Origin of the sequence: Streptomyces sp. TG1A-8 (assembly GCF_030499535.1) — a bacterium.
GTDB lineage: Bacteria > Actinomycetota > Actinomycetes > Streptomycetales > Streptomycetaceae > Streptomyces.
This window is the reverse complement of the sequence record NZ_JASTLB010000004.1, coordinates 229,514-285,726: the sequence shown is the minus strand read 5'-3', so window position 1 is coordinate 285,726 and position 56,213 is coordinate 229,514. Positions and strand designations below refer to the sequence as shown.

Sequence of the window (56,213 nt, the reverse complement as noted above, 5' to 3'; positions counted from 1 at the left end):
CTTCCGGCCGTATGCGCATGAAGGCAGGGCCTCCTGGTAGCTCGGGGGTGCGGTCCCATTCCGAGCGGTTCCCGGAGGCCCTGTTGTCGTTGTTGTACGCGCCCGAGCCCGTTGACTTCAACTCGTCCGCCGTGTCGTGCGATTGCCTCGCGCACGTGTACGGCAACGCGGCCGATCATCCGGACCGGGTTCGCCGGTATCCGTCGGACATGACGGACGCGGAGTGGGCGGCCATCGGGCCGTTGCTGCCGGTGCCGGCCTGGCTCCAGGGGCGGGGTGGACGGCCCGAGGGCTACTGTCACCGGCAGCTGCTGGACGCGATCCGTTACCTGGTCGCGGGCGGGATCTCCTGGCGGGCGATGCCCGCGGACTTCCCCGGCTGGGGCCGGGTTTACGCCTTCTTCCGCCGCTGGCGCGAGCACGGGCTGATCACAGAGTTCCACGACCGGCTGCGCGGGAAGGTCCGTGAGCGCGAAGGCCGTGAGGCCGAGCCCACGGCGGGAATCATCGACGCACAGTCGGTGCGTGCCGCCGCGACGGTGCCGGCCGCCTCACGCGGCTACGACGGCGGGAAGAAGGTGCCGGGCCGCAAACGGCACATCGTGACCGACACCCTCGGTCTGCTCCTGGTCGTCTGCGTCACCGCCGCGAACATCGGCGACCGGGACGCCGCCACGGGCCTGCTGGACCGGCTGCGCCGCCTGCACCGCGACATCACCCTCGTCTGGGCCGACGGCGGCTACACCGGCTCCCTCGTCGACTGGTACCGTCAAAAACTGGCGCTGACCTGGGAGATCGTCAAGCGCACCGGCGACATGACCGGGTTCGTGGTGCTGCCCAGGCGCTGGGTGGCAGAGCGCACGTTCGCGTGGCTGATGCATTCGCGTCGTCTGGCCCGGGACTACGAGACCCTGCCCGCCGCCAGCGAGGCGATGATCCGGTGGTCGATGGTCACGCGGATGAGCCGGCGCCTGGCACGGCCCCGAGCCGCCGGCCGGCACTGAAGGCCCCCGACGCCTCCAGCAGAAGCCAGCCGCGCTCCGCCAGGCGCCGGGCCTTCGACCGCACCGCCTCGACCTTCGCCGGCGTCGCGTCAAGGCCCAGCTCCACCGCGATCTCCTTGGCTCGAAGCGGCCCGTGACCCGTGGATCGCTGCTGCTCCAGGATGCCCAGAATCCGCTGACAGTCCGGCGCCAGAACCGTCACCGGCGGCCCTTCCCGCCAGGGCGGCACCGCCGAGCCCGGCACCCGTGCGAGCGACGGCGCCGCCTCCTCCCCCGCCTCGGCCGTGGTCACGGCGGTGGACTCGGCCGCGGAGACCGCCAGGGCCTCGAGCAGTTCCTCCCGCGCGATCACCCGCCGGTCCAGCTCGATCTCCGCGGCCTCCAGCACCTCAGCCAACCGCGCGGCTTCCTCCCGCAAACCCTCCCCCCGCACCCGGGCAGCCGCCTCCCGCTCCTCCAGCATCCCCAGCACCGACGCCACCGCGCACCCCTCGACCATGAAGCGGACACAAGACGCCGCGATGCCCCCCCCTCAACCCGAGCGAAACCATGCCTGACCAGCAGAAATCAAGGAAGCATGTTCGGTTGAAATACGGCTTCTCATCGCACTCGTCGACGGCGTCCACCAGCTCCTCAAGGCACCTATCGTGCTGGTCTGGGACCGCCTCAACACCCACGTCTCGCGTGTCATGCGTGAGTTGATCGCCGAACGGAAATGGCTGACGGTGTTCCTGCTGCCCGCCTACTCATCCGACCTCAACCCCGTCGAGTGGGTATGGGCACACGTCAAACGCAGCCTGGCCAACCTCGCCGTGGTCGCCCTCGACCGGCTCGAAGCTCTCGTCCGTAACCGACTCAAGCGCCTTCAGTACCGGCCCGGCACCCTCGACGGCTTCATAGCCGGCACCGGCCTGACCTTCGACGAACCAGCCTCACCCTGACGAGCCGAAGTCAGTAACGAGACACGACCCGCACAACGGCCGGTACTTCAAGCCCCAGCGCCTGCATGCCGACAAGGCATACGATGTCCCTGAGCTGCGGAAATGGTTACGCGGCAAGCGCATCGGCGTCCGCATCGCCCGCAAGGGCATCGAGTCCAGCGAACGGCTGGGCCGGCGTCGTTGGGTGATCGAACGGACCATGTCCTGGCTGACCGGCTACCGTCGGCTCAGCCACCGCTACGAACGCAATCCCCGCAACTACCTGGCCTTTCTGGGGCTTGCCGCAGTCCTCTGCTGCTACAAGCGACTCCTCAAGCCCACCACATAGGACACGGTCTTATTCGGCAGCCTTTCTGTCACCAGTCCCGCGGCCAGCGGCTGGAGGGGTGCGCGGCCGTAGACGTTCTCCCTGGGGTCCGAACATGATCAGATACTCGACCGGTCCGTCGGATCCGGCGTTCGCGACTCCGTGGGGGACGCGGGTGTCGAACTCGGCGACGTCGCCGGAATCCAGGACGAGGTCCTGGCCACCGAGTGCGAGCCACAGCCGCCCGTACAGGACGCACAGCCACTCGTAGCCCTCGTGGGACACCTGCCGGGGCCGCCCGGGCGGCTCCTCGACGGCAGGCAGGACATGCTTGTGGGCGTGCAGGCCGCCGACGTACCGGGTCAGCGGCAACACCGCCTTGTCGTCGCCGAAGTTCAGCGGCGCCGTAGCGCGCGGCTCGGCCGCGGGTGCGGTGCCGGCCAACTCGTCCAGGGAGACGCCGTACTCCTTCGCTAACTGCAGCACAACCTCCAGGGTGGGCTTGCGCCGGCCGGTCTCGATCCGCGACAGCGTACTGGGCGAGATACCGGTCGCGCCGCTGACAACGGCGAGTGTGACGCCACGGCGCTCGCGCACGGCCCGCAGCCGGGGTCCCATCGCCGCCAGCGTCTGGGCCACGTCGTCCCCTGCCATCGTCCCTGCTCCTTCCCGCGGTGCCGCTTCACCTCCCTGTCCTGCAAGCTTGCCAGAATGGCAACGCTGATCGCGCCGAGGGGCCGTCGCGCTGCATGATCGGTGGGTACCCGCCGGCCGCCCGCGAACCGAGGAGAAGCCCCATGTCATCCGAGCCGACCACCGTGCTCCGCCACCGCACCGTCGAGGCCCCTGCCGGGCGCCTGCACCTGGCCGAGCAGGGCACCGGCCCGCTGATCCTGCTCGTGCACGGCTTCCCTGAGTCCTGGTACTCCTGGCGCCGCCAGCTCCCGGCCCTCGCCGCGGCCGGGTACCGGGCAGTGGCGATCGACGTACGCGGCTACGGCCGCTCCTCCAAGCCCGCCGCGACCGACGCCTACCGAATGCTCGACCTGGTGGAGGACAACGTCGCCGTCGTGCGCGCCCTCGGCGAGGAAAGCGCGGTGGTCGTCGGCCACGACTGGGGCTCCAACATCGCCGCCGCCTCCGCCCTGCTCCACCCCGGAGTCTTCCGCGCGGTCGGCTTACTGAGCGTCCCGTACGCACCGCCCGGCGGCCCCCGCCCCACCGACATCTTCGGCCAGATCGGCGGCCCCCAGCAGGAGTTCTACGTCTCCTACTTCCAGGAGCCCGGCCGCGCCGAGGCGGAGATCGAGCCCGACGTCCGAGGCTGGCTCGCGGGCTTCTACGCCGCCCTGTCCGCCGACACCATGCCCGCCAAGGACGAGCCCGACCCGCACTTCGTCGCCCTGGGCTGCCGGCTGCGCGACCGTTTCCCCACCAGCCCGCTCCCGGCCTGGCTGACCGAGGACGACCTCGACGTCTACGCCGGGGAATTCGAACGCACCGGCCTGACCGGCGCCCTCAACCGCTACCGCAACATGGACCGCGACTGGGAAGACCTCGCCCCTCACCGGGGCGCCCCGATCACACAGCCCGCTCTGTTCATCGGCGGCGCACTGGACGCCTCCACCACCTGGATGGCCGACGCCATCGACGCCTACCCCACCACCCTCCCCGCCCTGTCCGCCGCCCACCTCCTGGACGGCTGCGGCCACTGGATCCAGCAGGAACGCCCCGACGAGGTCAACAGCCTGCTGACCGACTGGCTCGCCACCATCCAAGGCTGAACCAGCCGGGCCGCCCGGGCAGCTTGGCGGTGCGTTTCAGGTGGGCCGCGCCGAGGTGGCGCACGGCGGTCTGCTCGGTGATGCCGAACAGTCGCATCAGCCTGAGCGGGCCGACGCTTTCGGCCGCCTCTTGAGGATGTGGTCCTGTCTCAGGCCACTCAACGTGAGCCCGCGCGTACTTCACTACGCCGGTGACAACAAGCCTGCCTATGTGACAGCTACTCAAGTTGAATGCGTGATGTCGGCCGCTGCGGTGAAGGGCATGGCGTGAACGGGCCCCGGTCCCCGCTGCCGGGTCTGGAGCCGGAGGGGCACGGGCATGATACGTACCGTGTCGAACGAATTTTCAGGACCACGCCGCCCGCCCTTGCTGTGGGAGCAGCATTGCTGCCTGCCGTTGGAGAAGCGCGCGGATGTCGGCGAACTGGCCCGCTACCGCAGGCCCGGGGGCAGCTTCGTTTCGGTGAACGCGGGCTATGTCCCCCACAGCGCTGACGATGTCGCCGATCTGATCACAAGCTGGCGGGAGCGGATCGCCGCGGATGACCGTTTGCGGCTGGCGGTGAGCATCGACGATGTCGAAGCCGCTGGGTGTGCGGGGGACGTGGTGGTGGCATTCGACCTGGAGGATTCCGGTCCGCTCGATGGGGAGTTGGACCGGGTGCGCCACTTCTACGATCTCGGTGTCCGCACGATGCTACCGAGCTACAACAACCGCAACGCGGCCGGCGGCGGTTGCCTGGACGAGGTCGACGAGGGCCTCACTTCCTACGGTCGGGCGCTGGTCCGGGAGATGAACGCCGTCGGCATGGTGGCAGACGGATCTCACTGCGGTGCTCGTACTGGGCTGGACATGTGTGAGGTCTCCGAACAGCCGGTGATCTACAGTCACTCCTGCATGCGCTCGGTGTGGAACCATCCCCGCAACATCACCGACGAGCAGGCCAAGGAGTGTGCCGCCACGGGCGGGGTCATCGGCATCACCGGTGTGGGGATCTTTCTCGGCCCCAACGACGCCACCATCGACGCGCTGGTACGGCACATCGATTACGCCGTCGACCTCGTAGGTCCGGAACACGTCGGAGTGTCGACCGACTACCCGTTCGACCACGAGGACTTCAACGCGATGCTCGAACAGAGCCCTGAGCTGTTCCCCGACTGCTACACCCGCTGGGGGCCGATCAACTTCATGCCCCCGGAAGGCTTGCTGACTGTCGAAGACGCACTTCTCGCCCGGGGATATCCCAACGACGCCGTCACCGCGATCCTGGGGACCAACTTCCGCCGCGTCGCCGCGCTGGTGTGGCAGTAGTTCGAACCGTGACCGGCACTGTCACGTTGACTGACCGGGTGAGATGATCTTCTGGTTGGTCATGCCGGGAGGGGTCGTCCGTGGACAGCGCGCCGTCGTCGTACGCAGACGACCAGGAGCAGACCGAGGGTGTCGGTCACGATGTGCCGTTTGCGGCCCGGCACCTTCTTCCCGCCGTCGTAGCCGCGTGAGGCGGCCGGCACCGTCGCGGCGGCACGCACCGACTGCGCGTCGATGATTCCCGCCGTGGGCTCGGCCTCACGGCCTTCGCGCTCACGGACCTTCCCGCGCAGCCGGTCGTGGAACTCTGTGATCAGCCCGTGCTCGCGCCAGCGGCGGAAGAAGGCGTAAACCCGGCCCCAGCCGGGGAAGTCCGCGGGCATCGCCCGCCAGGAGATCCCGCCCGCGACCAGGTAACGGATCGCGTCCAGCAGCTGCCGGTGACAGTAGCCCTCGGGCCGTCCACCCCGCCCCTGGAGCCAGGCCGGCACCGGCAGCAACGGCCCGATGGCCGCCCACTCCGCGTCCGTCATGTCCGACGGATACCGGCGAACCCGGTCCGGATGATCGGCCGCGTTGCCGTACACGTGCGCGAGGCAATCGCACGACACGGCGGACGAGTTGAAGTCAACGGGCTCGGGCGCGTACAACAACGACAACAGGGCCTCCGGGAACCGCTCGGAATGGGACCGCACCCCCGAGCTACCAGGAGGCCCTGCCTTCACGCGCATACGGCCGGAAGATCACCCGACCAGGAACTCCGTTCGACCCACACGTTCCAAGATCGGTTGAGATACGGCTTCTCATTGGACTTGAAATCTTCCGATGTGATGTCCTGCCTGGCCAGGACCAGACGGGTCCAGGCCTTACGCCACGGTGGCCAACCACCGAGGTTCCCACGCGAGCCCGCGGTGAGACGGAGCAGCACCGTGTGCGGACCCGTGCCGGTGCAATATGTCCTCGAAGTCGTCATCGGTCCGGTGCCCGCTCGCGGCGTACGCCAGGAGGGCCTTCTCCACGAGAGAGCCGTCGCCGGGATGCCGGTCCAGGTACTCGCTCAGTGCCTGCGTCAGGACGCCGGCCGGTTCGCGCACGGTCACCTCGCCCGGGGCGCCGACTCGTCCCAGCTGAGCCGAGTGGGAACTTCGCGAATATCACAACGTGCTGACCGAGGAAGTTCCCCTCTGAGGAGTCGTACGTCCCCAAGCTGCTTTCTTCAGCCGGTGGTACTCGGAGCCGGTCAGTCGATCGGGCGGGCGGCGCCGGTGAGCACGGCAGGCAGACCGATCAACATAAGAGGCATCTTATCGGCAGGTGTCTACCGCAACACCCGGAAAGGCCACGACAGCACCTCATTCTCAGAACTCGCTCGGTGCCAACGGGCCGGCAGTGTGATCCCGATCGCCCGCCTACTCGGCGTAGGACGGCAGTTCGCGCATCCGGCGCAGCGGCGAGAGGAAAACGGGCAGGAAGGTGAGTGACTGGCCGACCGCCCCGGCCAGCAGCGTGGCGCGGACGCCGATCGTGGAGCCGAGCAGGCCGCCCAGCAGCGCACCGAAGGGCATCGTGCCCCAGACCAGGAACCGCATCGTCGCATTCATCCGACCGAGAAGCCCGGGCGGGCACAGCGCCTGCCGGAAGCTGAGCTGGTTGATGTTGTAGACCACGATGCCCATCCACATGGCGATCTGTGCGACCGCGAGCAGCCCCACCGTCCAGTCGCGCTGTACGAACGGTGTGACCAGCGCGCACGGTCCGGCGACCGCGATCGCAATCCAGATGGCCGGGCCCTGGCCAACCTTCGCCGCGAACCGTCCGGCCACCAGGGCACCGATCAGGCCACCCACCGCCGCGGTCGAGGTGAGCAGGCCGATGACGCCCGGAGAGAGCCGCAGTTCGCGGACGAGCAGCACGTAGAAGACAGCAGAGATCACCGAACCGAAGAGGTTGGCCGTGCTGGTGCACATGGCGACGGCGCGGAGTATCCGGTTACCGAGCACGAACCGCAGACCGTCGCGGATCTCCCGCAGCAGGTTGGGGTCGGAGCTGCGCTCGGGGCGCGGCGGCCGAACCTCGACCCGCGTCACGCACGCGGCCGACCACAGGAAGCTCACCGCGTCGACGAGTACCGCATAGGGCGCGGTGAGCGCCTGGATCAGCGCGCCGCCGAGGCTCGGACCCGCGATCTGACTGAGTGACTCGCTGGCCTGGAGCTTCGCGTTGCCCTCTACCAGCAGCTCTCGGTCGATCAGCTGGGGCAGGTAGGACTGGTAGGCGACGTCGAAGAAGACCGTGCTGACCCCGCAGGCGAGCGCGATCACGTACAACTGCTCGATCGTTAGCACCCCTAGGAGCTGAGCCACCGGGACCCAGGCCAGCAGGGCAGCCCTAACCAGGTCGTTGACGATCAGCACCCAGCGGAAGCGCATCCGCTCAACCCACGCGCCGGCCGGCAAGCCCACTGCCACGAACGCCGCGGTCTCGCACGCCGTCAGAACCCCGACCTGCCAGGTACTGGCGTGCAGCACCAGGATGGCAACGAGAGGAAGCGCCAACTGGCTGACCATTGTCCCGAACTGGCTGACCGTCTCACCGACCCACAGTCGACGGAAGTCAGCATGCCGCCACAGTCCGCCGCGGGGGGCGGGGCGGCCGGGCGAGGGCTCGGTGACAATCATGGGGAACTACCGTGGAAGAGTGATTGGGTTTTGTCAATCATTTATCCTGCCCTGTCCGTCAGTAGGCTACTGACCATGACCGAACGTCGGCCGGCAACCGACGCGGAGGCGAAGGCACTCGCCTCCGCGCTCCGCCTGCGCATCCTGCGCATTTGCCTCGGCGAGGCGCACACCAACAAGGAGATCGCGACGATCCTTGGCTGTGCTCCTGCCAGCGTGCTGCACCACATCAGGACGCTCGTACGCACCGGTTTTCTGGAGGCCCAGGAGGAGCGACGTGGTGCGCGTGGCGCACGGGAAATTCCCTATCTGGCGACGCGAAAGTCCTGGCAACTTGATGCGCCCGCGCAGGACCGGTCAATGCTCGACGCGTTCCTGGAGGAGCTGGCGTTGGCGCCCGCGGCCGAGGTCGACAGCATCCGGCTCGGGCTGCGCCTGCCGTCGGCGGAGATGGAGGAGTTCCGGATCCGGCTCCGCGCCCTGATCGACGAGTTCGCCGCCCGCCCGGACGACCCGACCGCGCCCGCCTGGTCGCTCTTCATGGTGGTGCACCCCGACCCGAACCGGCCCTGACGATCGAATCCGGCTCCCGCCGGGCACGAATCGGTCAGCCCCGCACACTCGAACGAGCGCGAAGTTCTCCCACCCGACGACGTCACTGACATGGCCCAGGTCGGGGGCCGAGACTTCGAACACCGCTGCGACGGAGGCCAGCGCAGGTCCCCCACCGGCTCAACCTCTCAGTCGGCTGGTGCCGGCGATCCGCTCGTCGAGGGCCTGCGCAAAAAACGGTCCAGGTCTCGGCGTACTTACGGACCAGGTGGACGACCATCTCTCCGGAGTGTGCCGGGACGGCCAAGCTCAGATGGTGCCACTCCTGCTCGGCCATCGCGTTCTGCTGCAGCAGGCGCAGCAGTTGGCGGCCGGCCTCCTTTTGTCGCAGGGCAGGGTCGCGCAGCAGTCGGTTGAGGAGTACGGCCGGATCTTCGACGACACGGGGCGCGGGACGCGGCCCGTTCCAGGGGACGTGTCCCGATAGGGGCCTTCGCGACAGGCACCGTCACAGTCTTGACCGCCCCGGCCCGGCGACGGCCACCAGCACCCAAGGCGGTCAGGAGAAGGCGACCTTGCCCAGCATTACGCGATCCGCTGCCCCGTGTCACATCCCGGCCGACGCCGCTGAGGAGGTCCTGCTCGGCGTGGACACCCACAAGGACGTTCACGCCGCGGCTGTCATCACCATGCCCGGTGCCACCCTGGACGGCCGGAGCTTCCCGGCGACCGCGCGGGGATACCGTCAACTCCTCGCTTGGGCCCCCTCGTTCGGAGTGGTGCGACGTGCCGGCGTCGAGTGCACCGGCTCCCACGGGGCGGCCTTGACCCGCCACCTGCACGCCGAGGGGATCGAGGTCACGGAGGTCAACCAGCCGGACAAGGCCGCCCGCCGACGCCACGGCAAGACCGACGCCGTCGACGCCGAAGCCGCCGCCCACGCCGTGCTGTCCGGGCACACCACTGCCACGGCCAGGACGAGCGAGGGCCCGGTGGAGATGCTGCGGCTGTTCAAACTCGCCAAGGGATCCGTGAACCGCCCCGGGTTCGGTAGAGATCTCAGATTGTGGGTGTGACCTGTGGTTTCGTGAGTTCCGTGTAGTAGTTGGTCTCGTACTCAACGGGTGGGACGTGGCCTATCTCACCGTGCAGGCGTCGGTGGCGGTAGCAGTCGACCCACTCGGCGGTGGCCAGCTCGACCTGGGAGAGTGTCTTCCAGGGTCGCTGTGGCTTGATCAACTCGGTTTTGAACAGGCCGATCGTGTTCTCCATCAGGGCGTTGTCGTAGGCGTCGCCGACGGAGCCGATCGAGGCCGCGATGCCGGCCGCGTCGAGGTGTTCGGCCAGCTTGAAACTGGTGTATTGGCTGCCCGCATCGCTGTGGTGTATCAACTCGCCCCGAATGTGGGGGCGTTCATCGCGGTCGCGCTGCCACAGCGCCATCTCCAGAGCGTCCAGGACGAGCTGGGTCTCCTTCGACGTCGCGGCGGACCAGCCGACGATACGGCGGGAGAAGGTGTCCACGACGAAGGCGACGTAGACCACCCCGGCCCAGGTCGCCACGTGCGTGAAATCCGCGACCCAGCAGCGGTTCGGTGCCGTGGCGACGAAGTCGCGGTCCACCCGGTCCGGTGCCCGCCCGGCTTGCTGGTCCGGGACCGTAGTGATGACCTTCTTGCCGCGGACGGCGCCGGCGATGCCCAGCTCGCGCATCAGCCGCTCCACGGTGCAGCGGGCCACCTCATGACCCTGCCGGTTCAGTTCCCGCCAGATCTTCCGTGCCCCGTAGACACGGTAGTTGTCGGTGTAGACCTGCCGGATCAGCTCCTTGAGTTCCGTGTCCCGCACGGTACGAGCGGACGGGGCGGCCAGTCGTTTCTTGTAGGCGTAGTAGGTGGAAAGGGCGATCTTGCAGTCGTGCTCGGTGAGCGTCCTGCAGATCGGCTCGACCCCGCCGAAGCGGTCCCGGTGCTCGCCGATGAACGCTACGAGCGCAGGTGTGGCCGGTCGAGCTCGGCCGCGAAGAAACTCGCCGCCGCCTTCAGGATCTCGTTCGCCCGCTTCAGCTCGGCGATCTCCTTCTTCAGCGCCTTGAGCTGGACCGATTCCTCCGTCGTCGTCCCCGGCCGTGTCCCCGCGTCGATCTCCTGCTGCTTCAGCCAGTTCCGCAGTGTCTCGCGGGAGCCGATGCCGAGCTTGTCGGTGACCGCCTGCAGGGCGGCCGTCTCGTTCGGGTAGTCGTCGCGCACCTCGGCGACCATGCGCACCGCACGACGGCGGAGCTCAAGCGGGTAACGGGAAGGTCGTGCCATGACTCGATCCTTTCATGAAATCGAGTCTCTATTCGAACCGGGGCGGTTCACCGCGATCAAGTCCCGCACCCAGGCCATCAACCAGCTCAAAAGCGTCCTGGTCTGCGCCGACTCCGCCCTGCGTGAGGCCCTGGCCGGCCTGACCAACCCGCACCTGATCAAACGGTGAACCGCACTGGAAGCTCTGGACGCGACCGGGCCTGCCACAGCTGCCCGGCACACCCTGCGTCTGCTGGCCCGCCGAATCCAGCACCCGACCGAAGAGATCGACAACCTGAACCAGCGGATAACCGAGGCCGTCAAGGCGAGTTCGTCCGGTCTGCCCGACGTACGCGGCGTCGGCCCGGACAGCGCCGCAGCCCTGCTCATCGCCGCAGGTGACAACCCTGAACGCCTCACCAGCGAGACATCCTTCGCTGCCTTGTGCGACACCAGCCCGGTCGAAGCGTCCTCCGGCAAGACCCAGCGCCGCAGACTCAACCGCGGCGGCGACCGCCAGGCCAACGCCGCCCTCTACCGGATCGTCCTCAGCCGCCTGCGCTGGGGCGACCGCACCCGGAACTAACTGCAGCGACGCCTTGTGGAAGGCAAGACACGCCGAGAAGTCATCCGCTGCCCCGAGCGCTACATCGCACGGCAGATCTACCGGCTCATCACCACTCCGAACCCTCCAACCAGCCGCGCACGTGCCGCAACCACTACTCGACATCCATAGGGACATCAACGCCGGCCGAGAACAACTTCCTCTCCTTGGCAGCGACTGAAGCGACTCACGCCCGCGTATGACCAGGCTGTCTTCTAACGTTGGCCAAGGGTGGTGCTTCAGTCGCTTGGGTAGCTTCAGTCGCTGTGTAGAGCTGGATGCAGCGACTAAGGGTCAGCGACTGTCAGTCTCCACAGTCGCTCCTGCAAGATGGGGAAAAACTGCAGGTCAAAGCCTTTTTCGTTTAGGAGCAGCGACTGAAGCGACTGAAGTTGCCCATATATCAAGACGTTCAGGTGTGCACGTGTGCGTCATATATAGGAAGCTTCAGTCGCTTCAGTCGCTGTCAGGAGAGTGGGAACACCTCTGAGCTGGTCTTTTTTGCTGCAAGGTGGGTAGCGACCCAGCACAGCTGGGTCGCTACCCACCCGGTCCAGTCGCTGGAAGCCCGGCTCCCCGAACGCATCATCGATACAGTGGCGGGGTTCTTGCGCATGTGCTCCATGACCTCACCGGTCACGTTCGCTAGTCTGTGTCCGTCGTTGAGTCGCTTCGGTCGCTGACAGGGGGTATAGATGCCATCTGAGCTGGGCTTTTCTCGCAGCGACTCACGCCGAACGGCTGTTGATACTTCAGTCGCTACCCTGCCGATGGCCGCCGCCTCCTGGTTCGCCCGCCAGGGCTGGCCCGTCCACCCGCTAGCCCCGGGGCGTAAGACACCCGCCGCCAACTGCAACGACTGCCGAACGCAAGTACACCCACCTACCCAATGCCCCTGCCTCCCCGCAGGCCGCTGGTGTCACGGCTTCCACGCTGCCACCCTCGATCAGGACCGGATCCAGCAGTGGTGGGGCACGCACCCGCATTTCGGCATCGGTGTCTCCTGCGGTCCCGCGCGCCTGATCGTTATCGACATCGATGCCCATCCTGCCCAACCGCCTGCCCGTAACCGGATCCTGCCCGGCATCCCCATCGCCGACCACGTCGACCTCACCGGCCTGGCCAACGGCTTCCACACCTTGGCCGTCCTGGCCGCACTGCGAGGCCAGCCCAGCCCTGCTGACGACGCCACCACCTTGCGTGTACGAACCCCCTCCGGGGGCTTGCACGTCTGGTACCGGGCGGCTGACAACCGCCGCTGGCAGTCCTCCGTTGGCTCCAGCCCCGGTCGCGCCCTGGCCTGGCAGGTCGACATCCGCGCCCACGGCAGCTACATCGTTGCCCCCGGCACTACCACCAGCCATGGCACCTACACTGCCATCGGGGACGCCCGCGAACCGGCCCCGCTGCCCCCCTGGCTCGCCCAGGAACTTGAGCGCACAGGCCACCTTCCTGCACCCATGACTCCAGTCTCCAAGCCTGTTCCACCCCGAGCACAGCAAGCCGTCCTCGCCGCCGGCGGCTCCAGCCGTAGCGAACATGTTCTCTCCACCGTGCTCGCTCTCGTCAAAGCCTGTGGTCAGGTCCCCGAAGGCGCCGGCTTTTCCGACACCCTTAACCGGGCCGCCTACACGCTTGGCGGCCTTATCGCCGCCGGCCGCCTGTCCCGCACCGAGGCCGTACAAGCCCTACAGGAAACCGCGGCCGCCGCCCGTCCCGGACAGGAACGCCGCATCCAGCAGATCATCCACAGTGGCCTCGCCGCCGGACTCAAAAGGCCCCTCCATGCATCCGGGAGGCGCCCATGACTTCGCCCCGACCCGAAGCCCTCTTCGAATTCAACCCCGAAGCCGTCGCCGCCCAGATCCGAGCCCAGACCCCCACTGCCGTACCGCGCCCCGCCCAGACCGAAGCCCACCCGACCCCGCCCGGCGAAGCGACCGCGAACGGGCTGCTGCCCGATACCCTCTCCGACCGCGGCAACGCCAAGCTCTTCGTCAAGCTGTACGCCAACGATTACCGGCACGTCCCCGGTATCGGCTGGTACCGCTGGGACACCACTCGCTGGCAGATCGACGAAGACGACACCGTCCTGTGGGCTGCTGGCGACCTCGCCGAGAACATCGCCACCCACGACCCCCGCGGTGTGTTCACCACCACCGCCCTGCAACAGCACCGCCGCCGCGCCCTGTCCACCACGGGCATCAACGCCCTCCTCACCCAGGCCAAATCCGCCCCAGGGATGGTCCTCAACGCGGCCCTGCTGGACGCCGACCCCTACGCCCTGTGCACTCCCGACGGTGTCGTCGACCTGCGCACGGGCCTCATCAAGATCCCCGACCCGAACAAGGACTTCCACTCCCGCTCCACCACCGTCGGCCCCCAGCTTTTGCCCACCCCGCGCTGGGTACGCTTCCTGACCGACACCTTCGGTGACGACACCGAAGGCCAGGAGATGATCTCCTACCTGCAACTCCTGCTCGGCTACTCCGTCACCGGCGACGTCGGCGGCCAAGTTCTGCCCTTCCTCTTCGGTTCCGGCAAGAACGGCAAATCCGTCCTACTGGACGTCCTGATGAAACTCCTCGGTGACTATGCCGACGCCGCCCCGCCCGGCTTCCTCATGGCCCGCCCCTACGAAGGCCACCCCACCGACCTCGCCGAACTCCACGGCCGCCGCGTCATCGTCTGCTCCGAAGTCAAGCCCGGCGACAAATTCGACGAAGCCCGCGTCAAACTCCTCACCGGCGGCGACCGCATCAAAGCCCGCCGCATGCGCCAGGATTTCTTCAGTTTCGCCCCCACCCACAAACTCTGGCTCCTGGGCAACCACCGCCCCGAAGTCGGCACCGGCGGCTTCGCGTTCTGGCGCCGCATGCGCCTGATCCCCTTCGAACGAGTCGTCCCCGATCACCGCAAAATCGACAATCTCGCCGACATCCTCGTTACCGAAGAAGGCCCCGGCATCCTCGGCTGGCTCATTGACGGCGCCCGCCGCTACCTCGCCGGCGACCGCGACCTCACCGGCCCCGAACGCGTACGCATCGCCACCACCGCCTACGCCGAGACCGAGGACCACACCGGCCGCTTCTACGAGGAATGCTGCACCCTCAGCCCTGACCTACGCGCCGAACAGACCGCGCTCTACGCCGCCTACAAAACCTGGTGCCACAATGAAGGAGCACCCGTCATGTCCTCCCGCGCGTTCGCCTCCCGCACCAGGGAACTCGTGGGACTGGCCTCGCCCAAAGAAATGATCCTGTCCAACCAGCGCAAGCACTACCCGGGCATCGGACTGCTCACCGACGACGAAAGGGACGCCGGCCGATGAGTTCCCTGATCACCGAGGACGAGATCAGCCACGAAACCGACCTGGTCTGGCTCGAAGACATCAACCAGCTCGACTACGTCCGCCAAAGCCTGGACCGGCTACCCACCCGCAAAGGCAAACCCGCCTACCACCGCGACGGCCGCATGATTGGCTACGCCCTCCTCGGCCCCGACGCCAAAGCCTCCCGCGCCTCCGGCACCTTCCGCCGACGCGTCTTTTGGCTGCTACCCCACGACCGCGACAGCCAGCCCAACGGCCTGTACGCCAAAAGCGCGCCCGCCGAAGCCATCGATCCCCGAACCCTCGCCGCACGCGTCAAGGGCTACAAAACCGAACGCTCCGAAGGCGGCCCGCCCTCCACCGCCATGCAGGAACTCGGCATAACTCTCCCCCTGTGACGCTGCCCGCTCACCATCAGCCGAACCGGGCCCCGCACAGCCGTACAGTCCGGGAACCAACGACACCGTCCGCTTATCGGCACAGCTCCCGCACCCGGACTGTAAAAGCCGTTGTGACGTTGTTGGGTGTGTGGCTGCCTGATGGCGTGTGGGGGCGTGGTGGGTTGGGGAGCCGGGCCTGTGGTCAGGCGGTGGCGGCAAGGCCGGCGGTGCCGGTGATCTGGTCCCAGATCGTGAAGCGGGTGCTCGTCTCGGCGCGGTGGGTGGTGGTGGTCATCAGGTGTCGGCGGGGGCGGAAGTGGGGCGGGATGCCGCTGAACGCGGACAGCAACCGCTGGGCTGCGCCCCTGGAGCGGAAAGCCTTTCATCGCGCGTTCGCGCTGCCTGGTGGGCTGGTGGCTGTTGTCCGCCGTGTTGTTCGGGCCCTTGTGGGAGCCGGTGCTCGACGGTAGGGCATGGCCTCGCGGTGGGCCGCTCGGCAGGAGCGGAGCTTGCCGGTGACCAGAACCCGCGGCACCGCACCGGTCTTCTTCAGCGGGCGGCGCGGGAAGCGCCTGGCCGCGGTCTTGTCCCGGCGGTTGTGCACGAGGATGTCCAAGATCGTTCCCGTCCTGGTCGACGGCCCGCCACAGGTACTTCCGCTCCCCGTTGACGCTGATGAAGGCCTCATTCAGATGCCACTTGTCGCCAGGCTGCGGGTGCCGACGGCGCAAGGAGTTCGCGTAGGCCTGGCCGAACTTCAGGCACCAGCGGCGGATGCTTTCACAGGAGGCGATGACACCCCGCTCGAGCATCAGCTCCTCGACCTCGCGGAAGCTGAGCGGGAACCCGAAGTACAGCCACGCGCAATGAGAGATGATCTCCACCGGGTACCGGTGCCCCCTGCACGACGGCAACGCGCTCTCCACGACAAGACCCTCCCGAGCATGATCACCCCATGCGATCAGCCAACGTGACAGCACCCCCGGATGTTCTACTCGGTGCGTGAGTACCGGGGCCGCAAGGGCGAGCCGAAGGGCATCGGCTGGCGCGACCTGCGCGACCTGCTGGTCAGGGCCCACATCCAGCTCGGGGGTCCGATCGTGCTCGTGTGGGACAACCTGCGTATGCACCTGGTCGAACCGCTGCGCGAGTTCATCGCCGACCATGCGGACTGGCTCACCGTTTTCCAACTTCCGAGTTACTCGCCGGACTTGAATCCACAAGAGGGTCTCTGGTCGCTGGTCAAGCGCGATATCGGCAACCTCGCCGCAGCCGACCTCGGCCAGATCACCCGTGCCGTCAAGCGCAGGCTCAAGCAGATCCAGTACCACCCCGAGCTGGTCGATGGCTGTCTGGCTGGCATCGACTTGATCATGGATGGCTGACCAAGGGCGGAGTTCGCTGCTGGCTCATGCATCCCAGTCCTCGTAGTCCCCCATCGCCACGTCGTCGCAGAACGTCTCCCAGAATCCGTTGTGCGCGAGAGTTGCCTCGTCGATGCCGGAGATGAGATCCCGAAGCTCTTCCGCCACCACCTCGTACCTGTCCTCATCGCTGGCCGCATAGAACGGGAAGCGCGCGATCACCGCGGCCACGCATTGGTTGAAGGAGCCGAGATCGCTGTTCACGAGACGGGGAGCCCTCGCTGAATCGATCTTGGGAATCTGCACCACGTGACCAGTGGCAACGTCGACGGCGATGCGTCCGAACAGGCCACTCGTCGCGATGGCGACCAGCCCCCGCTCACCGATCCCCTCAAGGAACACCGTCTCACTCAGCGGCCGGTACTCGTATCCGATCAACCCGGCCGGAATGCCGGTCTCACCGAGATCGACAGCAATCCGGGCGGACACCTCGGGCGGAGCCTCAACATGGATCAAGACGAACTCGGGCTTCGGCAACTGCGGCAGAGGTTGGCTCACGGGGAGATCTTCTCCCCCTGGAGTGCCCAGGCAACACCGTAGGCCCGCGAGACGGGCGGCCCTTTTCGGGCGACCGCTCCCGACATCACCCAATCAAGTTCAATACCAGCTCACGGTCGCCCGCCAGCATCTGCGGGCGGCAGTCCACCTCCTGGACTGGCTCGAAGAACACAATGAACCGCCCCGGGTTCGGTAGAGATCTCAGATTGTGGGTGTGACCTGTGGTTTCGTGAGTTCCGTGTAGTAGTTGGTCTCGTACTCAACGGGTGGGACGTGGCCTATCTCACCGTGCAGGCGTCGGTGGCGGTAGCAGTCGACCCACTCGGCGGTGGCCAGCTCGACCTGGGAGAGTGTCTTCCAGGGTCGCTGTGGCTTGATCAACTCGGTTTTGAACAGGCCGATCGTGTTCTCCATCAGGGCGTTGTCGTAGGCGTCGCCGACGGAGCCGATCGAGGCCGCGATGCCGGCCGCGTCGAGGTGTTCGGCCAGCTTGAAACTGGTGTATTGGCTGCCCGCATCGCTGTGGTGTATCAACTCGCCCCGAATGTGGGGGCGTTCATCGCGGTCGCGCTGCCACAGCGCCATCTCCAGAGCGTCCAGGACGAGCTGGGTCTCCTTCGACGTCGCGGCGGACCAGCCGACGATACGGCGGGAGAAGGTGTCCACGACGAAGGCGACGTAGACCACCCCGGCCCAGGTCGCCACGTGCGTGAAATCCGCGACCCAGCAGCGGTTCGGTGCCGTGGCGACGAAGTCGCGGTCCACCCGGTCCGGTGCCCGCCCGGCTTGCTGGTCCGGGACCGTAGTGATGACCTTCTTGCCGCGGACGGCGCCGGCGATGCCCAGCTCGCGCATCAGCCGCTCCACGGTGCAGCGGGCCACCTCATGACCCTGCCGGTTCAGTTCCCGCCAGATCTTCCGTGCCCCGTAGACACGGTAGTTGTCGGTGTAGACCTGCCGGATCAGCTCCTTGAGTTCCGTGTCCCGCACGGTACGAGCGGACGGGGCGGCCAGTCGTTTCTTGTAGGCGTAGTAGGTGGAAAGGGCGATCTTGCAGTCGTGCTCGGTGAGCGTCCTGCAGATCGGCTCGACCCCGCCGAAGCGGTCCCGGTGCTCGCCGATGAACGCTACGAGCGCAGGTGTGGCCGGTCGAGCTCGGCCGCGAAGAAACTCGCCGCCGCCTTCAGGATCTCGTTCGCCCGCTTCAGCTCGGCGATCTCCTTCTTCAGCGCCTTGAGCTGGACCGATTCCTCCGTCGTCGTCCCCGGCCGTGTCCCCGCGTCGATCTCCTGCTGCTTCAGCCAGTTCCGCAGTGTCTCGCGGGAGCCGATGCCGAGCTTGTCGGTGACCGCCTGCAGGGCGGCCGTCTCGTTCGGGTAGTCGTCGCGCACCTCGGCGACCATGCGCACCGCACGACGGCGGAGCTCAAGCGGGTAACGGGAAGGTCGTGCCATGACTCGATCCTTTCATGAAATCGAGTCTCTATTCGAACCGGGGCGGTTCAACCTCACCCTGGCCACCTGCCGCCAGGCCGACCTTGAACGCTGGATGACCGGCGACGACGCCCGCCACCGCCGGGAGGCAGGCCACTTCGTGCGCTGGGCCCTGGCCCAGAAGATCGCCCGCGATCTCAGCTTCCCGGCCGAGCGATGGAACGGTCCCTCCCAGGCGATGGACGACAAGGCCCGCTGGGACACCGCCCGCCGCCTGCTGCACGACGACGCCCTCAAGTCCGAAGATCGCTTTGCCGGGTTGCTGTTGCTCCTCTATGCCCAGTGGCCCGCGGCGATCTCCCGCCTCACCGTCGACCACATTGAGGAGACGGACGGAGCCGTCCGCATCCGCCTTGGCGCCGTCCCGGTCGAGCTTCCCGCACCCGTCGCTGACCTGGCCCTGCAACAGGTCGCTGTTCGCCGCAGCCATGCTGTCCTCGGTCGGACAGAGTCACCCTGGCTCTTTCCCGGCGGTCAGCCCGGCCGTCCGATCAGTGCCTGGGCCATGGGCGAACGACTCCGCAAACTCGGCATCCGCCTCGCGGAAGCCCGCTCGACCGCGCTGTTCCAGCTCGCCACCGAGCTGCCCGCCGCCGTCCTCGCCCGCACCCTCGGCATCGACATCACCGTCGCCGTCAAATGGCAGCGAGCCGCCGCCGGGGACTGGGGCGCCTACGCGGCCGGGGTCAGCCGCCGCCATCATGACGTCTGAATCCAAAGGCAAGGGAGCAACACAGATGCTGTTACGTGATGTTGAGTACGGCGACGTCGACGCCTACGTCCAGATGCGATGCGACCCGGTCATGATGGCCGAGCTGGGCGGGCCGCTGCCTTGCGAGGGCATGGAGGCGAAGGTCCAGCGTGATGTTCAACGGGTGGCAGCGGACACCGGCTGGACAAAGATGATCGTGCTCGATGAGGCCGAGCCGGACGTGGTCGCAGGCACCGTGACCTTGTGGCCCCACGACGCAGACGGCGAGCGCATCTCCGAGATCGGCTGGATGGTGCTGCCGGAGTACCAGGGACGGGGACTCGGAAAGCAGGGCGTCCGCACGCTGCTAGAGCTGGCCCGCGACGACGGCCGGTGGGGACTGATCCACGCATTCCCCGCAACAACCAACGCCCCGTCCAACAGCATCTGCCGCGCCCTCGGCTTCCGATTCCTGGGCAAGCAAGACGTGCCCTTCGCCGGTCGAGTCCTGCACACCAACCACTGGGCTATCGACCCTCGCACCGACCTGACCTAATACATGTCGGCAGCACCCCGGGGACCCACGCGGAGCCCCGAGGGCGGGAGGCATTCAGAGAGTTCCAATACCCGACTCCACCATTAGCCATCTACCCGGCGGACGCCATCGAAGCCCACCGCGCGTTCATCGCCGTCGTCGATCGCTTCGCCCCAGCGAGGAATACCGGACGGGACTGCTGCACGGATAGGTGACACCTGACCTGGCTTGCTGAGAGGCGGCCTGGAAGGATGTCGCAGTGCCCAAGCCGTATCCGAAGGAGTTCCGCGAGGACATCGTGCGGGTCGCGCGTAACCGCGAGCCCGGCGTCACGCTGGAACAGATCGCCGCCGACTTCGGCGTCCGCCCGATCACTCTGTCGAAGTGGCTGCGCCGTGCCGACACCGACGAGGGCGCCAGGCCGGCAGCGGCGTCGGGTGAGTCGGCCCAGCTGCGCGAGGCCCGCAAGCGCATCCGGCTGCTGGAGCAGGAGAACGAGGTCCTCAGAAGGGCAGCGGCGTATCTATCGCAGGCGAACCTGCCGGCAAAATGATGTACCCGCTCGTCCGCGAGCTGGCCGTCGCCGCTGCCCCTCACCGGGTGCCGGTGGCGGTGACGTGCCGGGTGCTCGGGCTGGCCCGCCAGCCCTACTACCGGTGGCTGACCAGACCGGTCACCGACGCCGAGATGGCCGAGGCATACCGGGCCAACGCCCTGTTCGACGCGCACCGCGACGATCCAGAGTTCGGCCACCGCTTCCTGCTCGACGAGGCCCGCGCCGCCGGCGAGGCGATGGCCGAGCGGACCGCCTGGCGGATCTGCCGGGACAACGGCTGGTGGAGCGCCTTCGGCAAGCGAAGAGGCCGCGGCAAGAACGCCAAAGCCGGGCCACCGGTCCACGATGACCTGGTGCGGCGGAACTTCACCACCGACGGGCCGAACCGGTTGTGGCTGACAGACATCACCGAGCACCCAACCGGCGAGGGCAAGCTGTATCTGTGTGCCATCAAGGACGTGTACTCCGGCCGCATCGTGGGCTATTCCATCGACGCCCGAATGAAATCCAGCCTCGCGGTGAGAGCCCTTGAATCCGCAGTGGCCCGTCGCGGCCAGGTCGCCGGATGCATTGTTCATTCCGACCGCGGGTCGCAGTTCCGCTCACGGAAGTTCGTGTCCGTTGTCGTACGTCACAACATGGTCGGCTCCATGGGCCGGGTCGGTGCGGCCGGCGACAACGCGGCCATGGAGAGCTTCTTCGCGCTGCTGCAGAAGAACGTCCTCGACCGCCGTGCCTGGGCCACCCGCCAGGAACTGCGGATCGCGATCGTCACCTGGATCGAGCGCACCTACCACCGACGCCGGCGTCAAAGACGCCTGGCCCGATTGACCCCCGTCGAGTACGAGACCATCATGACCCCAGCCGCAGCCTTGGCTGCATAAACCCCGCTGTCACCCGATCATGCAGCAGTCCCGACCCCGACGAACGAGGAGTGGGACGCCTTCCTCGCTCACTTCGAGAAGCGCAAGCTCTCCTAGGGAACCTGCGCTCGGGCCTTCGGAACGTCGTGCATCCACGAGCACGCTTGCGTCCGATGTTCGCTCCTCCGGCCCGAGCCGTTCCAGCGAGACCGTCTGATCGAGATCCGCGACAACCTGCTCGACCGGATCGCCGAAGCTCAGCACGAAGGCTGGCTCGGAGAGGTCGAGGGCCTGGAGATCAGCCTGGCCGGCGCCGAGGAGAAGCTGACCCATGCCGCCCTCAAACCCTCAGTCATCCACCTGGGCCTGCCCACCTTCGGCGAGATCGCCGCACGAGCCACCTGATCCCGGCTCCGCCAGGCGACTGGCGGAGCCGCTCAAGGTTGACGACGCGCGAGGATGATCCCTCCCAACTTGCTCTCGGCCGAGGTGAGAGTCTTGTGCGTCTCGACGGAGAAGCCAGCTTCGTTAAGCCACGCAATCGTCTGGTCATGCTGCCGGCGATGGACATAGACCTTCATCGGGTGCCCGCCATAGCCCTCAGTCTTCAACCGCGACTCATCGCCGACATGGAAGCTGAGCAGCAACAGCCCACCAGGCCGAAGCACTCGACGGAAGTGCGCAAGAACCGAGCTGATCTCGTCGTCAGGAATGTGAATCAGTGAGTACCAGGCGACCAGCCCAGTCACCGAGGCGTCGTCCAAGGTCAGGTCCGTCATGGAACCGAGATCGAACCGCACCCCAGGGTGGTGGCGACGGGCCACATCGATCATCCCCGGTGACAGATCGATGCCGAACGCGTCCAGGCCCAGCTCCCGCAGGTGGCCTGTGATCCTGCCTGTCCCGCACCCCACGTCCGCGACCAGCCCGCCGCCTTGGGCACGCACCAGGTCGGCAAACAAGGCCAAGATCGCACGTTCTTCCGGCGATTCGTCCAAAATATGACGTGTCAGCTCTGCGTAACTTGCAGCGACGGTGTCATAAGACGTCCGCGTATCCGCCAGCCAGTCACCTGCGCTCAGTCCCATCTCCACCGACCGAAGACTACCCAAGTCATCAATCTGCGTGACGACTTAGTACTCCAGCAGCGGTTCGTGGCCTGAGGTGCGTTTTCGGTAGTGGCAGCGGCGGGCGATGGCCTGGCGGTGTCTTCTCCAGGCGGACCAGTTCAGTGCGTGGGTGATGGGATCGCGGTCGGCTCGTGGGTGGGGCAGGAGAGTGTCCAGGAGCCGCCGGATCTCTGCCACGGTGAGCGGGACGGTGGCTGATCCGTTTCTGCAGCCCCCTTTGCCTCCCCGCCGGCCTGGGCTTGTGCTGCGAGTGCGGCCAAGACGGCGTGGGCGAGCATGGCCAGGGTGATGTGCCGATACCAGCCGACATAGCGGCGGACTTCGTACTCGTCCAGGCCGCACTCGTTCTTCGCGGCCTGGAAGCACTCCTCGATCGCCCAGCGGGAGCCGGCGATGCGGACCAGCTCGGCGATCTCGACACCCACGGGTGCGTAGGCCAGGTAGTAGGCCACATCTTCGGGGTCGGACAGGCTGCGGCGGGCCATCACCCACCGGTGATGGGTCGGCGGATCCGGATCGAAGATGATGTTGGCGGGCAACTTGGCCCCGGCCCAGTCGTAGATCCGCGGGCCCTTCGCCCCATCGCCGCAGGACAGCCGCTGCCAGGCATCATCGGGTGCTTCATCGATGAGATGGTCGATGCGCCAGATGCCGGCCAGGGACTTGATCTGCTGGGACTTGGGCACCGCCACCACGTAGCCGACGCCCGTCTGCTCGAGCAGGCGGCGGAAGTGCCAGTCCTGCCCGTAGGCCTCATCCGCGGTCACCCACGACGCCGGCAGGCCGGCGGCCAGGCAGCGGCGGACGATGTCCCGGGCCAGTTCCCCCTTGGTCGCAAAGCCTCGCCCGTCGGGGATCTTGGCCGCCCGGCAGCGGTCACGGTCGGACGTCCAGGCTTTGGGCAGGTAGAGCTCCCGGTCCACCAAGGCCCGGCCTGAGCTGGTGGCGTAGGCGGCGAACACGCCGATCTGACAGTTGTCGATCTTTCCTGAGGTGCCGGTGTACTGCCGACTGACCCCGGCTGAGGTGGTGCCCTTCTTGATGAATCCCGTGTCGTCGATGATCAGCACACCGCCCGGTCCGAGCCGTTCGGCGACGTAGGCACGGACGTCGTCACGCAGGGCGTCCGCGTCCCAGACACTGCTGTTCAGCAGCCGCTGAAAGCCGTCCGGAGTGCGGTGACCTGCCCATTCCGCAAGCTGCCAGCCGTTCTTGCGTGTCGCCCGCCCCAGCAGACCACGGACGTAGTCCCGCATCCGCCACCGCAGATCCGCCCGAGTGAACCTGCCCGCCACCCGAGCGAACACCAACTCCAACTCGCCGGCCCAGCAAGCGGCTTCACTCATCCCCTCCATACCAGGACAACGACAACCACCAGCTCAGGACACGAACCGCTGCTGGAGTACTAATGCCAGCGCGCCACGGCCTGCGGGTCCTGCTCGAGGGCCCGTTTGTCCGGACGCTGGAAGGACAGCCCCCAACGCCTGAGGTACTTGCCCACCCCCACCTCGGTCAGCCGCACCCGGTACAGCTTCGCGATCAGCTCGCCCACCAGCCGCCGCGTCCACAGCTGTCCGCTCAGTCCCACGTCACAGGGCCGGTGATCGAAGACCGCCTGCCGCACCGCGTCCTGCCCGGCCTCCCCGAGCACCTGGTGCACCCCGACCGGCTTGCCCCGCGGCCGCATGACCAGCGCCCCACGGCCACCGGCCTGCCACTTCACCCACCACCCGTCGACCGCCTTCAGCGACACCCCGAAGACCGCCGCCACATCCTCACAGTCCCCGCCCCGCCACCAACGCGGCCACCGCCCGCAACCGCAGGGCCTCCTGCGCCGACGGCGACAGATGCCGCGCGTCCCCCACCAGATCGTTCACACACCACCAACGACCCAGAACCCAAACCGTTTCGCATCAATAAGCCGGAGCGGCCCGCCTCGGCTGGTGGGGTTTCGGGCATACGCAGTCGGTGGAGCCTGCCTTGCACCGCAGCATAGAGCCGCATGTCACCTCGACATGCGGCTCTATGCAGGTAACGCGCCGAAACTCTGGTCGGCCTTCATCCTGCGTCCGATTGCTCCACTTCGGAAAAGAGCGGTATGGGCTCTGCTGGGGAGGGCAGCGACTTCGCGCTTCTCAGTCGTTCGAGAAGGGCTGGAGTCACATGCCTATAGGCGGCCGGGTCGACGGGGGCGAGCCAGTGTGCTGCGCGGATCCGGGGTTTGATGTTGAGGCCGAGGTCGCTCAGCACCTCGTCGACGTTGTGGATGGAGAACGGGATGATCTTCGTGTTGTGGCAGTGGTGCCCGTCGGTCACGGTGTCCATGAACGCTACTTGCTCGGTGATCGCCCGGCGCATTTCCGGGGCGGACGGCAGGTTCACCGTGCCTGCGAGGTCGGCGGCGATCCACAGAGCGGCCATCTCGGCGTTGAGTGGGCTGAAAAACGACGAGTTGTACCCGTTGAAGTACAGGCCGGGGATGTCGACGGGCAGGATCTGGCGGTACAGCAGGAAGTTCCCGCGCTCGTCGAGCAGTCGCCGCTGCACATCCTCGGTCAGAAACGGCACGCCTTGGCGGAAGCCGGTCGCACAGACGATCAGGTCGGCCGGCAGTTTCGTACCGTCGTTGAGTTCGGCCTGGCCGGTGGACAGCCGGACAATGGTACGGTCGCGACGGACTGCGATGGTGCCGTCGGTGACGCCTTCGAAGAACCCTTCCGTCGCCAGGCCGATCGCGCCACGGACGATGTCCTCCATGTGCCCGGCAGGCACCAGCCCGTGCTTGCGCAGGCCGAACTGCCGCACCGAAACCGAGCCGACCGAGTTGAGCATCGCGCGCCGGAGACGGTTTCCCGCGCCGTGCAGGAACTTCTCGAATCCCCGCAAGCGGCGGTAGGGGAACAGGGCTTCGCCGAGCCGGGTCAGCATGAGCATTTTGAAGTTGAGGATGCCGCCGATCTTGCGCGGCAACTTCCACAGCATCTGCCGGGCGATGACATCGGTGCTCGCCGCGACACGGCTGATCGCCACGGCGACGTCGCACGCGGACTTGCCGTAACCCACGACCAGCACGTGTTTGCCGCGGGCGTCCTCGACATCGTGGAAGTCGGACCCCGCGTAGAGCCGGCCGCCGGCAGCGGTGAACTCATCGAGCCCGGGATAATGGGGGATGGCCGGTTCGCAGAACACGCCGTTGGCGACGACCAGGCGGTCGAACATCTCGGCGCCGTCCTGGGTCGTGACGGTCCAGTGTCCGGAGTCCGTGGCGTGGGCCGCGGTCACCTCTGTGTTCAACCGCAGGGTTTTGTCCACGCCGAATTTCGCCGCGTAGGCTTCCAGATAGGACTGGACCTGCGCGCCGGTCGGCCACTCCGAGAAATCCTTGGGCATGGGGAAATCCGACAGGGAGTACTGAGCCATGGGGCTCTGGGTGGTCAGCCCGGGATAGCGCCGGGTGCGGCTCCACACCCCGCCCACGTCCGGTGTTCTGTCGAACACGGTGACCTCGTGTCCCGCCTGCAGCAGCACTTTCGCGGTGCACAGGCCCGCCACGCCTGCCCCGATAATGGCGATCCTCATCGTCACCGCACCTCGGGAGGCAGTTGCAGCTCGATGCCGAAGTCGGCCATGATTTTTTTCATTACGGTGATGTCCTTCGGGCCCGGTGGCATGTCGGCCAGTGCCTGGTAGTACCGCTCCAGCCCAGCCGGGGAGACGACGGAGATCACGCGCGATTCTTGTTTGTAGGGGTTACGGAACGCATGTACGACGTCGCGCGGCAGGAACAGGTAGTCGCCGTGTTCCAGTACGAAGTCCTTGCCGCCGAGGTGGACGTCGAGCCGCCCGGAGAGACAGATGAACGACTCGTCCTCACGCGTATGCACGTGTGGAGGCGGACCGTCGGTCTCTGGCGGGATCGCATACTCGAACAAGGAGTACGCATCCCGAGTGGACTTGCCGTCGGTCTTCTTCGTGATGCCAAGGCCGATAGCGCCGATCTGGGGCCCCTCCCTCGAAGGGAGCATGTATCCGCCGCCGAGAGTCATCATCGTCTCCTCACTCCTGGTCGGCTCAGTGTGAAGTCCAAGCTGAACATCGGGCAATCGTTGATCCCGCTCAGCGGGACATGTGTTTCAGCGGCGTGTCGAGTAGGCCCGGGATGCCGCCGCGGCGGCGAGGCGGACAGCCGGGCCGATGCGGTCGGCGCGCACCGACTTGCTGGGACCGGTGACCGACAGCGCTGCCACACACTTTCCCAGCGGGTCAAAGATCGGGGCGGCCACGCAGCTGATCCCTATGTTGCCCTCTTCACGGTCGACCGCCCAGCCCCGGTCGGGGATCGCGGTTAGCTCCCGCAGGACGGCTACGGCGCTGGTGAGAGTACGGGGCGTGCGCGGCGGCAGGCCGGCAGCGAGCACCGCCTCGACCGTCGCGGCGTCGGAGTAGGCGAGGATCGCGCGACCGAGCGCTGAACAGTAGGCGGGGATGGTACCGCCGGTCTGCGACAGCATCGGCATCGGCAGGTGCCCGCTGATTCTTTCGACGACCAGGATCTGAGTGCCGTCGAGGACCCCGAGTTGCACGGTGGTGTGGGCGGCATGGTGGAGGTCCTGAAGGAACGGCAGCACCGCTTCTCGCAGCTCGTGCCGGATCGGGGCGAGGCTGGAAATCTCGAACAGCCGGTTGCCGATGCGGTAGCGCTCGCCGGGTTTGTCCAGCCATCCCAGTCTGATCATCTTGTCGGCCGTACGGTGCGTGGTCGAGCGCGGCAGCCCGGACCGCTGTACGAGAGCGGCCAGGGTCAGTTCTCGGTGCGTGGTGTTGAAGGCGCCCAGGATCGCCGCTGCCCGGTCAAGGCCGCCCATGCTGCCAGAAGCGGTGTCCCGCTCTGTGGGACTCATTCTTGGTTCTGCGAAGTCATGGGAGCCAGAGTAATCCCCATACGACAGCCGAGGAGGTCACCATTTCCAGTTCCAGTCGGATCGCACTCGTCGGTGGTGGTGCGAGCGGCATCGGGTACGCGACGGCCGACCAGCTTGCCTCGGCGGGCCACGGGGTAGTCCTCGCCGGACGCAGTGCCGAAACCCTGGAGGCTGCCGCGGCACGACTGCGTGAGCGCACGGGGGCGGTGGTGGGCACACTCGTGCACGACATCGCCGACCCGGACCTAGCTGAGAGAGCCGTCGCACAGGTCGAAGCCCGGTACGGCAGGCTCGACATCATGGTGCTCAACGCGGGTGGACCACCGCCCGGCCGCATTCTCGACGTCGACGACAAAGGCTGGCTGGAGGCCATCGACCTGCTTCTGCTGGGGCCGCTGCGGCTGGCACGGCTGGCCCTGCCTCGAATGGGGCAACGAGGCTTCGGGCGTGTGGTGTTCGTGACCTCCACAGCGGTCCGGCAACCGCAGCCCGACCTCGCCACCTCGGTGGTCCTGCGGGCGGCGGTGACCGCGGCGGCGAAGCTGCTGTCGCGCGAGTTCGCGGCCAACGGCGTGACGGTCAACTGCGTCGCGCCCGGTGCGACCGCCACCGAACGGCGTCGGCAAATTCTCACTGCCCGGGCTCGCACGACTGGGGGCGAGTATGCGGCCGCCGACGCAGCCGACGCGGCGTCGATCCCAGCCGGGCGGGCCGGTGAGCCGGCGGAGATCGGTGCGGCCATCGCCTTTCTCGCCTCGGAGGCGGCGAGCTATGTGAACGGGACCGTGCTCACGGTCGACGGCGGACGAACGGAGACCCTCTGATGGCACTGTCCGGATCAGATTTCAGCTTGCCCGAGTTCCTCGGTGCGATCTCGGATACGGTACGGCCGGTTTCCGCCGCACCGATCGTGGTCCACGCTGAGGAGCTGGAAGACCTTCCAGCAGGTCAGGTGCACAACCCGAGCAAGATCGCCATCGCGGGGAAGCTGCCCACGACTACGTTCGAGATCTTCCGACAGATCATTCCGCCGGGCTTGAGCACCGATATGCAGCGCCACCATCACGAGACCGTGCACTTCGTCATCTCCGGAAACGGACACACCGACCTCGAGGACGAGACGGAACCCTGGTCGACCGGCGACTTCATCTACACCCCACCCTGGACGTGGCACCGGCACTACAACGACTCTCCGGACCGACCGGTCGAATTCCTGACCATTGAGAACTCCCGTCTGCTCGCCGTCTTCGGTCTCGGGCGGCGGCAGAGCGCCGGCCTTGCGACGGTCGACGAGGCTCGAGCAAAGTTCGAAGGAGGCCTGGCATGACCCAACTGCCCGAGCACATCAGCATCTGGGCCGAGCTATCCGATGTGGACCATGAGCTGCGGCATGTCGACGTGGACGGTGTCCGCACCCGGGTCCTGCGCGCCGGCGGGGGCCCGGACCTGATCCTGCTGCACGGGACCGGTGGGCATCTGGAGGCATACGCCCGGGACATCGCGGGGCTGGCAGCGGACTTCCGGGTCACCGCCTACGACATGGTCGGGCACGGCTGGTCGGACCTGCCGGACCGGCCGTACACCATCGACGTGCTCTCGGACCACCTTATCGGCCTGATGGACGTACTCGGCATAGAAACAGCACACCTGTCGGGCGAATCGCTCGGTGGCTGGGTCGCGGCGTGGACGGCGGCGCACCAGCCGGGCCGGGTGGCGCGGCTCGTTCTCAACACCCCCGGCAACATCGCGAACAAGCCTGATGTGATGAGGCGGCTCAAGGCAAGTACCCGAGCCGCCGTGCAGGATCCCAGCGACGAGACCGTCCGCCAACGGGTGGAGTTCCTGTTCCACCACAAGGAGATGGTGACCGACGAGCTGGTGAACCTGCGCCGTGCCGTCTACAGCAGGCCGGGGTTCGTGCAGGCCATCGAGAACACGCTCGTGCTGCAGGATCCCGAGGTGCGCAAGGCGTTCGCGTGGGACCCGCCCTGGGTCGGCCTGATCACCGCGCCGACCCTGTTGCTGTGGACCGACAACGATCCCACCGGCGGCCTTGACGAGGCCGCGCTCCTGCTGGACTGGTTGCCCAACGCACGGCTGCACGTGATCAAGGACGCCGGTCATTGGCCTCAGTGGGAGAAGCCCGCCGAGTACCTGAGTACCCATCGCGACTTCCTGTTGCTCGACAAGGAGCAGGCGTGAGCGAGATCGTCGGTCTTGTCGCGATGTCCCACTCGCCGTTCGCCACGCTGCTCCCGCCCAACGGCCCGCCAGAGCCGGGCGGCCGGTTCCTCGCGGATGCCGCCAGGGTCGGCGAGGCCGTCAAGCGCCTTGCTCCGGACGCTGTCGTCGTGGTGGGCCCGGATCACTTCCACGCGAACTTCTACGACGTCATGCCCCCGTTCGTACTCGGGGTCGAAGAAACCCTCGGATTCGGCGACTTCGGCAGCCGTGAGGGTTCGCTTCCGGTCGCCACGAAGTTGGCGTGGTCCTTGCGCGACCACCTCTCGGACGCCGGGTTCGACCTGTCGCTGTCCTACTCATTGACGGTGGACCACGGTCTCGTGCAGAGCTACGGCATGGTCACCGATGCACCGCTGGTGCCCCTGGTCGTCAATACGGCGGCGCCGCCGCTCCCGAGCATGGGCCGGTGCGTCGAACTGGGCGAAGCGCTGGGCAAGGCGATTCGCGGTGCGGACTTCGCCGGACGTGTGCTGATCGTGGCCAGCGGCGGTCTGTCACATTGGCTGCCGCCGAACGACCCCCGCGACCCCGCTGTGCAAGGGGAACGGCGCGCAGCGATGATCCATGGCCGAAAGAATGTCCGCGAGTTCGCCGCGGCCCGCGAACCGCGGGTACGGGCGATGGGCGGCGACCCGAACGGCAGGGTCAACGCGGACTGGGACCAGTGGTTCCTCGACCGGTTGCGCGAGGGTGACCTGACGTCGATCGTGGCCTTGGGTGACGACGGTCTGGAGGAGAACGCCGGCTCGGGCGGGCATGAGATCCGGTCCTGGCTCATCGGACTGGCCGCCGTCGCCGAACCGCTGGTCTGGACTAGTTACGAGCCGGTGCGGGAGTGGATCACCGGTATGGGTATCGGCACCACCTTCGAGATCGCCTGACGATCCAGCAGCGAGGCGGCCGCCCGCCGCCTCGATGCTCGACCATGCCCCGTCCTGCCTTCCTCGTCCATGCCGGAGGTACCGCATGTCCGCGACTGACACCCGTTCGCCCCGAGCCATCTGGTGGTGCCCGTGAGCACCCGAACCTCCCCCGACGCGGTCCACGAGGTGGCTGACACCCTCGCGCGTGCGGCGCAAACCAGCACCCCGTGTCCTCCCGTACGCGATTGTCTGGGCGAAGGTGACATCGCCGCCGCTTACGCCGTTCAGCAGGTCAACATCCAGCGCCGCCTCGCTCAGGGCCACCGGGTGGTCGGCCGCAAAATCGGTCTGACATCGCCGTCCGTCCAGCGTCAACTCGGCATCGAGCAGCCGGACTACGGCGCCCTGCTGTCCGACATGGCGGTATTGGACGGCGACGTGATTCCGGCAGGCCGACTGCTGCAGCCTAAGATCGAAGCCGAGGTCGCCCTCGTCCTGGGCGGGGATCTGCCGCATGCGCAGAGCACGGTGGCCGACGTGCTGCGCGCCGTCGACTTCGCGCTGCCCGCCCTGGAGATCGTCGACAGCCGGATCGCCGACTGGGACATCGGCATCGTCGACACAGTAGCCGACAATGCCTCGTCGGGGCTCTTCGTGCTCGGCGCCTCGCCCATGCCGCTGACCGGCGTCGACCTGCGTTCCATGCGGATGACCCTCGTCAAGGGCGGGGAGAAGGTTTCACAGGGGCGTGGCAGCGACTGCCTGGGGGGACCGCTCAACGCCGCCGTGTGGCTCGCGTCGACCCTGGCCGAAGCGGGAGATCCGCTGCGCGCCGGTGACATCGTGCTGACCGGCGCGTTGGGGCCGATGGCGGACGCCTCGCCCGGTGACTCCTTCGAAGCCCGTATCTCCGACCTCGGCTCGGTACGAGTCAGCTTCGGTCCGCACGCCTTCGCAACTTTGGCAGAGGGAGATCACAAGTGAGCGGCAGCGATTCCAGCGTCCGCACGAAGATTGCCATCATCGGCTCGGGCAACATCGGCACCGACCTCATGATCAAAGTGTTGCGGCTCTCCGAGAGCCTGGAGACAGTGGCGATGGTAGGGCTCGACCCCAACTCGGACGGCCTGGCCCGGGCCCGCCGCCTCAAAATCGCCACCACGCACCAGGGTATCGAAGGCCTGCTGGCGATGGATGAGTTCACTGACGTCGACATCGTCTTCGACGCGACGTCGGCCCATGCCCACCAGCACCACGACGAGGTGCTGCGCCCTCTCGGCCGCACCCTCATCGACCTCACTCCGGCGGCCCTCGGCCCCTACGTGGTGCCCCCGGTCAACGGTGACGCCCACCTCGACGCCCCGAACGTCAACATGGTCACCTGCGGCGGTCAGGCGACCATCCCAGTGATCAGCGCGGTCTCGGCCGTCACCCCGGTGCACTACGGCGAGATCGTCGCCTCGATCGCCTCCCGCTCGGCCGGCCCCGGCACCCGGGCGAACATCGACGAGTTCACCGAGACCACCGCCTCCGCCATCGAGAGGGTCGGCGGCGCCGCCCGCGGCAAGGCCATCATCGTCCTCAATCCCGCCGAACCGCCGCTGATCATGCGTGACACCGTGCACTGCCTGGTCTCCGACTGCGACCGGGACGCCGTGCGGACCGCTGTGGAGCAGATGGCGGAGAGGGTCCGTGCGTACGTACCCGGCTACCGCCTCAAGCAGCACGTGCAGTTCGACGCTGTCGCGCCCGACGACCCCCTGCGCGGTCTGCTGCCCGCGGGAGCCGTAGACGACAAAGCGCTGAAGGTGTCTGTGTTCCTGGAAGTCGAGGGTGCCGCGCACTACCTCCCCTCGTACGCCGGAAATCTCGACATCATGACCTCGGCCGCTCTGCGTACCGCGGAACGCATGGCCGCACACCGCTCGTCCCTTGAAGGGGCAGTCCGATGACCACGCAGCACGACCGCACGCCCAGGCTGTATGTCCAGGACGTCACCCTGCGAGACGGAATGCACGCCGTGCGGCACCGCTACTCCGTCGAGCAGGCCCGCGCCATCGCCGCCGCCCTGGACGTGGCGGGGGTGGCCGCGATCGAGATCGCCCACGGCGACGGTCTGGCCGGTTCCAGCGTCACCTATGGGGTAGGCGCCCACACCGACTGGGAATGGATCGAGGCCGTCGTCGAGGCCACTGTCACGGCGGTGCCCACGACATTGCTCCTCCCCGGCATCGGCACTCTCCAGGACCTCAGGCAGGCCTACGCACTCGGCATCACCTCGGTGCGCATCGCGACCCACTGCACCGAAGCCGACATTTCCGCCCAGCACATCGCCGCCGCGCGGGAGCTGGGCATGGACGTCGCCGGTTTCCTGATGATGTCCCACCTGGCCGAGCCCGCCGAACTCGCGCGCCAGGCCAAGCTGATGGAGTCGTACGGCGCACACTGTGTCTACGTCACCGACTCCGGCGGCCGACTGACCATGGATGGCGTCCGCGACCGTTTGCGTGCCTACCGTGACGTGCTGGACCCGGCGACCGAGCTGGGCATTCATGCCCACCACAATCTCGCCCTCGGCGTAGCCAACACCGTCGTCGCCGTGGAGAACGGTGTCACCCGCGTGGACGCCTCTTTGGCCGGTCAGGGGGCGGGGGCCGGCAACTGCCCGCTGGAGGCGTTCGTCGCGGTGGCCGACCTGATGGGCTGGAAGCACGGCTGCGACCTGTTTCCGCTCATGGATGCCGCCGACGACCTGGTCCGTCCGCTCCAGGATCGCGAAGTGCGGGTGGACCGTGAAACGTTGACCTTGGGCTACGCGGGTGTGTACTCCAGTTTCCTGCGCCATGCCGAGGCCGCCGCCGAACGTCACGGACTGGACGCCCGCAGCATCCTCGTTGAGGTCGGGCGCCGAAAGATGGTCGGTGGTCAGGAAGACATGATCACCGATATCGCGCTGGACCTGATGGGGCGAAGTGCGAGGCACGCGGGGCAGTGAGCCGCCGAGAGGCGTAGTGACCTGGCGAGCATCACGCAGGTGGCGGCCCCACCGGGTTCGATTCTCCACATCCTCGACGACCATGGGGCACACTGCGATGAAGTGTTGCGCCGTCCTCGGACCACCGCCGTGAACGTGGGCGGCACCAGATTGGCGCTAAATCTCGGTGAGAGATTTTCCGGGACCGGCCAGGGACGAACTGGTGCCACAGCAGTGACACCAGGCGACTGCCGTGACGGTGTGCACCTGCCAGGAGAAGGCAAACTGCGGTTCACCGTGTTGGGCCCCGTGCGGGCCTGGCTCGCGGATTGCGAGCTGAATCTGGGATCCCCGCAGCGGCGGGCTGTACTGCTGTTGTGCGGAAAGCGCGTGGTCGCCGAGGAAGAACTGGTGGATGCGGTGTGGGGCGAGAATCCACCGCCCGCCGCAGTGTCCGTGTTGCGTACGTACGCGTCCCGGCTGCGCAAGGTACTGGAACCGGACCGCGGTCATGGCGAGCCTCCCCGCGTTCTTGTGTCGGTGGGCGGCGGGTACGTGCTGCGCATCCCCGACAGTGCGGTGGACGTGCGAGTGAACGAACAGCGTGCCGCCGAGGCCAGAAAGGCTTAGACCGTGTCCTATGTGGTGGGCTTGAGGAGTCGCTTGTAGCAGCAGAGGACTGCGGCAAGCCCCAGAAAGGCCAGGTAGTTGCGGGGATTGCGTTCGTAACGGTGGTTGAGCCGACGGTAGCCGGTCAGCCAGGACATGGTCCGTTCGATCACCCAACGACGCCGGCCCAGCCGTTCGCTGGACTCGATGCCCTTGCGGGCGATGCGGACGCCGATGCGCTTGCCGCGTACCCATTTCCGCAGCTCAGGGACGTCGTATGCCTTGTCGGCATGCAGGCGCTGGGGCTTGAAGTACCGGCCGTTGTGCGGGTCGTGTCTCGTTAGGTGACCGAGCACCATGGGCTTCAGGGCCTGGCTGTCGTGGACGTTGGCCGCGGAGATGCCGACGAGAAGGGGCAGTCCCTTCGCGTCCGACAGGATGTGCATCTTGGAACCCGGCTTGCCCCGGTCCACGGGACTCGGACCTGTGTGTTCGCCCCTTTTTTAGCCCTCACGTGGGCGGAGTCGAGGACGACACGGGAAAGATCGAGGAGGTCCGTGTCGTCGAGCCGGCGCAGGATCTCCTCATGGAGCCGGCCCCACACACCGGCGCGCGACCAGATCACGAAACGGCGATGCGCAGTGGACTTCGATATACCGAAGCACGGTGGCAGTGCCCGCCAGGCGCAGCCGCTGACCAGCACATAGATGATCGCGGCAAACAGCGTCTCATCAGGCGTGTCCTGCGTCCCGCCACCCTGCGGCCGCACCTTTGACGGCGGGATCAGCGGCCTCGCGATCTCCCACAGCCCGTCCGGAACAATCCAACTCCACGTACCCCGCCCCATACGCAGCTCAACGAGCCATCACCACATAGGACACGGTCTTAGACGTCGTCTCATTTGGGGTGCTGGGTAGTCTGCCGGTGTGGTGATGGTCGAGCGCATGGTGCCGGATGAATTGTGGGAGCTGTTCGAGCGGGTGGTCCCGCCTGCTCCATCGCGGCCGCAGGGCGGCGGTCGGCGGCGATACGGGGATCGCGAGGTGCTGGCCGCGATCATCTTCGTGGCCACGACGGGCTGTACCTGGCGGCAGTTGCCGCCGGTCTTCGGCCCCTCAGGGCCGACCGCGCACCGGCGCTTCACCGAGTGGAGTGCCGCCCGGGTCTGGGCGAAGCTGCACCGCCTCATCCTCGACGAGCTGGGCTCGCGCGGAGATCTGGACTGGTCGCGGTGTGCGATCGACTCGGTGAACATGCGGGCCCTGAAAGGGGGGACCTGACAGGTCCGAATCCTGTGGACCGGGGCAAGAAAGGCTCGAAGATCCACTTGATCACCGAGCGGACCGGTTTACCCCTCTCGATCGGGATCTCCGGCGCGAACCTGCACGACAGCCAGGCACTCGAGCCGCTCGTGCGCGGCATCCCGCCGATCCGCTCCCGCCGCGGCCCGCGCAGGCGACGGCCCGCCAAACTGCACGCGGACAAGGGATACGACTACGACCACCTGCGCCGCTGGCTACGCAAGCGAGGCATCCGGCACCGCATCGCCCGCAAAAGCATCGAGTCCTCCACCCGGCTGGGCCGGCACCGCTGGACGATCGAGCGCACGATGTCCTGGCTGGGCGGCTGCCGTCGCTTACACCGCCGCTACGAACGCAAGGCCGAGCACTTCCTGGCCTTCACCGCCATCGCCTGCAGCCTCATCTGCTACCGCAGACTCACCAAATGAGACGACGTCTTAGTACTGCAACGACACTCCGTGACTCGATGCGGCCGTAGTCGTTGGTCGCTTTGTGGTGGACGAGATAGCTGACGGTTGGTCAGGTGTGTTCGGTGACTTCGTGGCGCGGTTCGCGGGACGCTTCGGGCGGGTGGAGCCGAGACGGTGCATGGTGTCCTATCTGCGGGGACTGCTCAGCGAGGCGGAACGGAAGAACGGCTGGACCCTGGCCGAAGCCGCCGGCGATGACGGTCCTCAGGGGATGCAGCGGCTGCTGAACTACTACCTGTGGGATGCCGATGCTCTGCGGGACGACGTCCGCGACGCGGTCGTGGAGCACATCGCAGGTCCCGACCGGGGAATTTTGATCCTCGACGAGACGGGCTTTTTGAAGAAGGGCATCAGGTCGGCGGGGGTGGCCCGGCAGTACTCGGGGACGGCCGGCCGGATCGAGAATTCCCAGATCGGAGTTTTCCTGGCTTACGGATCCGACCGGGGGCGGGCCCTGATCGACCGCGAGCTGTATCTCCCGAAGGACTGGATATCGGACCGCGAGCGGTGCCGGGCCGCAGGCATCGGTGACGATGTCGAGTTCGCCACCCAGCCGGACCTGGGCCTGCGGATGCTCCAGCGTGCTGTGGAGTCGGGGATCCCTTTCGGGTGGGTGACCGCCGACGAGGTCTACGGCCAGAGGAGCCGGATCCGGATGTGGCTGGAAGAACATGACATCCCCCATGTTCTGGCCGTCCCGAAATCCCAGATGGTCATGACCATGGAATTCTTCGGCCAGGCCCGCGCACACCAGCTGGTCAGCGAACTCCCCGACGACGCTTGGGCGCGTCTGAGCTGCGGTGACGGTGCTCACGGGCCACGCGAGTACGACTGGGCGGCGGCCCCGATCCGGCCCTGGCGGCGGGAAGGCTGGGACCACTGGTTACTGGCACGGCGCAGCCTCACCGATCCCACGGACCTCGCCTACCACATCTGCTTCTGCCCGGCCGGGACCCTGTTGGAGGAACTCGCGCGGATCGCAGGGTCCCGGTGGATGGTCGAGGAATGCTTCCAGACCGCGAAGAACGAAACCGGACTCGATCACTATCAAGTCCGCGGCTACACCGCCTGGTACCGGCACATCACCTTGTCCATGGCCGCCCTCGCCTTCCTCGCCATCCTGCGGGCAGAGGCAAAAAAGGGGACCCGGACACCGGCAGTGATCAACCCCTCATACCCCTGACCACGAACGAAGCCCGGCGGCTCTTCACCCGCATCTCCTCTCCCCTCCGCCACCACATCCGACACGTACTCGCATGGTCACTATGACGAAGAAGAAGCCAAGCACGAGCCCGCATCAGCCACCACAAACGCAGAGGAAATCACGGAGTGTCGTTGCAGTACTAAGTCAGCACCTCCCGCACAGCAGGGGAAGCTCACGGCCGGGTGAAAAGGCGAGGCTGCTGCCGTTTCGAATTCCCTTCCTGGATGCTTCGTCGGCGAATACATGGCGGCCTCGCCGCGGTCAATGGGCCGGAGCCGAATGCGTGTCGGTCGCCTGTCGGTCGTGTTGTAGGCGAGGGCCGTCCCGGTTTTCCCTTCGAGGCTGTGCCGGCCGGCTTGGGCGCGTCCGCACCGTGCAGGGCACCGCGATGGCCGGGCCCGGGAGGTGCGGCGCCGGGACGCCAATGCTCCCGGAAGGGACCGAAGCGGTGGGGTGGCGGCCCGAGGTGAGAGCGGCCAGGGCCCATACGAACGCGGTCAAGGTCGCGGCGAGACGATCGATGTGCGGCCGTAGGCGCTGTTCCAGCGACGGCCGGCCGCGGCGCGCGCGGCGCTCGCCCGACAGCAGGGACAGTGCCCTGATGCCGTCCCGGCGTGCTTCGGCGAGCCACTGGGCGAGGGCGATGGGAGTGGTCTCGACGTCTTTCTGCCGTTCGGCGACGGAACGCGTCCAGACCGGCGTGGATGGCGCCCAGCACCGGGGCAGGGCGGAGCAGTTGTTGGGACTGCTGGACGGCGGTTTTGCGGCCCTGAGGAGTGAAGGCCCATGTGCAAGGCACGACGTCGTTTTTCGCGCTGGCGGCGCGGCCGAGAGCCGACCCCGGGGCCGGCTCATACGATCTGGGAACGGCTGGTCCAAACCCTGTCGCCTCTGCGGTTGCGGCCGCTTGACCGGGCGCCGGTCCAGCGGCCCGGCCTCCGGATCGCAAGCGACGTCGTCGGCATCGGGGCTCCGGCGGCTGATCGAGGCCACGTCATCGACCGGTTCGTGGACGAGGGCGGGCGCAGCGTCGGCCCGAGTGCGCCTGGTGAAGGCGAAATCGGCCACATCCGGGGCCTCGATGGACCGTTCCCGGCGGTGGCAGTGGGCAAGGCGGCCTCCTGAGCGAGTGCGGGGAACCGGATTGGGCGCCTTCGACTTCACCCAGGACGCGGGCGCGAAACCAGACCCGCCCTTTCCTATCCACGGCCGGGTCAGGCTTGGTGCCGCGAGGCGGCCCATACTCGGAGCCATGGACGTTAGGACGCAACTTGGGGACTTCCTGCAGACGCGGCGCTCCCAGCTGCGACCGCGTGGTCGCCACCGCAGAGGCGGGCTCGCCGTCGCAGGCCGCTCTCGCCCTTCTCGCCCAGGCCACCGGTCAGGGTGCCGCGCGGGACGATCCGTCCCCCGACGCGACACATCCACGGTCCCGCACCGGCGGGGATTGACACCCACACCGTCACCGGGCGCTGCCTCAACGCACCGGCGCCCGTCCCCTGATCACATCCACCGTTGCGTCGTCGCGGACCGCTACAGGGCTGTCAAGCTGCTCCGATCACCGCCGGGCGTGGCTCCCGAACCGGGTGCAGTCCTCTGTTCCAACTCGGCGAGTCGGGCGAGGATGCGCTTGGGCAGTTCAGCTGCTGTCAGGCGGAACGGGGTCCAGCGGTCCTTGGAGTCCGGCTTCATAGAAGCGGAGAACCGGAAACGCCCCTTGCTGTTCGGCTCGGTCACCATCTCCGCGAATACGGCGCTCGGTATGAGCCACGCCGTCATGATCGCTCCTCGCTCGACGTCCACGGCGACGAACAGCATGTCCAGGTCGAACCGGGGCTGGAACGTCTGCGACCGTACAAATGCCATCAGCCTGCCCTGCTGAACCTGTGTTCCGGTGGACATCCTGGCCTTCACCTGCACGGCCAGGGTCGTGGAACTCCTGCGCCGGTGGAAGACGAGGTCCACGCCTTCGTCGTCCACCAGCGAGGTGGAGACGTTCAGCTCCCCGCCCGTGGCGAGAATGGCGGAAGCCGCGACCAAGTACTCGACGGCCTTCCCCATCCGTGCGGCGGCGGAACTCTTTTCCAGGTACTCCTCGGCGTCACCCATGGCGTGAATTTACTGTCCACACGCGACGCCCCGCTTGAGCCGGACTTTTCTGCCACCTGGTACCACCGGCGCACGGAGCGGGGCCGCTGGACGCCACTCCTCTTCAGCGGCGTTGAGGAGCAGGCGGCAGCGCCGTGGAACCGCAGGTCGGGGCCGCCTTCTGTAGGGAGGTGGCCCGGGTGGGGGGAGCGCGGCTCCACGGCCGTGACGGGGCTGGAGCTGATGACCGCGCTGTACCCGCCGACCCGGGCCTCCGAGCCCGACGCCGACGGGCGCCGGCATTCCGAGCACAACCCCGGCAGCCTGGGCAAGGACCCGGTCGACCCGGCGCCGTGCGAGGCCCCCGACGGCCACCCGGTACTCAAGGACCTGCCGCGTTTCCACGTCCGCGGTCCCGGCGAGAAGCTGTTCGAGGAGGCGTACGACTGGGCGCGGCCGATGACCGATGCGGAGAGCACGCTGCGGTACCTGGTCGGCATCGACGTGAACATGGTCTTTGCCGTCGGCGCCAACGGGCTCGTCGTCGGCCTCGGCGCGCCCACGCACGTCGAGAACCCGGTGTTCGACCCGAAGCTGCCCGGCTCCTGGGTGGTGGACCGGTCGCACGTCGATCTGTCGCGGGTGAAGGTCGGCAAGGACAAGTGGGTGGAGCTGGACGGTGAGCTGCTGCCCAGCCCGTTCACACCGAAGGGCGAGCGCCCGGAGGGCCCGGCCTGGTACACGACGCCCACCGTGGCGTGCGCCCAGGAGCTGGGCTACGAGGTCCGCCCGATCGAGGCGTACGTCCGGTACGAGAGCGGCCGCTATCTGGACGGCTGGTACAACCGGCTCCGTGACGCCTACCTCGCGACGATGGCCGGCCTCGGCGTGCACGCCGGCATGGAGTCGGCCGACTTCCTCGCGGCGATGGACGGCTACAAGGACCGCGACCCGGACCTCGCGATCGTCGTCTCAGTGATCAAAGCGACCGTAAAGGGCGGTATCGGCGAGCTCCGTGAGCGGCCCCGGGGTGAGGGGTGGCGGCCCGGGCAGCCGTGGCGGGCGCTGTCCCGTCCGACGTGGCGGCCGGACATCCGCGCGGCGGTCATCTCCCGCACGCGGATCAACCTGCACCGCAAGATCGTCAAGCATGCGGCGTTCACCGGGCAGTACCCGGTCGCGATCCTGTCCGACTGCGTCGTCTACGCGGCCAACGGCGAGAGCCCGCTGGACTTCCTGCCCTACCGGGAGGGCAAGCCGCTACCCGGCGGCTTCAAGCTCGGCATCAACCCCGGCCTGGTCAAGCACGAGGGCACCCAGACCGTCCTGTGGGGTGAGAAGGTCCGGAAGCGGTTCGACGCCCTGGAGCTCAACTTGGCCCGGTACATTGCGATTTTTCGGTTTGGTGACAGTGGTGTGAGCCGCCGCGGAACCACTGTCACGGGCCGGTATCTGTGCAGGTGGCGGACTGGCACGAAACCGATAGATCGCACTCATGTGGGACGCCGGGACGGCCGAGTCCGCTTCTCACCGCAATAGCCGGTCCCAGTGGCATGCGGCGGTGAGGATCGGGACACGACGTGACCTGGCCCCGCCCATGGTCCACGCGCCCTCCGTCAGTTCGGCGGTCCGAGCTGGACACGATGATCCTTTCCTCGGCTGTCAAGGCCTCCGCAACATCAATCCGAAACGATCAGCCAAGCACCGGTGTCCGTCTGCCTGAACGGTGTGCGGCGGCCGGGAAGAGTTCGAGCGCACGCCGCCCGATCAGGTCCGCCTGGGCGGGTGTGACCACCGAGGAATTCCGCAGAGCGGTGATGTTCGCGCTGAGCGTGCGATCACCGCTGCAAGGCACGCCCGCGTCGCCGCCGTAGACGATGTGGTCGACAGGAACCATCGTCAGGGCCGCAGCCAGGTTGGCGTCCGTGCCGGACGCGGCGGTGTCGAGGTAGAGGCGGCTCAACTGCTCGGCGATCTCCTCCGCGGTGAACTGATCCCCGGCAGGCACCCATGCCTCGGTGCCGAGCAGTCCGAGGCGACCGGAGAGGCCGGGCAACGCGCCACCACAGTGCGCGAGAACGAAGCGGATATCCGGGAAGCGGCGAAACACGCCCTGATAGAGCATGGCGACGACGGTGCGTGTCGTGTCGAACGCGACCTCCACCAGCGGAGTGGGCAAGCCGAGTTCGGGCCGTTTCGTCGTGTCAGGATGTACGAACACGGCCGCTCTGCGCCGGTTCAGCTCGTCCCATACCGGCTCCAGCGCTCGATCGGACAGGTTGACGCCGTTGTAGGTCGTGCTCATCGCCCAACCGTCCGGCTGGATGGCCTTGTCGGCACGGGCGATCTCCGCAAGCGCGGCGTGCGCGTCGTCGGTGGGCAGAGCCGCCAGCAGACCGAAGCGATGAGGGTGTTGAAGGACGACTTCGGCACCGTAATCGTTGGAGGAACGTAGCGCGTCGTGGGTCTGCGGCACAGCGCTCAGTAGCTGCATCTCCACCCCTGTCCGGTCCATCGAGCGCAGGGCGCCTTCGACGGTCCAGTGGTGCGGCCGGGGCGCGAGGAAACACAACTCCCGCATGGCGGCCCATGCGGTCTGCCGTTGTTCTTCAGTGGTCGGTGGGGTGAAGTGCGCGTGCACGTCCACCCAAGCCCTTGTGGTCAACGGGGTTCCTTTCGTTCGGGGGTCGCGGTGACGTCGAGCGACGGCTGCCATCGGGGTATCGGGCCGAGCCCGTTGGGGATGCGCAGGCTCTTGCTGTAACCGAACTCGTGCAGGGTCTCGTGGGCGTGTTCACGGCCGTAGCCGCTGGCTCCCGTACCGCCGAACGGAACTCCGACAGCGGCCCTGTTGTAGTGGTTGATGAAGACCAGACCCGCGCGGACGGCATCGGCGGTCCTCAGCGCGCGCTGATGGTTTCCGCTGAACACCCCCGCGACGAGTCCGAAAGGGGTGCCGTTGGCGATCCGCACGGCCTCGTCCTCGTCGCGGAACCGGATCATCGTCACGACCGGCCCGAAGATCTCCTCGTTCGCCACCCGCATCGTCGGCGCGACCTGTGTCAGCAGGGTCGGCGGAACGTAGTACCCACCGGCCAGCCGTGGGTCTGCAGGCAACTCGGCCTGCGCGTGAAGCACCGCTCCCTCGGCGCGCCCGATGTCCAGGTAGTCCAGCACCCGGCGTTGCTGCTCGGACGTCACGAGCGGCCCGACGTGGGTGGCCGGATCGGCGCCGTCGCCCACGGTCAGCCGCCGTACGGCCCGCGCCACGCGGTCGGCCACCTCGTCGTAGACGGTGTCCTGCACGAGCAGGCGGGAAGCGGCGGTGCACGCCTCGCCCTGGTTGAAGTAGCCGCCCTCGATGAGCCACGGTACGGCCGAGTCGAGGTCGGCGTCGTCGAAGACGATGAACGGGTTCTTGCCGCCGAGTTCGAGCAACGCCGGGGTGAGGTTGTCCGCCGCCGTCTTCAGCACGGACACTCCCGTGGCCGGGGCACCGGTGAAGGAGATCTTCCCGACGAGCCGATGCGCGGCGAGCGCGGCACCGACCGGGCCGCGGCCAGGTACGACGTGGACCACGTCGTCGGGGACGATCTCCTCGATCAGCTCGATGAGCCGGAGCACCGACAGCGGTGCCTGCTCCGGTGGTTTGAGCACGACGGCGTTACCGACGGCGAGCGCCGGGGCGAGCTTGCCGGCGGTGTGAATGGGCGGCCAGTTGAACGGCACGATCGCCCCTATGACGCCATAGGGTTCGAGGGTCGTGACGTCGAGCAGCGGCCCGTTCTGTGCCGCGGCGCTGGGCGGCGTCGTGATCGACCCGGCGAACAGGTCGAAGATCGCTGCGGACGCGGCCAGGTCAAAACCCTCCGCCTGGCTCGTCGGCTTGCCGTTGTCACTGGTCTCGATGGCGGCGATCTCCGCGGCGTGCTCGCGGATCGTGTCGGCGATCCGGCGCAGGACGGCGCCGCGCTCGGCGTGCGAGCGACGGCGCCAGTTCTGTTGAGCCGCGTGTGCGGCTCGCACCGCGGCGTCCACCTGCTGCGGGCCGGCACCCTGAAGGGTGGCGATGGCTTCGCCGGTGGCCGGGTCGTGGACGGTGAACTGGTCGGCCGGGTCGGTCGACGACCAGCGCAGCCGGGTTACAGCCGGCGTAGCGGTCGAGGTCGTCATGGATCTCCTTGACTGATCAACTACTGGATCGACTGGCAGATGCGCGCACGTGCCCGAGGCGCGGCGTCGCTCGTTCTGGCTGTGGCCGCGACATGGAGGCCTGGGGCGCGAGCCGTTCAGGGGGCCGAAAAAAAGACCCCTGCCGAGCGGTGAACCGAGACGAGCGGCACCCCTTTGCGGCCGAGCGCATTCACCTCTACAGCCCACAAGTCAGGGCGTGGGCATCGACGACGAGGTGATCCACCTGGCAATCCGTTCAGAAGGCGTGGAAAGGTTGCGCCCTCCACACTGCCCTCAGTCCCGCCTGAAACGTAGGGCATATCGAGCATGGGACGTATGCCCTGGAGCTATGACCGCTGATCTCCCAGAACGCCGCGCAGCCACCGATGCCCCGGGTCGGCGTCGTGCACCGGATGCCACCAGAACGCCTCGACCAGCGGCACCATCTCGAAGGGGAACTCCAGTACCCGGACGCCGTCACCGCCCTGGGTCTCCGCGACCTGGCCCGGCACCACCCCGATCGCGTCCGTGCCGCGAACGAGCCCGGGCACGACGAGGAAGGAGTCCGCGACCGCGACGACCCGAGGAACGATCCCGAGCAGTTCCAGCTGCCGCCAGGCAGGCGGGCGGCCGGCCCGGTCCGCGAAGGTCGCGATCCACGGCAGCCGTTCCAGATCCTGTCTGGTCAGTGCGTCGCCGACCGACTTGTTGTCCGCGGAGACCACGCACACCCACCGGTCCGTGTGGATGTCCACGGAAGAGGCGAGGCTGAGGTATCCGTGCGGCAGCAGGACACCGTCGACAGCGCGCAGGTGTTTGTCCTCGTGCTCCAGCAGTTCCGCGCTGACCGGCAGGAAACGCAGGCCCGCTCCGGGTGCGAGACCGCGGACCCGGCGCAACAACTCGGCCCCCGCCGTGACGATGCCATGATCCGACGAAACGATGGTGAAGATCCGGGTCGACGTCTCCGGAGAGAAGGTCGTCTCCGCCGCGAAGGCTCGGTCGACGGCCTCGACCGCGGCTGCGACCAGAGGGCGCAACCGCTCACCGAACGCGGTCAGCCGGTAGGAGTTGCCGGCCCGTTCCAGCAGCGGGTCACCGAAGTGCCGGCGCAGTCTCCGCAGCGACTTCGACAACGTCGGCTGGGTACGCCCCAGACGCGCCGCCGCCGCGGTGACGTTGAGTTCGCTCAGCAATGCGTGCAACGCCTGCAGGTGAGTGGAGTCCAGGCCGAAGGAGAGGAGGGCATCGCCGTGAGGGCCGGCCTTGCCCTCGTTGTCAGCGCTCGGCACGACGACACCGAGGGTGACTTGGCCGAGCGGAATGACCCAGTTCGCAGACGGCCCCAGCGAACCGGCGTCGGTGCGGTTCGCGTGCTCGTTCAGTCGCCACTGTGGCTCGGCCTCCGTTTGTGCAGGGGTCTTAGCAGCACACGTTGCATCGAGAGCTGCCCGACAAGTCTTCCAAACCAGTCACCGTTCCGAGACGCTCATTCGCTCGTGAAGGATCAAGAAGAGCAGCGGCTCACCGGAACCTGGCCCACACCGTGTACAGACGCTCGGGCCATAGGGGCGTCATGACCGCCGATGAACCTGAAGCCGGGTGCGCCCACGAAGGTCGACTCTCAGCCGTGGAGGGAGCCTATGGCCACCCACAGGCAGTGGGCCGGCAGACGTCTGACTACAGCATCCCCCGGGGCGGCTTGACCTTGACGCTGGGGCAACCCTCCATCCGCTCCTCCACCCCGGCCGCGAAGGTCCTCGACACCCTGCCCGAGCACGTCGAAGACATGGTGTGGGACGTCCTGGACGCCGCCGCGGCCGACCCGTGGGGCTTTCGGCAGTGGGACGCCGACGACCCCGAGGGCGAGGACATCCGCCACGCTTCCGTCGGCCAGCCGTCCCTCACCCACCGGGTGAACCGCCCCTGCGACGCCTGTCCGTCCTCACCATCACCTGGCTCGGATAGCCACCATGTGGCAACGCCCTGACCCCGGCGTCGCAACGACACTGTTGGTGAATCAGGTAGTCGTGTCCACGGCATCCGCGGGGTAAGAGGAAGGCTGTGCCGGTGCAGCACTCACCGACGAGGGAGGCAGCTTCCGCAGCCTGTTGGCCCGGCGGTTCTCGTGGGCGAGTGAAGGGTTGCCCTGGACCGGTAGGCGCCGTGGACGGTGTACAAACGAGGGCGGGAGGTTCGGGCCTTGTTCGGGGGCTTTGAGGCCAAGCGGGTTCAGGTCGACGAAGCATCGATTTTCGTTCGCTTCGGCGGGGAAGGGCCGCCGGTGGTGCTGCTGCACGGCCACCCCCGGACATCTGCGACCTGGCATCGCGTCGCCCCGCTCCTCGTCCGGCAGGGTTTCACCGTGGTCTGTCCCGACCTTCGGGGGTACGGCCGGTCCACCGGCCCGGCGCCTACCGCGGACCACGCCGGGTACTCCAAGCGGGCCGTCGCCGGTGACGTGGTCGAGGTGATGCGCTCCCTCGGCCATGCCCGGTTCGCGCTCGCCGGGCACGACCGCGGAGGCAGTGTCGCGCTGCGTCTCGCACTCGATCACCCCGACGTGGTCTCGCGGGTGGCGCTGATCGACTGTCTGCCCCTCACCGAGCACCTGTCCCGCATAACGACCCAGTTCGCCACACAGTGGTGGCACTGGTTCTTCTTCGCCCAGCCGGATGTTCCCGAGCGGGTCATCAACGCCGATCCGGACAGCTGGTACCGCGGCGATCCCCAGAGCATGGGGCAGGAGAATTACGACGAGTGGCGTTCGGCCACGAGAAACCCCGACGTGGTGCGGGCGATGCTGGAGGACTACCGGGCCGGCCTCACCATCGACCGGCGGCACGAGGAGGACGACCGCGCCACCGGGACACAGATCCAGTGCCCGGCGCTGATCCTGTGGTCGCTCCAAGACGACCTCGAGGACCTGTACGGCGACCCGGTGAAGATCTGGCGGCAGTGGGCACCGGACGTACGCGGCCACGGCATCGACTCCGGGCACCACGTCGCCGAAGAGGCTCCGGAAGCGCTCGCGTCCTCCCTTGCGGGCTTCTTCGCCGGACGGCCTGAGTAACTGATCGTTTCAGAATGGGTTGAGCTGCGGGTCTTGCACTCGCCGATCTTGGTCGGCGGGGTGTCCGGGTGCGTGCTGGTCTTGTTCCTGACGACCTGTGGGAGCGGGTGGCCCCGCTGCTGCCACCACCTCCCGACCGGTGCCGCCGGCATCCCGGGCGGCTTCGCGTTCCGGACCGGGCGGCTCTCACGGGCATCGTGGACGTCCTGCGGACCGGCGTTGCCTGGCGCGACGTTCCGGCCGGGACCGTGGGCTGCTCCGGAGTCACGGCCTGGCGTCGGCTGCGGGGGTGGACCGAGGCCGGCGTCTGGCCCCGCCCGCACGCCGCCCTGCTAGTACTCCAGTGCGGTTTCGTGATCTATCCAGCAGGATCGTCGTCGGTAGTGGCTGCGGCGGGCTGTTGCCTGGTGGCGTCTGCGCCAGTGGGACCAGTGCAGCAGTCTGCCCGCGGTCACGGCCGGTGCCGTGAGGACGGCGGCGAGCAGGTGGCGGATCTCGGGGACGGTCGACGTGATCGGGTCGCTGCCGCGGGTGGGGTGGAGTGGATCGACGGGCCATTGTGGTGCCGGGTCGGCGGCAAGGGCGGTCAGAAACGCCAGCGCGAGCATGGCGAGCGTGATGTGCCGGTGCCATGAGGTCCAGTTGCGGACCTGGTAGTGGTCGAGTCCGGCCTGGCCCTTGGCGGCCTGGAAGCACTCCTCGATGCTCCAGCGGGTCCCGGCGACGCGGACCAGTTCGGCCAGAGGCACTTCGGTGGGGGACCAGCACAGGTAGAAGGCGAGTTCGCCGGTGGTGCGGTTGCGACGGATGAGCAGGTGGCGGTGTTCGCCGGTGCCGATGTGGCTCCAAGCCCAGTCGTGGTGGCGCGGGCCCTTCGCACCGTTGCCTGCGCTGTGCCGCTGCCAGGCGGTGGCGGGCAGGCGTGCGGCGAGGGTGTCCGCGCGGATGGGGGTGCGGCTTGGGTTGATCCGCACCCTGGTCGAGCAGGCGACCGCGAGAACGTAGCCGGTCCCGCGTGCCTCCAGGGCGGCACGCAGTCGCGGGTCCCGGCCGTAGGCTTCGTCACCGGTCACCCACGGTGCCGGCACCCCGGAGTCCAGCGCGGCGGCGATCATCTCCCAGGCCAGGCGGGGCTTGGTCGCGAACCGGACTTCGTCGGGTATCCCGGCCACCCGGCGGCGTTCGGGATCGGTGCACCAGGACTGTTCGGGCAGGTAGAGGCGGCGGTCGATCAGGGCCCGTCCCCGGCTGGCGGCGTAGGCGAGGACGACGCCGACCTGGGAGTTCTCAATGCGCCCGGCGGTGCCGGTGTACTGGCGCTGGACGCCCGCCGGGGCGCGCTCAAGCGCGAGCTGGTCACGTGCCAGCGCACGGGCCGTGCGCTGCGGGAACCAAGGGCGCGGTCCCGAAACAAGCCGCAGGGCCACGTCACCGCTGACGTCGTTCTGAGCGAGCGCCCTGCCGAGGCCGACGACCGCGCTGTCCCCGGCCATTGGGAGGGCGACCTGATCATTGGGACGGGTAGGTCCGCGATCGGCACGCTCGTCGAGCGCAGCAGCAGGTCCACGCTCCTGGTTCATCTGCCACGGCTGGACGGCTGGGGCGAAAAACCGTATGTGAAGAACGGGCCATCGCTCGGCGGATACGGGGCCGTCGCGATGAACGCGGCACTGACGCAATCGATGACCAAGTTGCCCGAGCAACTACGCAAGACCCTCACCTGGGACCGCGGGAAGGAGCTCTCCGGCCATGCCCAGTTCGCCATGGAGAGCGGAACACGGGTGTTCTTTGCTGACCCGCACTCGCCCTGGCAGCGACCGACGAACGAGAACACCAACGGGCTGCTGAGACAGTACTTCCCGAAAGGCACAGATCTGTCTCGGTGGTCCGCCGAAGACCTCGAAGCCGTCGCGTACGCACTCAACAATCGGCCCCGCAAGATCCTCGGCTGGAAGACCCCCGCCGAAGTCTTCGATGAGCAGCTACGCTCACTTCAACAACCCGATGTTGCATCGACCGGTTGAACTCACCCAGTACACCTCCCGCCAATTCGCGGCTGTCTGCGCTGAGCTGGGGGTGCGGCAGTCCATGGGCGCGGTCGGCACGAGTGCGGACAACGCACTCGCCGAGTCGTTCAACGCCGCCCTCAAACGCGAGACGCTCCGTGGCGCCCGCCGTTTCGACGGCGCCCGCGCCTGCCGCCTGGCGCTCTTCCGCTGGACCACGCGCTACAACACCCGCCGCCGGCATTCGGCGAACGGACAGCAGGCACCGATCGTCTACGAACAGCAGTCAGCTACCCTGACACTTGCCGCATAACGATACGAACAGGTGTCCATTCCTCGGGGACAATGCCCGTGACCAGCTCGAACAAGGCGTCCTCGGACGGGTCGTCGACGTGGTCGCCGTTCTCGCTGTCCGCGCAGTAGTAGTCAGCGGCCACCGGACCTCCCCATGCATGTGCTGCTCGAAGTGCCGATGGCCAGCATGGCACGGCAGCCTGGCCGCCCGACGGCTCACAACCACTGGTGGATCGCCGCGACGTGAACCGTCGCCTCGTACCGAACCGCGAGCTTGTCGAATCGGGTGGCCACTGCCCGGTGCTGCTTGAGACGGCTGATTCCGCACTCGACCGCATGGCGCTCGCGATAGTCGAACTTCGTCGGCCGGCCGCCTCGTGAACCACGCTTTTGCGGTTGCGGACTTGATCGGCTTTCTCCGGAATCGTGCATCCGATGCCGCGTCTGCGAAGGTAAGCGCGGTTCGCGCGGGAGCCGTAGGCCTTGTCCGGCCGGGACCGCGGCCGACCAGGACCGGTGCGAGGTACCCGAATGGCCTCCAGGACCGGCTGGAACTGCGGGCTGTCGTGCCGGTGCCCAGCGGTGACGAGCAGCGACAACGGCCTCTGACCCTGCTCGCAGGCCAGGTGGAGCTTCGCGGTGAACCCACCCCTTGACCGGCCCAGCCCGTGCTCGTCGGGCTCGATGGCGACACCACCAGGCGCCTCCTTCTGCCCCGCGCCGTCCTGGCGAGCGCCGGCCGCATGCTGATGGGCCCGGCAGACCGTGGAATCGACGTTGACCTCCCACGCGATCAGCCCGGCCGCATCGGCCCGTGCCTGCAACAGCGTCAGCAGCCGGGCCCACACCCCCTGCCGCTGCCACCGCCGGAACAGCCCGTACACGGTCTGCCAAGGACCGTACTCGGGCGGCAGATCACGCCACGGAACGCCCGTCCGCACCCGTCGACGCACACCATCCACCAGCCGTCGCCGCCCCGGCCACCTGCGACTGACACCCCCCCGCAGGCAGCAACGACTCCAGCACTGACCACTGCTCATCAGAAAGATCCCCACGCCCCACGTGGTGATCATCACGGCACGAGGCATGGAGCGGAACCCGGACCTAAAACACGGCCTACGCCCTGACCACCTGATCACCCGCTGCGGCTCATTGCACCACCAGTTGGACCGCCGTCTCAGCACCGCAGGAACGACTACGAAAAACTGGGGCGCCACCCCCCATCCTCGTCACGCCGCGCCATGAACCAGTAGAGATCCGACGGGCCACCTCACCCTCTGACCGGCAACGGCCTCCTGCGTGCGGTCGACACGGTCACAAGCACCGCGAAACCCGCGCGTGCTGCCGCATTACGTTGCGGCAGCACGCGCGGGTTCCTTGCTGTCCCGGCACAAGATTCGACGAACTCGCCCGCTTTCGACCGTGCTGCGCAGAAGGTAAGAAAGCAGGAGCAAGGTCGCCAATACGTCGAGCCCAAGCTCATGGCGCTGGGGGCACCGGCACCCCGAGCCGGTGGTAATCCGGTCCTCTGGCTGCGGGACGCCCTTGAAGCGGTAGGTGCCCGAAACCTTCGCCATCGCGGCGCCCACCGTTTCTGCGGACGGTTCGTGCGTGTTGCCGCTCGAGCGATGACGGTACCAGGGCGGCGGGCGGCCGGATGCTGATACCTGTCCAAGACGCTCTCCCCTTCCACGACCTCATCGAGCTCCCCAACGCCGCCGCTCGGTGTCAATGGTGGCGGCTCCGATTTCGATGCCCGGCGCTTCGCGGTCGAGGCGCTGCCCGATGCGGCGGCGAAGGAGTTCGTGGTGGGCACCATTACTCCACTACTCCGGGTCCTTTCCCTCCGGACGGCTCCGCTTCGGCCTGCTCGACTGATGAGAGAGCCGGTCGTCTGGACGATGCGCTGATCGCCCGGCCGGTCGGCAGGACCTCGTGCGGGTGAATCCGATCGTGCAGCGGCTGGTCAGCGTCCTGGACCCGGTGCACGGGCGACGCGAGAGGCTGGCCCCGACAGAGTCCTCGCACGTCGGGCCGCGCCGGGATGTGAAGTGGCTGCCGCCGGCGTCGTATTTCCGCTGGCGGGACGTGGGGCTTCGCGGGTTTGGCCCGGACGCACTGCCCTCACCGCGGTTCCGGGGCCGCTTCGCGGCCCCGGAACTCCGCCTACAGCGACCTGATGGTCCGCACCGGGATGCGGCTGTCCGAGCAGAGTTCGCTGACCCTTTTCGAGCTGCCGGACTTCGGCGCCCCGCAGTTCCAGATCGCCGCGATCGTCTCCATGTGTGACCCCGAGGGCCTCATCCCGGGGTCTGACACGGATGGGCCAGGACCTTCCCCACTCGTCGAGATGTGGCGGCCCGGGCCAAGAGGCACCGGCGCCGAGCAAGGGCGCGGAGCTCAGGAGAGCTTCACGCAGACGTTCTCGATGACCCTGCCACCGCGGTCCAGGCCACCGCAGACGAGCAGTGGCTCCCCGCTGAACTCGCGGTTGACGACGAACCGCGCCCGGGACACTCCCGCCCTGCTTTTCGCGTAGTCACGCACGAAGCCCCGCAGGGTTCCGGCCAGCCCGTCCCTCGTCGTGACGGTGATGTCCTGGACGTAGTCCTTTCCCTGATGAGCGGTGTTGACGCAGATGTAGGTTCCGCATCGAGTGGAGACCTCCGCGCTCGCCGGCACCGCCGTCACCACGCCCAAAGCGCATGCTCCGGCGAGGGCCACCGCGACAGTCGTCAACCGCCGTCGTGCGGCGTCCGCCGACCGAACCATCCTCTGCTGTGCGCGCATCGCATGTTCCTCTCAGTGATTGACATGAGCTGATCCCGAGACGATTCATGTTGTCATGCAATCAAATCGCTGCATATGGGGACATCAGTTCGCCGGTTACTGAACTTGATTGGGTGATGTCGGGTCGTTCGGCTGAGAGTTGAGCCCGCTGCGCTGTACTGCTGTCCCTGTGAGGTACGCGCAGGGTGGCGGCTTGACCGACGCCGAGAGGGCAGCCCGGGAGCGAGTGCGGCTGGATGCGGTGGCTCGGTTTGAAGCCGGGGACAGGAACAAGGACATCGCCGCCGCTCTGCGGGTGTCTGAAAGATCGGTGGAACGGTGGCGGCGGCAGTGGCGTGAGGGTGGAGCGGCTGGTGTCGCCTCGAAGGGGTCGCCTGGTCGTCCGAGGCTCAGTGCTGCCCAGGTCGCCAGGTTGGCGGGGGAGTTGGAGCGTGGACCGCTCGCGCACGGCTGGGCTGACCAGCGGTGGACCCTGGCTCGGGTCAAGAAGCTGATCGGTCGGCTCTTCCGTATCTCGTACACGGTGGAGGGCACGTGGCGACTGCTCAAGCGTCACGGCTGGTCGTGGCAGCAGCCCGCTCGCCGCGCGATCGAGCGTGACGATGACGCGGTGGAGCTGTGGAAGAAAGAGGTGTGGCCGCGGGTAAGAGCACCGCGGCAGCGTGCAACGGCTGGATCGTCTTCGAAGACGAGGCCGGCCAGTCGCTTACGCCGCCGCGTGCCAGGACCTGGGGCCGAGTCGGCCAGACCCCGGTGGTGCGCGTCAGGGGCCGAGGTTCGGGCCGGGTGTCCATGGTGGGCATGACTTGCTACAAGGTGGGTGAGCGGTCGCGGCTGATCTACGCAGTTCGCGAATACCGCGGACGCAAGAACCAGCCCAAGGGCTTCGGCTCGCGGGACTTTCGTGACCTGCTGGTCCGCGCCCGGATCCAGCTGGGTGGTCCGATCGTGCTGGTCTGGGACAACGTCCGCATTCACCTGACCGCAGATCTGCGCGAGTTCTTCGCGGCGAACACCGACTGGCTCACAGTGTTCCAGCTACCTGCCTACGCCCCGGACCTGAACCCGCAGGAAGGCGTGTGGTCCTTGGTCAAGCACGACCTCGGCAACCTCGCCGCCGCCGCCCTGGGGCAGATCACCCGGACCGTGAAACGCAAGCTCAAGATGCTGCAGTATCGGCCCCAGCTGCTCAACGGCTGTCTCACCGGCACCGGCCTGGCACTCAACGCGTGACCGGCTGGGAACCTGCCACCCGCACGCGCGATCAGTAGCATCGCGTCGCCTGGATGAGGTTCCCGCCCGACGAATCGAGTGAGCCCATGAGCGACGACGTCCTCTCTGTCATTCCGACCGACCCGCAGTGGCAGCCTGAGCAGGCCGCGGCTGACCGCACTGCGTCGATTGTGGAGGACCTGGCCCCCGGGCTCCCCGGCGGCGTCGACGTCGAGATTGACGTCACCTGGCACGACACACTCACCGTTGTCGACTGTGGTCAGAATCTGCAGAAGATCGGTTGTCCCCACTGCGGCGCGTCGATCGACACCGAGTGGTGGGGCGACCTACTCGAAGCCCACTGCGACGACGGCTTCGCAACCCTCGCCGTGGTGGTCCCATGCTGCGGCACCGCGACCTCGCTGGACGCACTGGACTACGACTGGCCCTGTGGCTTTGCTCGATTCGAGATCGCCATCTGGAACCCCGAGCGCGCCTGGTTCAGCGACGAGGAACTGACCGCCATCGGGGACGCACTCGGACATCCAGTGCGGCAAGTCAGGGCCCACATCTGACGCACGTCAGCCCGCGATGAACCCGACATCACGAGTTCAAGTTCAGTAGCTCGAATCATCGTGCTTCCCGCGCCTACGGGACCGGACGCCCTCCGCACCTGCCGGTCGAACCGAGCCGGACCTCACAGCCGAACGGGCCGGGCTCCCGCGCAAGTCCCTTGAACCGCTGCCGGGGGTCGGCGAGCAGCTTCCGCTCCAGGGTGACGGGCTTTCGCATGCTGCTTCGCCACGTCAGCGAGGGCGGCTTCGATGTCCGGCGGTACACGGTCGGCGTTGCCCGACATTGCAGGCGGCCGTGGTGGGGTGGCGGCAGGCCAGGGTCGGGCATCGGGTCAGGACTCCGTCCAGTGGTTGGCGAGTTGCTGGAGGCGGCGCAGAAGGAGATGGCAGTTGGCGGCGGCTCGTAGTGGCTGCCGAGCTTGACGTGGCGGTAGGCGTGGTATCGGGTGGACCACAGGCCGGTCCAGGTGGAGATGGGCGGTATGGCGTCGTGCCAGCGACTGCTGCTCAGCCATGCCCTGACACGGACGGGCACGGACGGGGTCGCTCAGGTGGCGGTGGAGCTCGCGGCGATGACAGCGTGGTCGAAGGTGCTGTAGACGACGAGGTGTCGCCCGTGGAAGAGCTCGGCAAGCACGGGCAGCAGGTCGTTGAAGGTGCAGGCGTTACGGGTGCTTTCTTCGGTGAGGCCGTGCAGCGCGCTTGCTTCCGGTTCGAACTCAGCTTGCGGGTCGAGGAGCTCGTTCAGGATGAGAGTCCCGCTGCCATCGGCCGCAGCGATCTGGGCGGCGAAGGGGTTGGTGAGCCCTGTGGTCTGTACGTCAATGATGAGCAGGGCCGGGTCGGCCAGCAGCCGGCGGGCCCACCACGTGGCGCGGGCGCGTTCACGGGGCCAGGTGGGCGGGCGGCGCAGGGCACGAACGGCGTCGGCGAATGAGGCGTGGCGCTCACCGGTGGCCTGGACGTGTCAGAAGCCTGCGGTGTCGAGGGCGTGGAGGGTGCCGAGGTAATCCTCGGGCCGGTAGCTGGCGCTGTCACGTTGTTGGGTGCCTGGGTCTTTGACGGCATGTCGGAATGTGGCGTGGGTCGGGTTTCGGGCCGGCGTTCAGGCCTCGGCGGGCAGGTCAGCGGCGCCGGTGATCTGGTCCCGGACGGCGAAGCGGACGGTCATCTCGGCGCGGTAGTCGGTGGCGGTCATCAGGTGGCGGCGGGCCGGAAGTGGGGTGAGATACCGCTGAACGCGGACGGGAACCGCTGCGCCCCGCCGGCCGAGCGCCAAGCCCTTCATCGCGCGCTCGCGCCGACGGGTGGGCCGGTGGCTGTTCTCCGCCCGGTTGTTCAGACACTTCGACTGCCGGTGCTCGACGCAGGGCATGACCTCGCGGTGGGCGGCGCCGTAGGAACGGAGTTCATCGGTGACCACCACCCGCGGCACCGAGCAAGTCTTCTTGAGCAGTTTTCGGAGGAAACGCCCGGCCGCGGCCGTGTCCGGCGGCTGTGCACGAGGAGGTCCAGGACGTTGCCGCCGACGTCGGCGGCCCGTCACGGGTATTTCGGCTCCCCGTTCATCCTGACGAACACCTCGTCCAGATGGCATGTGTCCCCGGGCCGCGATCGGCGCCGGCGCCGATCGTTCGCACAGGCCTGGCCGAACTCGGCGCACCAGCGGCGGACCGTCTCATGGGAGACGACGACGCCGCGCTGGAGCATCAGTTCCATACCTTTCTTCCTGGGGCTGAACCGGTCATTCGTAGGATCGGTGGACCCAGGGACCCTGGGTATGGCTTGCATCAAGCAGCCGAAGTTGTGGCTTTGGAGGATCGGCCGCCCGGGGTTCTGCGACGACTCGGCCACTCATTGGGATACGCGAACTGCATCGCTTCGTATGGACACGTCGGCGAGGTCGTCTGCTGGGTGAAGGAACGGGACGACTCGGGAGGTGCACGTGCCCGAACTGTGGGCCGGTACGGATGCGGGCAAGGGCGAGCATCACTGCACGGTGATCGACAAGGACTCCACGGTGTTCCTCACCCGACGGGTGCCGAACAACGAGGCTGAGCTGCTCGAACTCCTCGGTGACGTCCTGAAGTTGGTCGACGGCGAGCCGGTGACCTGGGCGGTGGGGACCTGAACGCCGGCGGCGCCGCGCCGTGGATCGCGCTGCTGATCCGGCACAAGCAGAAACTGCTCTACACCCCCGGCCGCACGGTGCATCACGTATCCGCCGCTTACCGGGGCAGCGGGAGGACGGATGCGAAGGACGTCTTCGTCATCGCTGATACTGCCCGCATGCGCCGTGACCTGCAGCCGTTGCAGGAGACCAGCGAGATTGCGGTTGACCTGAGGATCCTCACCGTCCGGCGCATGGATCTGTCCGCGGACCGCACGCGGGCGATCAACCGGCTTCGCGCCCAACTGCTGGAGTACTTCCCCGCGCTCGAGCGGGCCTTCGACTACAACAAGTCCAAGACGGGGCTGATCCTGCTGACGGAGTACCAGACGCCTGCCGCTTTGCGGCGCGTCGGCCGGGCACGGCTAGCGGCCTGGCTGAAAAACCATGGAGTGCGGATGCACTCCACCGCGAAAACGCCGCGGACGTGGCGGTGAGCGCGGGAGGGGCCCAGCTGACGGTGGTGCCTGGAGAGAAGAACGCAGCGAAGACGGTGAACATTCTCGCGCGCGAGGTGATGGCCATCGAGCAGGAGATCGCGGAACTCCAAGCCCTGATCGAGGGCCGGTTTCGCGAGCATCCGGACGCCGAAGTGATCACGTCCATGCCGGGCACCGGTGACACCCTCGGCGTCGGGTTCATCGCCGCGACCGGCGGTGACATGACGGCCTTCGGCAGTGCCGACCGTTTGGCGGCGTCGCCGGGCTCGCTCCGGTTCCCCGCAACTTCGGCAAGGTTTCCGGCAACATGCGCATACCACGCCGCTACAGCCGGCGCCTTCTGCGCATGTTCTACATCTCCGCCCAGGTCGCAGCTGTCCACTGCCCCGGATCCCAGCGGTTCTACCAGCGCAAACGAGCCGAAGGGAAGA

Annotated in this window: 52 protein-coding genes and 10 pseudogenes (1 of these 62 cut by a window edge); 38 read left to right on the top strand and 24 right to left on the bottom strand. The window is 67.5% G+C overall.

Features of this window, described 5'->3' with window-relative positions:
- The first annotated feature begins 209 nt into the window (after positions 1-209).
- Positions 210-1,004, top strand: a complete 795-nt coding sequence (locus tag QQY24_RS33375) for an IS5 family transposase (RefSeq protein WP_301976681.1) — start codon at positions 210-212, stop codon at positions 1,002-1,004.
- Here QQY24_RS33375 and QQY24_RS33370 read toward each other — a convergent pair.
- Positions 952-1,503: a hypothetical protein gene (locus QQY24_RS33370; protein WP_301976680.1), complete on the bottom strand. Its 552-nt coding sequence runs from the start codon at positions 1,501-1,503 to the stop codon at positions 952-954. The two genes, QQY24_RS33375 and QQY24_RS33370, sit on opposite strands and share 53 nt — an antisense overlap.
- Positions 1,504-1,570: 67 nt before the next feature.
- Between QQY24_RS33370 and QQY24_RS33365 the strand changes: the two genes are divergently transcribed.
- A complete protein-coding gene (locus tag QQY24_RS33365) occupies positions 1,571-1,945 on the top strand; it encodes a transposase (protein WP_301976872.1) in 375 nt (124 codons plus the stop codon).
- A 34-nt stretch (positions 1,946-1,979) separates the two neighbouring features.
- A pseudogene (locus QQY24_RS33360) lies at positions 1,980-2,273 on the top strand (transposase); the annotation flags it as partial.
- Positions 2,274-2,282: 9 nt separating this feature from the next.
- Here QQY24_RS33360 and QQY24_RS33355 read toward each other — a convergent pair.
- On the bottom strand, positions 2,283-2,906 hold the full coding sequence (locus tag QQY24_RS33355; RefSeq protein WP_301976679.1) for a helix-turn-helix transcriptional regulator: 624 nt from the start codon (positions 2,904-2,906) through the stop codon (positions 2,283-2,285).
- Positions 2,907-3,049: 143 nt separating this feature from the next.
- Here QQY24_RS33355 and QQY24_RS33350 point away from each other — a divergent pair, with 143 nt between their 5' ends.
- Both QQY24_RS33350 and QQY24_RS33345 read left to right on the top strand, forming a co-directional pair.
- Complete coding sequence (locus QQY24_RS33350) at positions 3,050-4,036, top strand: alpha/beta fold hydrolase (protein WP_301976678.1); 987 nt, start codon at positions 3,050-3,052, stop codon at positions 4,034-4,036.
- Between the two features lie 331 nt (positions 4,037-4,367).
- Positions 4,368-5,348: a dipeptidase gene (locus tag QQY24_RS33345; protein WP_301976677.1), complete on the top strand. Its 981-nt coding sequence runs from the start codon at positions 4,368-4,370 to the stop codon at positions 5,346-5,348.
- Between the two features lie 59 nt (positions 5,349-5,407).
- Here the strand turns inward: QQY24_RS33345 and QQY24_RS33340 are convergent, their stop codons facing one another.
- Positions 5,408-5,881: a transposase gene (locus QQY24_RS33340; RefSeq protein WP_301976676.1), complete on the bottom strand. Its 474-nt coding sequence runs from the start codon at positions 5,879-5,881 to the stop codon at positions 5,408-5,410.
- A gap of 876 nt (positions 5,882-6,757) precedes the next feature.
- A complete protein-coding gene (locus tag QQY24_RS33335) occupies positions 6,758-8,026 on the bottom strand; it encodes an MFS transporter (RefSeq protein ID WP_301976675.1) in 1,269 nt (422 codons plus the stop codon).
- A 75-nt stretch (positions 8,027-8,101) separates the two neighbouring features.
- Between QQY24_RS33335 and QQY24_RS33330 the strand changes: the two genes are divergently transcribed.
- The 3 genes from QQY24_RS33330 to QQY24_RS33320 all read left to right on the top strand — a co-directional run bounded on the left by QQY24_RS33330 (position 8,102) and on the right by QQY24_RS33320 (position 9,654).
- A complete protein-coding gene (locus QQY24_RS33330) occupies positions 8,102-8,599 on the top strand; it encodes a transcriptional regulator (protein WP_301976674.1) in 498 nt (165 codons plus the stop codon).
- Between the two features lie 292 nt (positions 8,600-8,891).
- Positions 8,892-9,065 carry a hypothetical protein gene (locus QQY24_RS33325; protein ID WP_301976673.1) on the top strand — a complete coding sequence of 58 codons (174 nt, stop codon included), beginning with the start codon at positions 8,892-8,894 and terminating at the stop codon, positions 9,063-9,065.
- A gap of 160 nt (positions 9,066-9,225) precedes the next feature.
- Complete coding sequence (locus QQY24_RS33320; RefSeq protein WP_301976672.1) at positions 9,226-9,654, top strand: transposase; 429 nt, start codon at positions 9,226-9,228, stop codon at positions 9,652-9,654.
- Here the strand turns inward: QQY24_RS33320 and QQY24_RS33315 are convergent.
- Positions 9,638-10,890 (bottom strand): IS3 family transposase gene (locus QQY24_RS33315; RefSeq protein ID WP_301976665.1). Its coding sequence is split into 2 segments (ribosomal slippage): positions 9,638-10,608 and positions 10,608-10,890, totalling 1,254 coding nucleotides; the frame shifts between segments, so codons are not numbered across the junction. The genes QQY24_RS33320 and QQY24_RS33315 overlap by 17 nt on opposite strands.
- On the opposite strand from QQY24_RS33315, the gene QQY24_RS33310 reads away from it, so the two are divergent.
- From QQY24_RS33310 to QQY24_RS33290, 5 genes are all read left to right on the top strand, one after another.
- The gene (locus QQY24_RS33310) at positions 10,889-11,059 is read left to right on the top strand and encodes a hypothetical protein (protein WP_301976671.1); all 171 of its coding nucleotides are present in this window, start codon (positions 10,889-10,891) and stop codon (positions 11,057-11,059) included. The two genes, QQY24_RS33315 and QQY24_RS33310, sit on opposite strands and share 2 nt — an antisense overlap.
- A 6-nt stretch (positions 11,060-11,065) precedes the next feature.
- A complete protein-coding gene (locus tag QQY24_RS34935; RefSeq protein WP_367658078.1) occupies positions 11,066-11,455 on the top strand; it encodes a transposase in 390 nt (129 codons plus the stop codon).
- Between the two features lie 788 nt (positions 11,456-12,243).
- Positions 12,244-13,281: a bifunctional DNA primase/polymerase gene (locus QQY24_RS33300; protein WP_301976670.1), complete on the top strand. Its 1,038-nt coding sequence runs from the start codon at positions 12,244-12,246 to the stop codon at positions 13,279-13,281.
- The gene (locus tag QQY24_RS33295; RefSeq protein WP_301976669.1) at positions 13,278-14,804 is read left to right on the top strand and encodes a phage/plasmid primase, P4 family; all 1,527 of its coding nucleotides are present in this window, start codon (positions 13,278-13,280) and stop codon (positions 14,802-14,804) included. Before QQY24_RS33300 ends, QQY24_RS33295 begins: the two co-directional genes overlap by 4 nt.
- Positions 14,801-15,202: a DUF6009 family protein gene (locus QQY24_RS33290; RefSeq protein WP_301976668.1), complete on the top strand. Its 402-nt coding sequence runs from the start codon at positions 14,801-14,803 to the stop codon at positions 15,200-15,202. Before QQY24_RS33295 ends, QQY24_RS33290 begins: the two co-directional genes overlap by 4 nt.
- Positions 15,203-15,386: 184 nt before the next feature.
- Here QQY24_RS33290 and QQY24_RS33285 read toward each other — a convergent pair.
- Positions 15,387-16,110, bottom strand: a pseudogene (locus QQY24_RS33285) (IS6 family transposase).
- 60 nt (positions 16,111-16,170) lie between these two features.
- Here QQY24_RS33285 and QQY24_RS33280 point away from each other — a divergent pair.
- Positions 16,171-16,569 (top strand): transposase, encoded by a 399-nt coding sequence (locus tag QQY24_RS33280; RefSeq protein WP_301976667.1) that lies wholly within the window; start codon positions 16,171-16,173, stop codon positions 16,567-16,569.
- A gap of 24 nt (positions 16,570-16,593) precedes the next feature.
- Here QQY24_RS33280 and QQY24_RS33275 read toward each other — a convergent pair whose 3' ends face one another.
- Together QQY24_RS33275 and QQY24_RS33270 are read right to left on the bottom strand one after the other, a co-directional pair.
- Entirely contained in the window at positions 16,594-17,106 is a 513-nt protein-coding gene (locus QQY24_RS33275) for an SUKH-4 family immunity protein (protein ID WP_301976666.1), read from the bottom strand.
- 201 nt (positions 17,107-17,307) lie between these two features.
- Positions 17,308-18,560 (bottom strand): IS3 family transposase gene (locus tag QQY24_RS33270; protein ID WP_301976665.1). Its coding sequence is split into 2 segments (ribosomal slippage): positions 17,308-18,278 and positions 18,278-18,560, totalling 1,254 coding nucleotides; the frame shifts between segments, so codons are not numbered across the junction.
- Here QQY24_RS33270 and QQY24_RS33265 point away from each other — a divergent pair.
- The 3 genes from QQY24_RS33265 (at position 18,559) to QQY24_RS33255 (ending at position 21,265) form a co-directional block, all read left to right on the top strand.
- Positions 18,559-19,311, top strand: a complete 753-nt coding sequence (locus QQY24_RS33265; RefSeq protein WP_301976664.1) for a hypothetical protein — start codon at positions 18,559-18,561, stop codon at positions 19,309-19,311. The two genes, QQY24_RS33270 and QQY24_RS33265, sit on opposite strands and share 2 nt — an antisense overlap.
- A 25-nt stretch (positions 19,312-19,336) precedes the next feature.
- Positions 19,337-19,846, top strand: a complete 510-nt coding sequence (locus QQY24_RS33260) for a GNAT family N-acetyltransferase (RefSeq protein WP_301976869.1) — start codon at positions 19,337-19,339, stop codon at positions 19,844-19,846.
- A gap of 238 nt (positions 19,847-20,084) precedes the next feature.
- Positions 20,085-21,265 (top strand): IS3 family transposase gene (locus QQY24_RS33255; RefSeq protein ID WP_301976663.1). Its coding sequence is split into 2 segments (ribosomal slippage): positions 20,085-20,369 and positions 20,372-21,265, totalling 1,179 coding nucleotides; the frame shifts between segments, so codons are not numbered across the junction.
- A 9-nt stretch (positions 21,266-21,274) separates the two neighbouring features.
- On the opposite strand, the gene QQY24_RS33250 is transcribed toward QQY24_RS33255, so the two are convergent.
- The 7 genes from QQY24_RS33250 to QQY24_RS33220 all read right to left on the bottom strand — a co-directional run bounded on the left by QQY24_RS33250 (position 21,275) and on the right by QQY24_RS33220 (position 27,239).
- Positions 21,275-21,577, bottom strand: coding sequence for a hypothetical protein (locus QQY24_RS33250; RefSeq protein WP_301976662.1), 303 nt, complete (start codon positions 21,575-21,577; stop codon positions 21,275-21,277).
- A 104-nt stretch (positions 21,578-21,681) separates the two neighbouring features.
- Entirely contained in the window at positions 21,682-22,326 is a 645-nt protein-coding gene (locus QQY24_RS33245) for a class I SAM-dependent methyltransferase (protein WP_301976867.1), read from the bottom strand.
- 146 nt (positions 22,327-22,472) lie between these two features.
- Positions 22,473-23,729: an IS701 family transposase gene (locus QQY24_RS33240; protein WP_301970644.1), complete on the bottom strand. Its 1,257-nt coding sequence runs from the start codon at positions 23,727-23,729 to the stop codon at positions 22,473-22,475.
- Positions 23,730-23,779: 50 nt separating this feature from the next.
- On the bottom strand, positions 23,780-24,145 hold the full coding sequence (locus tag QQY24_RS33235; protein ID WP_301976661.1) for a winged helix-turn-helix domain-containing protein: 366 nt from the start codon (positions 24,143-24,145) through the stop codon (positions 23,780-23,782).
- A gap of 287 nt (positions 24,146-24,432) precedes the next feature.
- Positions 24,433-25,953, bottom strand: a complete 1,521-nt coding sequence (locus tag QQY24_RS33230) for an NAD(P)/FAD-dependent oxidoreductase (RefSeq protein WP_301976660.1) — start codon at positions 25,951-25,953, stop codon at positions 24,433-24,435.
- Positions 25,954-25,955: 2 nt separating this feature from the next.
- The gene (locus QQY24_RS33225) at positions 25,956-26,423 is read right to left on the bottom strand and encodes a cupin domain-containing protein (protein ID WP_301976659.1); all 468 of its coding nucleotides are present in this window, start codon (positions 26,421-26,423) and stop codon (positions 25,956-25,958) included.
- Between the two features lie 84 nt (positions 26,424-26,507).
- Positions 26,508-27,239, bottom strand: coding sequence for an IclR family transcriptional regulator (locus QQY24_RS33220; protein ID WP_301976658.1), 732 nt, complete (start codon positions 27,237-27,239; stop codon positions 26,508-26,510).
- A 38-nt stretch (positions 27,240-27,277) separates the two neighbouring features.
- Here QQY24_RS33220 and QQY24_RS33215 point away from each other — a divergent pair, with 38 nt between their 5' ends.
- From QQY24_RS33215 to QQY24_RS33180, 8 genes are all read left to right on the top strand, one after another.
- Positions 27,278-28,120, top strand: a complete 843-nt coding sequence (locus QQY24_RS33215; protein ID WP_301976657.1) for an SDR family oxidoreductase — start codon at positions 27,278-27,280, stop codon at positions 28,118-28,120.
- Positions 28,120-28,623 (top strand): cupin domain-containing protein, encoded by a 504-nt coding sequence (locus QQY24_RS33210; RefSeq protein WP_301976656.1) that lies wholly within the window; start codon positions 28,120-28,122, stop codon positions 28,621-28,623. The genes QQY24_RS33215 and QQY24_RS33210 overlap by 1 nt, the downstream gene beginning before the upstream one ends.
- A complete protein-coding gene (locus QQY24_RS33205; protein WP_301976655.1) occupies positions 28,620-29,498 on the top strand; it encodes an alpha/beta fold hydrolase in 879 nt (292 codons plus the stop codon). Before QQY24_RS33210 ends, QQY24_RS33205 begins: the two co-directional genes overlap by 4 nt.
- Positions 29,495-30,421, top strand: coding sequence for a 2,3-dihydroxyphenylpropionate 1,2-dioxygenase (locus QQY24_RS33200; RefSeq protein ID WP_301976654.1), 927 nt, complete (start codon positions 29,495-29,497; stop codon positions 30,419-30,421). Before QQY24_RS33205 ends, QQY24_RS33200 begins: the two co-directional genes overlap by 4 nt.
- 132 nt (positions 30,422-30,553) lie before the next feature.
- The gene (gene mhpD / locus QQY24_RS33195; protein ID WP_301976653.1) at positions 30,554-31,387 is read left to right on the top strand and encodes a 2-keto-4-pentenoate hydratase; all 834 of its coding nucleotides are present in this window, start codon (positions 30,554-30,556) and stop codon (positions 31,385-31,387) included.
- Entirely contained in the window at positions 31,384-32,355 is a 972-nt protein-coding gene (locus tag QQY24_RS33190; protein WP_301976652.1) for an acetaldehyde dehydrogenase (acetylating), read from the top strand. Before mhpD ends, QQY24_RS33190 begins: the two co-directional genes overlap by 4 nt.
- On the top strand, positions 32,352-33,398 hold the full coding sequence (gene dmpG / locus QQY24_RS33185) for a 4-hydroxy-2-oxovalerate aldolase (RefSeq protein WP_301976651.1): 1,047 nt from the start codon (positions 32,352-32,354) through the stop codon (positions 33,396-33,398). The genes QQY24_RS33190 and dmpG overlap by 4 nt, the downstream gene beginning before the upstream one ends.
- Positions 33,399-33,686: 288 nt before the next feature.
- Positions 33,687-34,007 carry a helix-turn-helix domain-containing protein gene (locus QQY24_RS33180; RefSeq protein WP_301976649.1) on the top strand — a complete coding sequence of 107 codons (321 nt, stop codon included), beginning with the start codon at positions 33,687-33,689 and terminating at the stop codon, positions 34,005-34,007.
- A gap of 8 nt (positions 34,008-34,015) precedes the next feature.
- On the opposite strand, the gene QQY24_RS33175 is transcribed toward QQY24_RS33180, so the two are convergent.
- Positions 34,016-34,833 (bottom strand): IS5 family transposase gene (locus tag QQY24_RS33175; RefSeq protein WP_301970800.1). Its coding sequence is split into 2 segments (ribosomal slippage): positions 34,016-34,485 and positions 34,485-34,833, totalling 819 coding nucleotides; the frame shifts between segments, so codons are not numbered across the junction.
- 85 nt (positions 34,834-34,918) lie between these two features.
- On the opposite strand from QQY24_RS33175, the gene QQY24_RS33170 reads away from it, so the two are divergent.
- Together QQY24_RS33170 and QQY24_RS33165 are read left to right on the top strand one after the other, a co-directional pair.
- A protein-coding gene (locus tag QQY24_RS33170) for an IS5 family transposase (protein ID WP_301976859.1) occupies positions 34,919-35,715 on the top strand; the annotation gives its coding sequence in 2 pieces (ribosomal slippage) (positions 34,919-35,254 and positions 35,257-35,715; 795 coding nt in all).
- A 64-nt stretch (positions 35,716-35,779) separates the two neighbouring features.
- Positions 35,780-36,940 carry an IS701 family transposase gene (locus QQY24_RS33165; RefSeq protein ID WP_301976648.1) on the top strand — a complete coding sequence of 387 codons (1,161 nt, stop codon included), beginning with the start codon at positions 35,780-35,782 and terminating at the stop codon, positions 36,938-36,940.
- A gap of 1,554 nt (positions 36,941-38,494) precedes the next feature.
- Here QQY24_RS33165 and QQY24_RS33160 read toward each other — a convergent pair.
- Positions 38,495-39,070 (bottom strand): hypothetical protein, encoded by a 576-nt coding sequence (locus QQY24_RS33160; protein ID WP_301976647.1) that lies wholly within the window; start codon positions 39,068-39,070, stop codon positions 38,495-38,497.
- A gap of 189 nt (positions 39,071-39,259) precedes the next feature.
- Between QQY24_RS33160 and QQY24_RS33155 the strand changes: the two are divergent.
- Positions 39,260-40,438, top strand: a pseudogene (locus QQY24_RS33155) (transcriptional regulator); the annotation flags it as partial.
- Between the two features lie 304 nt (positions 40,439-40,742).
- Here QQY24_RS33155 and QQY24_RS33150 read toward each other — a convergent pair.
- The 3 genes from QQY24_RS33150 to QQY24_RS33140 all read right to left on the bottom strand — a co-directional run bounded on the left by QQY24_RS33150 (position 40,743) and on the right by QQY24_RS33140 (position 44,514).
- A complete protein-coding gene (locus QQY24_RS33150; RefSeq protein ID WP_301976646.1) occupies positions 40,743-41,696 on the bottom strand; it encodes an amidohydrolase family protein in 954 nt (317 codons plus the stop codon).
- Between the two features lie 14 nt (positions 41,697-41,710).
- Positions 41,711-43,222 carry an aldehyde dehydrogenase gene (locus tag QQY24_RS33145; RefSeq protein WP_301976645.1) on the bottom strand — a complete coding sequence of 504 codons (1,512 nt, stop codon included), beginning with the start codon at positions 43,220-43,222 and terminating at the stop codon, positions 41,711-41,713.
- 347 nt (positions 43,223-43,569) lie between these two features.
- Positions 43,570-44,514: a LysR family transcriptional regulator gene (locus tag QQY24_RS33140; RefSeq protein ID WP_301976644.1), complete on the bottom strand. Its 945-nt coding sequence runs from the start codon at positions 44,512-44,514 to the stop codon at positions 43,570-43,572.
- A gap of 410 nt (positions 44,515-44,924) precedes the next feature.
- On the opposite strand from QQY24_RS33140, the gene QQY24_RS33135 reads away from it, so the two are divergent.
- The 3 genes and pseudogenes from QQY24_RS33135 to QQY24_RS33125 all read left to right on the top strand — a co-directional run.
- Positions 44,925-45,212, top strand: a complete 288-nt coding sequence (locus QQY24_RS33135) for a hypothetical protein (RefSeq protein ID WP_301976643.1) — start codon at positions 44,925-44,927, stop codon at positions 45,210-45,212.
- A 213-nt stretch (positions 45,213-45,425) separates the two neighbouring features.
- Positions 45,426-46,295, top strand: coding sequence for an alpha/beta fold hydrolase (locus QQY24_RS33130; protein ID WP_301976642.1), 870 nt, complete (start codon positions 45,426-45,428; stop codon positions 46,293-46,295).
- Between the two features lie 68 nt (positions 46,296-46,363).
- Positions 46,364-46,609, top strand: a pseudogene (locus QQY24_RS33125) (transposase); the annotation flags it as partial.
- 18 nt (positions 46,610-46,627) lie between these two features.
- Here QQY24_RS33125 and QQY24_RS33120 read toward each other — a convergent pair.
- Positions 46,628-47,722 (bottom strand): IS701 family transposase, encoded by a 1,095-nt coding sequence (locus tag QQY24_RS33120; protein WP_301976865.1) that lies wholly within the window; start codon positions 47,720-47,722, stop codon positions 46,628-46,630.
- On the opposite strand from QQY24_RS33120, the pseudogene QQY24_RS33115 reads away from it, so the two are divergent.
- Positions 47,627-48,319 (top strand): annotated as a pseudogene (locus QQY24_RS33115) (IS30 family transposase); the annotation flags it as partial. The gene QQY24_RS33120 and the pseudogene QQY24_RS33115 overlap by 96 nt on opposite strands.
- A gap of 7 nt (positions 48,320-48,326) precedes the next feature.
- Positions 48,327-48,614: pseudogene (locus QQY24_RS33110) on the top strand (integrase core domain-containing protein); the annotation flags it as partial.
- A 197-nt stretch (positions 48,615-48,811) separates the two neighbouring features.
- On the opposite strand, the pseudogene QQY24_RS33105 reads toward QQY24_RS33110, so the two are convergent.
- Together QQY24_RS33105 and QQY24_RS33100 are read right to left on the bottom strand one after the other, a co-directional pair.
- Positions 48,812-49,657, bottom strand: a pseudogene (locus QQY24_RS33105) (IS5 family transposase).
- A gap of 1,338 nt (positions 49,658-50,995) precedes the next feature.
- A complete protein-coding gene (locus QQY24_RS33100) occupies positions 50,996-51,385 on the bottom strand; it encodes a hypothetical protein (protein WP_301976641.1) in 390 nt (129 codons plus the stop codon).
- Between the two features lie 169 nt (positions 51,386-51,554).
- On the opposite strand from QQY24_RS33100, the pseudogene QQY24_RS33095 reads away from it, so the two are divergent.
- The 4 genes and pseudogenes from QQY24_RS33095 to QQY24_RS33080 all read left to right on the top strand — a co-directional run.
- Positions 51,555-52,091, top strand: a pseudogene (locus tag QQY24_RS33095) (winged helix-turn-helix domain-containing protein); the annotation flags it as partial.
- Complete coding sequence (locus tag QQY24_RS33090) at positions 52,019-52,618, top strand: transposase (protein ID WP_301976640.1); 600 nt, start codon at positions 52,019-52,021, stop codon at positions 52,616-52,618. The pseudogene QQY24_RS33095 and the gene QQY24_RS33090, both read left to right, overlap by 73 nt.
- Before the next feature lie 86 nt (positions 52,619-52,704).
- Positions 52,705-53,172: a hypothetical protein gene (locus tag QQY24_RS33085; protein ID WP_301972882.1), complete on the top strand. Its 468-nt coding sequence runs from the start codon at positions 52,705-52,707 to the stop codon at positions 53,170-53,172.
- Positions 53,173-53,788: 616 nt separating this feature from the next.
- On the top strand, positions 53,789-54,109 hold the full coding sequence (locus QQY24_RS33080; protein ID WP_301976639.1) for a hypothetical protein: 321 nt from the start codon (positions 53,789-53,791) through the stop codon (positions 54,107-54,109).
- Positions 54,110-54,277: 168 nt separating this feature from the next.
- On the opposite strand, the pseudogene QQY24_RS33075 reads toward QQY24_RS33080, so the two are convergent.
- Positions 54,278-54,954, bottom strand: a pseudogene (locus QQY24_RS33075) (IS6 family transposase).
- A gap of 157 nt (positions 54,955-55,111) precedes the next feature.
- Here QQY24_RS33075 and QQY24_RS33070 point away from each other — a divergent pair.
- Positions 55,112-56,213: pseudogene (locus QQY24_RS33070) on the top strand (IS110 family transposase) (it continues 119 nt past the right edge of the window).

What these genes read in the sequence shown, in the direction of transcription:
- dmpG (WP_301976651.1), top strand. Translation starts at nt 32,352, where the DNA reads ATGACCACGCAGCACGACCGCACGCCCAGGCTGTATGTCCAGGACGTC.
- QQY24_RS33100 (WP_301976641.1), bottom strand. Translation starts at nt 51,385, where the DNA reads ATGCGCGCACAGCAGAGGATGGTTCGGTCGGCGGACGCCGCACGACGG.
- QQY24_RS33210 (WP_301976656.1), top strand. Translation starts at nt 28,120, where the DNA reads ATGGCACTGTCCGGATCAGATTTCAGCTTGCCCGAGTTCCTCGGTGCG.
- QQY24_RS33240 (WP_301970644.1), bottom strand. Translation starts at nt 23,729, where the DNA reads ATGGAGGGGATGAGTGAAGCCGCTTGCTGGGCCGGCGAGTTGGAGTTG.
- QQY24_RS33250 (WP_301976662.1), bottom strand. Translation starts at nt 21,577, where the DNA reads ATGGGTCAGCTTCTCCTCGGCGCCGGCCAGGCTGATCTCCAGGCCCTC.
- QQY24_RS33230 (WP_301976660.1), bottom strand. Translation starts at nt 25,953, where the DNA reads ATGAGGATCGCCATTATCGGGGCAGGCGTGGCGGGCCTGTGCACCGCG.
- QQY24_RS33205 (WP_301976655.1), top strand. Translation starts at nt 28,620, where the DNA reads ATGACCCAACTGCCCGAGCACATCAGCATCTGGGCCGAGCTATCCGAT.
- QQY24_RS33295 (WP_301976669.1), top strand. Translation starts at nt 13,278, where the DNA reads ATGACTTCGCCCCGACCCGAAGCCCTCTTCGAATTCAACCCCGAAGCC.
- QQY24_RS33300 (WP_301976670.1), top strand. Translation starts at nt 12,244, where the DNA reads ATGGCCGCCGCCTCCTGGTTCGCCCGCCAGGGCTGGCCCGTCCACCCG.
- QQY24_RS33220 (WP_301976658.1), bottom strand. Translation starts at nt 27,239, where the DNA reads ATGGGCGGCCTTGACCGGGCAGCGGCGATCCTGGGCGCCTTCAACACC.
- QQY24_RS33340 (WP_301976676.1), bottom strand. Translation starts at nt 5,881, where the DNA reads ATGACGGACGCGGAGTGGGCGGCCATCGGGCCGTTGCTGCCGGTGCCG.
- QQY24_RS33225 (WP_301976659.1), bottom strand. Translation starts at nt 26,423, where the DNA reads ATGATGACTCTCGGCGGCGGATACATGCTCCCTTCGAGGGAGGGGCCC.
- QQY24_RS33160 (WP_301976647.1), bottom strand. Translation starts at nt 39,070, where the DNA reads ATGGGTGACGCCGAGGAGTACCTGGAAAAGAGTTCCGCCGCCGCACGG.
- QQY24_RS33085 (WP_301972882.1), top strand. Translation starts at nt 52,705, where the DNA reads ATGAGCGACGACGTCCTCTCTGTCATTCCGACCGACCCGCAGTGGCAG.
- QQY24_RS33335 (WP_301976675.1), bottom strand. Translation starts at nt 8,026, where the DNA reads ATGATTGTCACCGAGCCCTCGCCCGGCCGCCCCGCCCCCCGCGGCGGA.
- QQY24_RS33280 (WP_301976667.1), top strand. Translation starts at nt 16,171, where the DNA reads ATGTTCTACTCGGTGCGTGAGTACCGGGGCCGCAAGGGCGAGCCGAAG.
- QQY24_RS33375 (WP_301976681.1), top strand. Translation starts at nt 210, where the DNA reads ATGACGGACGCGGAGTGGGCGGCCATCGGGCCGTTGCTGCCGGTGCCG.
- QQY24_RS33350 (WP_301976678.1), top strand. Translation starts at nt 3,050, where the DNA reads ATGTCATCCGAGCCGACCACCGTGCTCCGCCACCGCACCGTCGAGGCC.
- QQY24_RS33370 (WP_301976680.1), bottom strand. Translation starts at nt 1,503, where the DNA reads ATGGTCGAGGGGTGCGCGGTGGCGTCGGTGCTGGGGATGCTGGAGGAG.
- QQY24_RS33310 (WP_301976671.1), top strand. Translation starts at nt 10,889, where the DNA reads ATGACTCGATCCTTTCATGAAATCGAGTCTCTATTCGAACCGGGGCGG.
- QQY24_RS33265 (WP_301976664.1), top strand. Translation starts at nt 18,559, where the DNA reads ATGACTCGATCCTTTCATGAAATCGAGTCTCTATTCGAACCGGGGCGG.
- QQY24_RS33330 (WP_301976674.1), top strand. Translation starts at nt 8,102, where the DNA reads ATGACCGAACGTCGGCCGGCAACCGACGCGGAGGCGAAGGCACTCGCC.
- QQY24_RS33355 (WP_301976679.1), bottom strand. Translation starts at nt 2,906, where the DNA reads ATGGCAGGGGACGACGTGGCCCAGACGCTGGCGGCGATGGGACCCCGG.
- QQY24_RS33325 (WP_301976673.1), top strand. Translation starts at nt 8,892, where the DNA reads ATGGTGCCACTCCTGCTCGGCCATCGCGTTCTGCTGCAGCAGGCGCAG.
- QQY24_RS33260 (WP_301976869.1), top strand. Translation starts at nt 19,337, where the DNA reads ATGCTGTTACGTGATGTTGAGTACGGCGACGTCGACGCCTACGTCCAG.
- QQY24_RS33290 (WP_301976668.1), top strand. Translation starts at nt 14,801, where the DNA reads ATGAGTTCCCTGATCACCGAGGACGAGATCAGCCACGAAACCGACCTG.
- QQY24_RS33145 (WP_301976645.1), bottom strand. Translation starts at nt 43,222, where the DNA reads ATGACGACCTCGACCGCTACGCCGGCTGTAACCCGGCTGCGCTGGTCG.